Origin of the sequence: Novosphingobium sp. (genome assembly GCF_036733805.1) — a bacterium.
In the GTDB taxonomy this organism is placed as follows: domain Bacteria; phylum Pseudomonadota; class Alphaproteobacteria; order Sphingomonadales; family Sphingomonadaceae; genus Novosphingobium.
In genome coordinates, this window is the sequence record NZ_DAIMZT010000004.1 from 1 (window position 1) to 55668 (window position 55668).

Here is a 55668-nt window from a genome sequence, read left to right on the forward strand (position 1 = left end):
CCCGATTCGGGACTCGTTAACCAGTTCAGGCTTCGCCGTGCCCCAGCGCCAGATAATCGGCGCTCTGCATTTCGTTAAGGCGGCTGACAGTACGTTCGAATTCGAAGCGGCCGGTTCCGGCCTGGTAAAGGTCTTCCGGCGTTGCGTCTGCTGCGGCGATTAATTTCACCCTATTTTCGTATAGTGCGTCGATCAGCGTTACGAAGCGGGCGGCTTCATTGCGCCTGTCCGGACCCATCTTGGGAATGCCGACCACGATCACCGTGTGATAGGCGAGGGCGATTGCCAGGTAGTCCGCTGCACCGCGGGGTTCGCCGCAAAGGCGTTTGAAGCTGAAGACACCCACGCCTTTGAGGCTTTTCGGCACGTGCAGTTTGCGCCCGCCGCTCACATCAAGCTCCTCCGACGGAACATGAGCGCTATCCTCGGGCGGATAGTCCGTCAGGCGGTAGAAGATTTCGCGCACTTGCTCCGTGGCATGTTCGCTCAGCGGCATATGCCAGGTTGGCATGCCGCCAAGACGTTGCAAGCGATAGTCCGTAGGGCCGTTCAGCGTCAGCACGTCCAGTTCGCGCTCAATCAGGCTGATGAATGGCAGGAAGTGCTCGCGGTTGAGGCCATCTTTGTAAAGTTCGGATGGCGCGCGGTTGCTGGTGGTGACGATCGTCACCCCTTCGTTGGCAATCAGATGCGTGAAGAGCCTGCTCATTATCATGGCATCGGCGGAATTGTTGACCACCATCTCGTCGAACGCGAGGCATCGCACATTGCGAGCGAGCGCCGCCGCGACCGGGGGAATGGGATCGCCGCTCTCCTTCTTGCGCTCTTCGCGCAAAAGGGCGTGCACCTCCAGCATGAAGGCGTGGAAATGCACGCGACGCTTGTTCGGAATATCGAGCGTCTGGATGAAAAGATCCATCAACATCGACTTGCCACGACCAACGCCGCCCCACATGTAAATACCGCGGGGCGAGGCCGCCTTCTTGCCCAACAACCTGCCGATCAGGCCGGTCGCAGAAGAAGTCTTGTAAAGTTCGCGTTGGAGCCGGTTCAAGCGTTCGGCCGCGGCGGCTTGTTCGGAATCGATCCGCAACTCGCCGGTCGCTACCAACGTTTCGTAACGTTCAAGCATGGCCGTCATCGTTTGCTCGGCTTGCGGACCGTGCCGATATAGCTGGCAACGAGATGGTCATCCTGCTCGACGGTGCCGCGCAGAAAGACCAGTCGGTGCGTTTCCTTCATGACTTCCGAAATGACGTCGAGCGGTTCGCCGATCTTCCCCGCACCAAGGAATTGACTGTGCAGATCCACTGTGACGGATCCGACGGGATCGACGCCAAGGACGGTAAAGATCGTTGCGAACATCGCTACGTCGATCAGAGCGAGGGTGACGCCGCCATGGACGCTGTTTTGCAGATTGCTGTGCCGGACTTCCGTTTTGTAAAGGCGCAGGCGCGCGCTGCATTCACCTTCCCGGCGCACTAACATGCGGCCCAGCCCGTGCGCATTGAAGCGCGTTTCGTCCATCAATTGCCAGGTGTGCCAGCCCGGATATTCGGGATCGGGCACATGGCTGAAATGGCCGGTTGATTCCACCGGAAAGCCTGCGTCTCGGAAAGTGTCAGACTTGGCGTTCTGCCTGCATCTTCTTGATTTCGGCAATCGCGCGAGCCGGCGAGAGGCCCTTGGGGCACACATTCGCACAGTTCATGATAGTGTGGCAGCGGTAAAGTCGGAATGGGTCTTCCAGCTCGTCCAGCCGCTCGCCCGTCATCTCGTCGCGGCTGTCTGCCAGCCAGCGATACGCCTGGAGCAGGATGGCGGGGCCAAGGAACTTGTCAGAGTTCCACCAATAGCTGGGGCACGAAGTCGAGCAGCAAGCGCAAAGAATGCATTCGTAAAGCCCGTCCAGCTTCTCACGCTGTTCGGGGCTTTGCAGGCGCTCCTTGCCGGAAGGGGTGGTGGAGACGGTCTGCAGCCACGGGCGAATGGAGGCGTACTGCGCATAAAAGTGCGTGAAATCAGGGACCAGGTCCTTAATCACGTCCATGTGCGGCAGCGGCGTGATCCGGATGTCTCCCTTGAGGTCCTCGATCGCGGTCGTGCAGGCAAGGCCGTTCTTGCCGTTCATGTTCATCGCGCAGGAACCGCAGATGCCTTCGCGGCAGGAGCGGCGGAACGTCAACGTCGGGTCCTGTTCGCTCTTCATCTTGATAAGCGCGTCGAGAACCATCGGTCCGCATTTGTCGAGATCGATCTCAAACGTATCGTAACGCGGATTCTCGCCTGAATCGGGATCGTAGCGGTAAACGGTAAACTTCTTGACCCGTGCAGCACCTTCCGCCTTGTGAACCGCGCCTTGCTTCTTGATCTTGCTGTTGGCCGGGAGGGTGAATTGCGCCATGAAAGAATCCCCGTGATCTCGCACTGCGGCATAAGCCGCGACTGTTGGTCACCCCTCTAGCGATTCGGCGGCGCGGAGCAAGAGGCGAGTGTTGAGAAGGCGCGGCGCCGATATCGCTTTACACTTCGCGAAGGCGAGGCATCAGTTCCACGAAGTTGCAGGGGCGGTTGCGACTATCGAGCTGTTCAGCCAGAATCCCATCCCAACCGTCCTTCACCGCGCCGTTGGACCCCGGCAAGGCAAAGATATAAGTTCCGCGAGCCACCACGGCGATCGCACGGCTCTGTACGGTCGAGGTGCCGATCGTCTTATATGAAAGCCAGCGGAACAGTTCTCCGAAGCCGGGAATTTCCTTATCCTTCACCCGATCCAGGGCCTCTGGCGTCACATCACGGCCCGTTAAGCCGGTGCCGCCGGTGGAAACGATTGCGTCCACTCCGGGATCGGCGATCCAACCGTTCAGGCGCTCGGCGATGCGGGCGGCGTCGTCCTTTTCGATCGCGCGGGCGACCAGGCGATGCCCCGCCCCCTCGATCCGCTGCGCCAGAATGTTGCCAGAGGTATCTTCGTCAGGGCCGCGGGTGTCGGAAACAGTCAGGAGTGCGATATTAATCGGCTTGAAGGTGCGTTCCAGATCAATGGCCACGCAATATTGCTCCGTTTGCCGCTATGCGCACGCCCTGCGACCCGGAGAGACCGGGGAAGGTAGGCCACATATCTTGTGCCAGTGCTATGCGGCTTTCTGAAGGGCCGCCAGCCTGCCTTTCGTACATCCAGTAATTGCGCAGGACAATGTTCACATAGCCGCGCGTTTCCCAATAAGGCAGCGATTCCATCCAAAGAAGCGGATCACCCTGATCCTTTATATCGCTGTTCCAGCGGGCGACTGGAAGGACGCCGGCGTTGTAGGCGGCCATCACCTTGGGAAGCAGGCCCTGGGTGCAGGGCGCACCCTTAAGCATCAGCAGATGCCGCTGTCCGAAAGCGAGATTGACTTCCGGTTTATCAAGATCGCCGGCGGAGCCCGTTACCCCGATTTCCGCGGCGTGATCTTTGGCCGCTGAAGGCATGATCTGCATCAAGCCCCGAGCGCCAGCTGGGCTGACGATCGTTGTCTGGAACAGCGATTCCTGCAGGGTATGAGCATAAACCAGCGCGGGATCGACTTTCCAGCCCCCAGCGGGCGTCCATTTGGGCGTGGGGAAGCGGGTGGCCGGTTCGGACCTGCCGCCGTAAGGCGCGTTGTAGGCCATCCAGAGCTGAGTCGAGGGGAGGCCAAGGTCACGCGCCAACCTTGCCAGCGATGCATATTGCTCGGCGTCGCCGATTTTGGCCTGATGCCGCAGCACCTCGTCAGCCAGGCCGTCTTTGCCGATCTCCGCAAGCTCAACCGCGGCGCGAACGTTCGTGTTAGCGCGAAGCCGCTGCCAATCCGCCTGAGTGAAGTCAGCCTCGGCATGTTGTTCCGGCAATTTCAGGCCAAGCTGCTCTGCAGCCAACATGCCGTAAAGCGTCTCGTCGCGCTTGGCCGCCAGGCGCAACGCCTCGGCCGCTTTTTCCGGATGGCGCTGGCGGATGAAGGCACGGCTTTGCCAATAATGCGCGGCGCTTGTCAGTTCCGCATTCTCGGAACTCTGCACGGCCTTGCCGAAAGCGTCGGTCGCGCCGTCATAATCGCCCAAGCGCCACGCGGCGAGCCCTGCCGTCCACCAAGCCTCACTGACCCAAGGTCCGGTTCCAAGGGCGGCGAGTTGCGCCATTTGATAAGCGGACGCATCCTGGTTCTCGATATAAAAGCTCCAAGCGACACGTTGGCGCCACTCGGCCTGGGAGGAAGTGCTCAGACTCGCGTCGATGCCGTCTAGCAACGTGCGGGCCCCAACGGGATCGTCATTTTTGATTCGATCCAGGATGCCTGACGAGATGGCGCCGGGCATCGTTCCATCTTCGATCGACGCGGGACGACTGCGCCTGGGCATTGAGGGCAAGCGGGCAAACTGTTGTTCAACCGGAATCGTCGGAACGGTTTCTGCCCCCCGCTTGAGCGCGAGGCGGCTGATCTGATCGGCGTCGGGCAACTCGGTCCCTTCCGCCAGCCACGCCTGCAGTTCGGGCAATTCGATCTTGGGAGAACCTGCGGCAAGATAGTATTCGGCGCGCGCCTGCTGGTGCAGCGGGCCGTCGGGACGGTCCGCAAGCATCTTCTGCACCGTGGCCCAGTCCTTCGCGTCGATCGCGTCGAACATCTGCTTGTAATAGGTGCGGTCATCCTGGCTGAGCAGCGAAGGAACGGCGGTGCGATCGGCGCGCATGCGGAAATAATCGACGGCAGCGCTATTCGCCAGAGCAGGCGTCGCCAGCCCGGACGCCACGGAGGCGGCGAGGCCCAACAGCCATCCTGCCTTGATCTTCTTATTCAAAATCATTCCCCGCACGTCGTGCTGTACAGTATGCCGATCCTCACCCAATGGCATCGCCGGTCAGCAAGCGGTCCATTCGAGCCAGGCTTTCCACCAGGCCAGCTTCGCGCGCGGCTGCTTCAACAGCGCAAGAAGGCCCCAGCAGGCAAGCATCGGCACTGCTTGCCCTTCTTGGTTATGTTGCGATGGAACGGCAGCGCGTTGCGGTGATTCGTGGCCAAGGAGCGACAAAGTGTTACCTCCGAACACAATCAGACGCTCCGGCGCCACCAGGCTGACATGATGGGCAAGTATTTGTCCGATTCCCCGCTCTGCCAGAGCGCTCCAGTTTGCAGCGGGCGTGTGCCGTGGAAGGGCGCTGGCCAGATAGACGCCGTCCCGGCCAATCCCAGCGGCGCTCAGCATGGCGTCCAGCAAGCGGCCTTGCGGGCCGGTCAGCAACTTCTCGCGATCTTGCGGCTCCGGCTCCTCAATCACGATCATCAGTTTTGCGCCGGCGGGCCCGCGAGGCGGGATCCGTTCGCCCAAGCCGCCGTCGTCCAGCAGCGGCTCATCGAGCCACCAGGACGCAAACGCAGCAAGGTCCTGCGGAAGCGAAGCGCGATCTATGCGCGCCAAGGGCGCTGCAGTTTCCTCTTGCTCCCGCGAAGCGCGGCGTGCCGGCGCTGGATGCTCTTCTGTTTGCGTTTCGGATCGGGAAAGCCATGTGCGCGGTTGATCGAAAAAATCGCAATCAACCCCCGCCTCGCGCCACCAGTCGAGCGCGGCGGTAAAGTCGGCGAGAAAATCCGGGTCTGCGGCTTGATCCATCGTGTGGGTCTTGACCTGCCGCGCTCGAGCAATCAAGGCACTTCACTAATTAAGCGCGCGGCCGACGCAACGACTTTCCGGGGGACCCGATGATTGAACGTGAAGAAATGCCTTATGACGTTGTTGTTGTCGGCGGTGGTCCTGCCGGGTTGGCGACGGCGATCCGGCTCAAGCAGGTAGATCCTGAATTATCGGTCTGCGTCCTCGAAAAAGGTTCGGAAATCGGCGCGCACATTCTTTCAGGCGCTACAATCGATCCCAAGGCACTTGACGAACTGCTGCCCGCCTGGCGCGAAGACGGTTGCCCCCTGGCCGAAACGCCCGTGACGGACAACTGGCATTGGCATCTGACCAAAAAGGGAAAGCTTGCGATCCCACATCTGATCCAGCCGCCTTTCATGTCGAACGACGGCAATTACACCGGCTCTCTGGGGAACTTGTGCCGCTGGCTTGCCGAACAGGCCGAAGCACTGGAAGTGGAGATTTTTCCCGGCTTTCCCGCTGCAGAGATACTTTATAACGACAAGGGCGCTGTCATTGGCGTCCAGACCGGCGATATGGGGATCGACCGCGAAGGCAATCAGAAAGCGGATTTCCAGCCAGGGATGAACCTGGTCGGCAAATATACTGTGTTCTGCGAAGGCGCACGCGGCCATCTGACCAAGCGGCTTAAGGCTAGGTACGATCTGGAAGCCAATTGCCAGCCGCAGATCTACGGGCTCGGCATCAAGGAATTGTGGGACATCGATCCCGAAAAGCACCGGCCCGGCCGGGTGATTCACACGCAGGGCTGGCCGCTGAGTGAGCACGACGCCTGGGGCGGTGGCTTCCTGTATCATCAGGCGAACAATCAGGTCGCCCTGGGTTTCGTTACCGCGCTCGATTACAAAAACCCCTACGTCTATCCATTCGAGGAGTTCCAGCGCTGGAAGCAGCACCCGGAAATCCGCGCGATCCTGGAAGGCGGCAAGCGGGTTGCTTATGGCGCGCGCGCGATCAACGAGGGCGGCTGGCAGTCAGTGCCGCAACTTGCTTTCCCCGGCGGCGTCCTGGCGGGTTGCTCTGCGGGTTTCGTCAACGTGCCGCGCATCAAGGGCACTCATACCGCCATGAAAAGCGGCATGCTTGCCGCCGAAGCAATCGCCGGTGCGATCAAGGCGGGCCGCGAGCAGGACACACTGCAGGAATATGACGCCGCCGTGCGCTCGAGCTGGATCGCCAAGGAATTGAAACTCGTTCAGAACGCCGAGCCGATGGTCGCCAAGTGGGGCGGCGAGATGGGCACGATCCTGGCCGGCGCCGACATGTGGCTGCGCACGCTTTTCGGCTTTGGGCTGGCCAAGCCGATGAAGCACCATACCGATGCCTCGGAAACTCAGCGTGCCGACCTCTATCAACCTATTGAGTACCCTAAGCCCGATGGGGTTATCAGCTTCGATCGACTGACCAGCGTCTCGTACTCCTTCACTAACCATGAGGAGGACCAGCCGGTCCATCTCAAGCTTAAGGATCCCACGATCCCGACGGAGATCAACCTGCCGGTCTACGCAGGACCCGAGGCGCGTTATTGCCCGGCGGGTGTTTATGAGTTCGTCGATCCGGACGGCGGCGGTATGCGCTTGCAGATCAATGCCCAGAACTGCGTGCATTGCAAAACCTGCGACATCAAGGACCCGACGCAAAATATCGAATGGGTGACGCCGGAAGGTGGCGGTGGTCCAAACTACCCGAACATGTAAATCTTCTGCCGCGCCGGGCAGGACCTGATGCACGAAATCGCTTACGCCAAGATCAACCTTGCGCTGCACGTCCGCCGGCGGCGCGAGGATGGTTACCATGAACTGGAAACGCTTTTTGCCTTCATGGATGATGGCGACCGGCTGTTTGCGACCCCCGCCGAGAGGGACAGTCTGACTACCCACGGCGAGTTTGCCGCCGGTATTGACGATCCGTTCGATAATATCGTTGCCAAGGCACTTGCTGCATTGCCGCATGGTCAAGGCTGGACTGTGCAGCTGGAAAAGCGCTTGCCGGTCGCGGCAGGGCTGGGCGGTGGTTCGGCGGACGCTGGTGCGGTCTTTCGCATGATTGAGCGAGTCCATGGCCTGCCTGAAGATTGGCGCCAGCGCGCGGCGAGGTTAGGCGCCGATGTTCCCGCCTGTGTACGTTCCGTCTCCTGTATCGGCACCGGCACCGGCACTGACCTGGAGGGGGTTGAGAATGATCTCACCGGAATGCCCGTCCTGCTGGTGAACCCCCGCGTGCCGGTGCCGACCGGGCCGGTGTTTAAGGCGTGGGACGGTGTGGATCGAGGAGCGCTTCCGACGGGTTCTATCCGCCAAGTCGCATCTGCCTGGCGCAACGATCTTGAAGCGCCCGCGATCATGCTTTGTCCGGTGATCGCGGAAATCTTGTCGGCCTTGCGCAAAACGGCGCCGCTCCTTGCCCGAATGTCAGGCTCTGGCGCGACATGCTTTGCATTGTATGAAAGTGAGCCGGCGATGCTCCTGGCTGCGGAAAAGCTGGCGGAAAACCATCCTGACTGGTGGCGACTGACGGGGAAGTTGCGCTAAGTTTGCTCCGCCGATTTTCGCCGTTCTGTCCAACATCGGGGATCTCGACTTCAAGCGACGCGAACGGAGGTGATTTTGGATTCAGAGGTTTTCCGTGTACTGGGGGAGCCGCGTTTCGGCGGGATCCTGGTCGTTGCGGATCATGCGTCAAACCGAGTGCCGGAGGACATCAATCTTCACATCTCCCCAGAATTGTTGAATCAGCACATCGCCATCGATATCGGTGTGGCGGGCGTTGCTGAGCGGATGATACGTCCCGGCATCGCTGCCTATCTTGCGAACGTCAGTCGCCTTGTTTGCGATCTGAACCGTGATCGCGATGGGTCCGGTCTTCTTCCTGAAATCAGCGATGGCCACGTGGTGCCCGGCAACGTGCTTTGCACGCAAGGACGCAGCAGCCGGATTATCCGTTTCTTCGAGCCTTATCACCGGCGGTTGGCGGAATTGCTCGATGCAGTTCCACCGGCGCTGATTCTTTCGCTGCACAGTTTCACGCCGCGCTTGTTTACCTCCGACAGGCCACGGCCGTGGCAAGTTGGTATTCTTTATAACCAGGACGACCGCGCCGCGCGTATTGCCATACCGCTGCTGGAAGCCGAAGGGCTGATCGTGGGCGATCAGGAACCCTATTCGGGCAAGCTCCTGAACGCTACGATGAACCGGCATGCCGAGGCGGAAGGGCGCCCTTACCTGAGCGTGGAAGTGCGTCAGGATCTGATCGCCGATGCCGCGGGGCAGGCCGTTTGGGCGGAACGCTTGGCGCGAATATGCAACAGGATCGCTCTGGAGATGGGCGAGTAACTCTACTTTTTGTTTCGATTGGGGGGTAGGGTGGAGTAGGGCGCTGATGGCGCTGCCTGTGTATCTGCGCTGGAAGAGTTTGGAGTTAAATCATGCCTGCCTATCGTTCTCGCACCTCGACTCACGGCCGTAACATGGCTGGTGCAAGGGGCCTGTGGCGCGCGACAGGCATGAAGGACGATGACTTCGGCAAGCCGATCATCGCGGTGGTAAACTCTTTCACGCAATTCGTGCCGGGCCACGTGCATCTTAAAGATCTGGGCCAACTGGTCGCTCGGGAGATCGAGGCCGCGGGCGGCGTCGCTAAAGAGTTCAACACCATCGCGGTCGACGATGGCATCGCTATGGGCCATGACGGCATGCTTTATTCGCTGCCTAGTCGCGACCTCATCGCCGACAGCGTGGAATACATGGTCAACGCACATTGTGCCGACGCCATGGTCTGCATTTCCAATTGCGACAAGATCACGCCCGGAATGCTGATCGCCGCCATGCGGCTCAATATTCCGGCGGTGTTCGTCTCTGGCGGACCGATGGAGGCCGGCAAGGTGGTGCTGAAGGGCAAGGAACTCGCGCTTGACTTGGTCGATGCCATGGTCGCCGCCGCTGACGAGCATTATACGGATGAGGAGGTTCAGGCGATCGAGCGCTCGGCGTGCCCGACCTGTGGTTCGTGTTCGGGTATGTTCACCGCAAACTCCATGAACTGCCTTACCGAGGCGCTGGGCCTCTCGCTGCCCGGAAACGGTTCCACGCTGGCCACACACGCCGATCGTGAACGGCTGTTCCTGGAAGCGGGACGTCTGGTCGTGGATCTGTGTCGGCGCTATTACGGGCAGGAGGACGAAAGCGTCCTGCCGCGCTCCATCGCCAGCTTCGGCGCGTTCGAAAATGCGATGAGCCTGGATATCGCAATGGGCGGTTCTACCAATACCGTGCTTCACTTGCTCGCCGCGGCGAGCGAGGCGGGGGTGGATTTCACTATGGCCGATATCGATCGGCTCAGTCGCAAGGTGCCGTGCCTTTCCAAGGTCGCGCCCGCCAAGGCGGACGTGCACATGGAAGACGTTCACCGGGCTGGCGGCATCATGGCGATCCTGGGCGAATTGGACCGTGCCGGCTTGTTGCACATCGATCTTCCGACTGTCCATTCCAAGACGCTGGGCGATGCGCTTGACCGCTGGGATATCGCTCGCACGAATGAGCCCTCGGTGCAGCAATTCTATAAGGCCGCGCCGGGTGGGGTCCCGACGCAAGTGGCCTTCAGCCAGTCCCGCCGGTGGGACGAGCTTGATTTGGACCGGGAGAAGGGCGTGATCCGCAACAAGGAACACGCCTTCAGCCAAGACGGCGGCCTTGCCGTGCTTTATGGCAACATTGCCCGTGATGGTTGCATTGTGAAGACTGCGGGCGTCGATGACAGCATCCTGAAGTTCACCGGCAAAGCGCGGGTCTACGAAAGCCAGGACGCGGCAGTGGCCGGCATTCTAGGTGGGGAAGTGCAGGCGGGCGATGTGGTGGTGATCCGCTATGAAGGGCCGCGCGGTGGACCTGGTATGCAGGAAATGCTTTATCCTACCAGCTACCTGAAATCGAAGGGGCTGGGCAAAGCCTGTGCCTTGCTGACCGATGGCCGCTTTTCGGGGGGCACTTCCGGCCTTTCGATCGGTCACGTTTCACCTGAAGCCGCGGAAGGCGGCGAGATCGGCCTTGTCGAAAACGATGACACGATCGAAATCGACATTCCCGGCCGCACGATCAATCTGCTGGTGAGCGACGAGGTGCTGAGCCATCGCCGCGCGGTACAGGAGGCACGGGGAAGCGATGCGTGGAGCCCGGTTCACCCGCGCAAGCGCAAGGTGTCCGCCGCGTTGCAAGCTTACGCGGCGATGGCCACCAGCGCGGCAAAGGGCGCGGTTCGCGACGTGTCGCAGCTTAAGCGGGTGTAAGGCGATGGGGGTAGCGACCGCACCTTCGTTCCCTCGAAAGTTGGGGCGATGTGCGGGGCACCTGCTGCTCATTCTTCCGGTCGGCTGCTCATCGCATCACGAAGCGCCGTCCGTCGCAGCCGGCGATGAACATATTGCCTGCGCCGTTGGTGGTTCGGCGAAATTGGCCGAGGTCTGTTCCGTCGAGCGTTCGGAAAAGGACGGCCGGCTCACACTTGTCGTCCATCATCCCGACGGCGCGTTCCGCCGCTTCAGCGTGATGACGGACGGAACCGGCCTGGCGGTGGCTGACGGGGCAGAGCCGGCGCGAACCACGCTGGCCGACGGAAAGCTGGATGTGAGCGTGGCGGCTGACCGATATCTTTTTCCAGTCACAGCCAAAGTCCATGACGCACACTGACCAGATTCTGACGGTAGCGCAGATGCGCGCGGCCGAACGGGCATTGGTCGAGGCCGGCGCCAGCGTAGATTCCTTAATGCAGATCGCCGGTCGCGGGGCGGCGGATTGGGTTTGGCGCATCGCCGCGCATCGCAAGGTTACTGTCCTTTGTGGTCCCGGAAACAACGGTGGCGATGGCTATGTCATTGCCGAAACAATCCGGGAGCGCGGGGGAGCAGTCTCGGTGGTTGCCGCCGCCGAGCCGAAAACTGATGCCGCTCGTAGTGCCCGCGCGCTTTACGGTGGAGAGGTGTCGACGCCCCAGGCCGATGCGAACGGCGATGTGCTGGTCGATTGCCTGTTCGGCAGCGGGTTGACGCGGCCGTTATCGGACAAGCATTTGGCGTTGCTTCAGCGCATGGCCTCGTCTCATCGTCACCGCGTGGCTATTGATTTACCCAGCGGCGTGCAATCAGACAGCGGCATGCAGCTCAATGATGGACTGCCGCATTTCGATCTCACGATCTCGCTCGGCGCCTGGAAATTCGCGCACTTCCTTATGCCCTCCGCCGCCATCACCGGAACGCTACGGCTAGTGCCGATCGGGGTGGCAGCGGTCGATGGAGCGGCACGGACGCTGAGCGAACCTCGTATTGCGGCGCCCTTGGCTGATGCACATAAGTACCGACGCGGGCTGCTTGCGGTAGTGGCAGGGCACATGCCGGGCGCGGCGATGCTGGCGGCCACGGCCGCGCAAGGGGCAGGTGCCGGTTACGTCAAGCTGTTCGCTGACCATAAATGCAACGCAGCGGCCGATCTGGTTGTCGAAACCGGGCCTCTTTCCGAAGTGCTGGCTGACAATCGGAACAACGCCGTCCTGGTCGGACCCGGTCTGGGCCGTGACGGCCGGGCCCGCGAAAGGCTTGCGGTGGCGCTGGCCGATTCCGTTGCCGTCGTGACGGACGCCGATGCGCTGGTGCTGCTTTCGCCACGGGCGCTGGCCGAACGAAGCGCTCCTACTATCGCCACGCCGCACGAAGGCGAATTGATTGCCCTTGAGCGCAGCTTCGAATGTGACGGCGTAGGCAGCCGACCTGAGCGCGCCCTAGCTTTGGCGCGGACGAGCGGTATGGTGATAGTGGCGAAGGGGCCGGATACGGTGATCGCCGCACCTGACGGTGCGCTCGTTTGTGCGCCCCGCGCCACATCGTGGCTTTCCACGGCGGGAACCGGCGACGTGCTGGCGGGAGTGATCGCCAGTCGCGTCGCGGCGGGCGCGACGGCGTTTGAAGCCGCTTGCGAGGGAGTCTGGCTCCACGGCCAGGCCGCGCGTTTGTGTGGACCGGCCTTTACGGCGGGCCAACTGGCGGCAAAGTTGCCTCAGGCGCTGGCAGAGTGTCTGTCAACATCGAGCCTAGATCATCGCTAAGACCGCAATTTCCGTAAGTGTCCGATCAGTCCGCGATTTTTTGTATTGGATTTCACGGTGTTTGTGCAGGTAGGGCGCGCAAGATGACAGAGCCCGAAGAAATCCTGCGCATCGCCTCGAAAGGCGACGGCGTGACCGCATCCGGCCGCTTCGCCTGGGGCGCGGCGCCAGGCGACCTGCTGCATGAGGACGGTACTCTCGAATGGGGTCATCATCATGTGCAGCCGCCGTGCCGCCATTTCGGCCGTTGTGGCGGCTGCCAGTTGCAGCAGCTTGATGAAAAAAGCCTGGCTGATTTTGTGGAAGCGCGCGCGTCCAATGCCTCCGTCGCTCAGGAACTGGGTGCGGAGAGTATAACCTCGCCGCATCTTTCGCCGCCGGGTACGCGCCGGCGCGCCAGCCTGCGCGCGGAAAGCTCGGCCGGACGTGTGGTGATCGGCTATCGCGAGGCGCGTTCGCACCGCCTTGTGGAATTGGAGGAATGTCCGGTCCTCGCGCCCGAGCTAGTCGTGCTGCTGAGTCCGTTGCGCAAGCTGCTGATCGCGATGGGCAAAGCCGCCCCGATGAGGAAGGGCGCGAAAGGCCGACATCAGCAGCCGCGCATGGCGGCCGACATTGAAATGACTTTGGTGGAGCAAGGAGTCGATCTTGGTATCAGAGGATTGACCGCCGAAGGGCTCGTCGGGACCGAAGCGATGCTGGATTTCGCACGCGAACATCGCCTTGCGCGCCTGACTATGGACGGTGGCTACGGATTTGAGACGGTGTGGGAACCGGAGCCGGTCACCGTCCGGTTAGGGGCGGTGTCCGTGCCGTTCCCACCGGGCTCGTTCCTGCAGGTGACCCTCGACGGCGAGCAGGCATTGGTGTCTGCGGCACGCGAATGGTTGGAGGGGGTATCGACGGTGGCGGACCTGTTTTCGGGTCTTGGCACGTTCGCGTTCGCGCTCGCCGGACAGGGCGCCAAAGTGCTGGCCGTGGAGGCCGCACGTGATGCTCACCTTGCCTGCAAGTCCGCCACCGAGCGCGCGCAACTGCCGATTTTCGCGATGCATCGAGACTTGTTTCGAAATCCCCTTCAATCCGACGAGTTGAACAAGTTCGAGGCCGTTCTGCTGGACCCGCCCCGCGCCGGAGCGCGTGAACAGGTGGAATGTATAGCGGAGTCGACCGTGAACCGGGTGGTCTATGTCTCGTGCAATCCCTCAAGCTGGTCCCGCGACGCAGCGAGGCTGGTGGAAGCGGGGTTCAGACTGGTGGAATTGCGGCCGGTCGGCCAATTTCGCTGGTCCACGCATGTGGAGTTGGTGAGTTTGTTCTTGCGGCAGTAGCTGAGTTCAACCGCCGGCCTTATCCATCAGATCCATGAAGTCGCGCGCGGCATTGCGATCGTCCTCGTTGTCAAAGGCGATGTCGAGGTCCGGCGCTGCTCCGAACATGTACATCAGGGTCCAGAGCGCGAACTTGCGCCGCTTATCGTTCTCTATCCCGAAATCCACACGCATACGGTCGACACCCGCTTCGAGCGCGGCGGGTGCGATTGTGGCGAGGTTTGCGGTGCCGAAGTAGCGGCGGAGTTGGTCGTCAAAGTCCATCCGCCGCGTCCTATCGGCCTTTTTAGAACATCGCCAGCGCCGCGCGCGCGACCAGGAACATCAGACAGAAACTGGAAAGTGCGAAAATGGCAAACCTCAGGGTCACCTTGTTGACCGTTGCCTGGATCAGTGAATGAATGACCCGCAGAACGACATAGACCCAGCCGATCTGTGCGTTAAGGCCATCACCCTGTCCGATCACGGCGAGCACGATGGCGACGGCGTAGAACACCGTGGGCGCTTCGTGCAGGTGATTGTAATTATGCGCTTTCCATTGCACTTGCGGCGGCAATATGTTGTCAAGCGTCAGCTTCGGGTCATTGACCAGTTCTTCCGGATCGACCTTCGCCGCGCTGAGCGCCGGAATGCGCGTGCCGTAAAGCCAGAACCACATGACCATAGTCCACGCTGCGAGCGCGACCACAGGCTGCAGGATTGCCATTCCGACCATGTCTCGTCCCCCTTCCTTTTCAGGATGCGAACGTCGGCCCCGTAGCGGGTCTTGTCAATCTCTCCAACGGCGCCTTTCCAACCGCATCAACGCGATAGCTCTACCATCTGATAATAGCCGAGCGGACCGCGCGACACTTGGACGCGAAGGCCGTGAGCTTGCGCCAGATGTTCCGCCACTTCAGGCAGGTCGGGCCGGGGCGAGACATGGAAGTGCGCCAGCCAGCCGTGGAGCAGGCGGCGCAAAAGTGTCGGCATGCCCCGGCAATCGCCGAAATCCACGAGGTGAAGCGAGCCGCCAGGGGATAGGGCGGCGGCCGCGCGGGCAAGGGCGGCCTGCCAATCGGGGATCATTGAGAGCGCATAGGATAGCACCACCCGGTCAAAGCTCCCTTGCCCGAACAATGCTCCTGCGTCGAAATTGGTGGCATCGCCCAGCGCCAGGCGCACATCCGTTCCCAGTCGCTTGCGCGCGTTCTTGAGCATTTCGGAGGAGATGTCGAGGCCATGGCAACGCACGCCTGGCCACGCGCTGGCTATCAATTGGAGGTTGCGCCCGGTTCCGCAACCAAGTTCCAGCACGGTCATGCCGGGCAGGCAATCCAGCCGCCGAATCAATCGGTCACGGCCGAACAGATAATACTTGCGCGTAAGGTCATAGATATGCCGTTGACCGCGATAGACGCGGTCCATCAGCGCCGCGTGATCGGGCGTGGGAATGCTCGCCACCGTCAGTCCTTCAGCACGTAGAGATGAACGCCGCCATAAATCGAGGAACGATCGGCCAGCGTGGCGGCTTGCGATTCCTCGATGCGATATTCCCATTCCTCTAAGATTGCGTCTGGTACACGACCGGGGAGCAGGGATGGTTCGGCCGCGGTCCGGAACAGCACTCGGGCGCCCGGCCGCGCGGTGCGAGTGATCTGCGTCCACAGCTCGGTAAGCTGCTCGTCAGTCATCCAGTCCTGCGCATCGAGCAGGATGTAGCGATCGAACGATGCGGCAGCGCTTGCGGCCAGCACGTGCGTAAAGTTGGCATGGCGCAAGTCGATGCGGTCCAGTCGTTCGCGCACCATCGGGAGGTTGTCTGGTTGCAGATAAGGAGGCAAGGGCGCTTCCTTGCTTTTGCCATAGCCCCTTCCGAAGGCTTGCCAGGCGAAATAGTTGTCATTGACCGGAAAATGGCAGGCCAGCTTTTCCAGTCTTGCCCGCAGCACGTCGGCCATGCGCCGTTCCCCAGCGAGCGCGTCATACTGGGCGGGCGGGATGCCAAGGCCGAACAGGGAAGCGGGGTGATTGGTCAGCCAGCGCACCAGCTTACGTTCGAAGATCGGGGCGAAGCGCTCGTCGAAAACGCGGCGCTGGTCTTCCAGTGATCCTGCGCCAAGGATCTCGCGGGGATCGATCCTGTAGAGGCGCGCCACTTTATGCGCGAAGCCGATGAAGTTACCAAGCAGGCCATGCTTGTAGATCCCCTTGGTGAACGCCTTGATGCGGCGACGGCCCACGAGATCGCGGCCTTCCCAATAGCGTCGCGTCGCTTCATCGAGATGAGGGGCAAGGCGGTCGTGATAAGTGGCCAGATTGTTCGGATGATCGGCTTCGGCGATGAAGCGGTGCAAGTCGGCATAGTCGGTGAGATGCCGGATCGCCGCATGCTTGAGCTTGTTCAGCGCGATATGCGCGGTGTTGAGGTCGACAACCGTGATCGCCGCCGGATCGGCGGTCAGATAGGACAGGGCGTTGCAGCCGCCGCTTGCGATCGTGATGATCCGGCTTTGCGGCCCGATTTTCAGCGCGGCCATGTCGGCAACCGGGTCTTCCCAGATCTGTGCATAGACCAGGCCCTTGAAGGCAAGCGCGAAGGCCCTGTCCAGCAAGCGGGCGCCGCGTGTCGTTTCGTGGCGGACGACGGCGTTTTCGATAAGCTTGGCGCCGGACGCGGTGCGCGAGGCAGTTCCTGACATATGCGGGGATTCCAGCCTGTTTGAACAGGCCCACGCCATTGCTTCCCCGCCATGACCGGGTGATGACGCTGCGATGGCAGTTTATGACATTCCACAGATGCTGCACGCCGGTTGAGTTGTCACACAGGCAGCCTATATGCGCCACTTTGTCTTTGGCCTCCCGAAGGAGACGGATTGGTGAGCAAGGTTCTGGTGATCGGCGCGGGCGGCGTCGGTTCGGTCGCAGTCCACAAGATGGCTATGAATCCGCAGATCTTCAGCGACATTCACCTCGCCAGCCGTACGGTTTCCAAGTGCGAGGCGATTGCCGACTCAGTGAAGCAGCGCACCGGCGTTTCGATCAGCACTTATGCGATCGATGCCGACGACGTTGACGCAACCGCCGAGCTGATCCGTTCGATCGAGCCGAAACTGGTCGTCAACCTCGCGCTTCCTTATCAGGACCTCGCGATCATGGACGCTTGCCTGGCGACCGACGTGAACTATCTCGACACCGCCAATTATGAGCCGCGCGACGTGGCCAAGTTCGAATATAAGTGGCAGTGGGCCTATCAGGACAAGTTCAAGGACGCGGGTCTGATGGCCCTGCTCGGCTCGGGCTTCGATCCGGGCGTGACCAGCGTCTTTGCGATGTGGCTCAAAAAGCATAAGCTCAAGACCATTCGCACGCTCGACATTCTTGATTGCAATGGTGGAGATCACGGTCAGCACTTTGCGACAAATTTCAACCCGGAGATCAACATTCGCGAAGTGACCGCGCCCGCCCGCCATTGGGAGAACGGCACGTTCGTCGAGACTCCTGCGATGAGCACGAGGCAAAGCTTCGATTTCGAGGGCGTCGGCCCCAAGAACATGTATCTCATGTATCACGAGGAACTGGAAAGCCTTGCCAGGTTCGTCCCCGAAATGGAACGGGGCCGTTTCTGGATGACTTTCGGCGACGCTTATATCCAGCATCTGACCGTGCTGCAGAACGTGGGCATGACCCGTATCGACCCGGTGACGTACAACGGCGTGGAGATCATCCCCCTGCAGTTTCTCAAGGCCGTTCTGCCTGAACCCGCCTCTCTTGGGCCGACGACCAAGGGAAAGACCAATATCGGCGATATCGCCACCGGTGAGGCTCTCGACGGCTCGGGCGAGAAGACGTTCTACGTCAAGAACATCTGCGATCACGAGGATGCTTACGCCGAAACCGGCAATCAGGCGGTAAGCTATACCACCGGCGTTCCGGCAATGATCGGCGCGGCGATGATGCTCACCGGCGCCTGGGCAGGCGAGGGCGTGTTCAACATGGAGCAGTTCGATCCCGATCCCTTCATGGAAATGCTCAATACCCAGGGGCTGCCATGGACTTACGAGGAACTTCCTGCCCCGTTGCCGTTCTGAGCGCGCGCTTGAACTGGGCCTTTCTGGCGCCGGTGGCCATGCTCGCCGGCTCCAACCTGTTGATGAACACCGCTTGGTACTGGCACCTGAAAGTACCGGGCAAGGCGCTATGGCTCGTTGTGTTGTTGAGCTGGGGCATCGCCTTTTTCGAATACGGCATCGCCGTGCCGGCTAACCGGATCGGCGCGAGGGTTTATTCGCTTGAACAGCTCAAGGTCATTCAGGAATTCATGTCGCTGTTGAGCTTTGTGCTGGTCGCCTGGGCGCTGTTCGGACAGAAGCCGGGTTGGAACGAGGTAGTCGGTTTCAGCCTCGTCGGGGCGGGAGCCTGGTTTATTTTCAAAGGGCCGCTCGGCTGAGGTAGGATGGGAAGCATGGAGACCAGAGCCGGCGATCCGGGCGCTTTCGCTCATTTCGATCTAACCCGCGTGGACAGCCCCGCATTCGTGATCGACGCCGCGAGGCTGCGCCACAACCTGCGTATTCTGCAGGACGTGGGCGAACGTTCGGGCGCCAAAGTGCTTTCGGCGCTCAAGGCGTTTTCGATGTGGTCGACCGCGCCGATTGTCGGAGAATACCTTGATGGCGTGTGCACCTCGGGCCTGTGGGAGGCTCGGCTCGCCGGCGAGTTCTACGACGGGGAGATCGCAACGTACTGCGCCGCCTATAAGGCCGAGGATCTGCCCGAGATCTTGCGTCTTTCCGACCATGTGATCTTCAATTCGCCGCGCCAGATCGAACGTTTCTGGCCCCTCATTGAGGCGGCGCGCGCGCGAGGGGAGGATTTCGACATCGGGTTGCGGGTCAATCCGCTTCAGCCGGAGGGGGAGGTGCCGAAGTACGATCCTTCGGCGCCGCATTCGCGCCTGGGCTTTCCGATCGATCAGCTCACCGATGAGCATGTGGCAATGATCGATGGAATCCATTTTCACAACTTGTGCGAGCAGGACTTTCTGCCGCTGCAGCGCACCTGGGACAAGGTGTTCGATTATCTCGAACCGTATTTCGGGCAATTCAAGTGGATCAACCTCGGTGGCGGGCATCATATCACGCGCGCCGATTACCAGCGGGAAGAGCTGATCGAATTTTTGCGCGACGTTGCGGAGGACACTGAGGCTGAGGTCTATATCGAGCCCGGCGAGGCGGTGGCGCTCGACGCCGGCATTCTCGTCGGCACGGTGCTGGACCTTGGTTTCAACGGCATGCCGGTCGCGGTGGTGGATATTTCGGCCACCTGCCACATGCCCGACGTGATCGAGGCTCCCTATCGTCCGGCCATGCTGAACGAATTGCCGCTGGACGAGGAAGAGCTGCTTGACGAGGGGCAGGGCGGAGCGGTGCGCCTTGGCGGGCCGTCCTGTCTGGCGGGCGACGTGATCGGGGACTATCGCTTTCCCGTGCCGATAGAACCGGGTCTGCGCTTCGCCTTTCTCGACCAGGCGCACTATTCGATGGTGAAGACGACGACTTTCAATGGAGTGCCGCTTCCTTCGATCTGGTTATGGGACTCCGAAACCGACTCGCTCGAGTGCGTCCGCAGGTTCGATTACGAGGACTTTCGCAATCGGCTGAGTTGATCGCGCGAACGGATGACGGTTCGATCCATCCGATCCCGGCCCCGGTCGATCCCGCGGGACGGCGAGTCGTTTCAACCAATTCCGCGGCAGCACGTTGGAGCGGGATCACCCGCATTTTTGGCGTCATCGATGGGGCTGAAGTTTAGAAATACAACATAATGATATAAAAAGGAAATTTATAAAATCCGGTGTTAAACGCACCCTCTTTGTGACGCTTTTGTGAAGGTTGCCGTTTTTCGCTTGCGATTCAGAACGCCTGTCCTATATCGCCCTTCCGCTGCCCCATGGGGACTTCCAAACCGCAAGGCAGCTTCGTCTCTGTGTTGTCTTGGCCTTTGGCCTATTGGGGGTCCCTTGAGTTGCACCAGTATCAAGACGCATCGGCTGTAGCGCGCGCCCTGGCGCCCGACGAACCCGTTATCCTGAACCGTTCGCACGCCGCGGCGCGCGCGGCCCGTTTCTTCGCCACGAAGTTTCCGGGCAAGGCGCTTTATGCGGTGAAAGCGAATCCGTCGCCGGACCTGGTCCGCATCCTGTGGGACAACGGCATCTCGCATTACGATGTGGCCTCGATCGCAGAGGTGCGCATGGTGCGCGGGGTGCTGCCAGAGGCGGTCCTGTGCTTCATGCATCCGGTGAAGACGGCCAGCGCGATCCGCGAGGCATATTTCCAGCATGGCGTGCGTACCTTCAGCCTCGACACACGCGAGGAACTGGAAAAGATTCTCGCCGCCACCGCCGGGCCTGACGGCGCATACGCCACTGATCTGCGCCTCTGCGTGCGCCTTCGCGTTTCTTCCGAATATTCGGAATTGAGCCTGGCCAGCAAGTTCGGCGTCGATCTTGCGGATGCCGGTCCGCTGCTGCAAGTTACACGCCAGGTGGCTGACTGGCTGGGCGTATGCTTTCATGTCGGCTCGCAGGCGATGACGCCGTTCGCTTATGTGCAGGCGCTGGAGCGGGCGCGCGCGGCAATTGCCGATGCGGGTGTCGTCATCGACATGATCGACGTCGGCGGGGGCTTTCCGTCGAGCTATCCGGGCATGGAACCGCCGCCATTGGAGGATTACTTCGCGGTGATCCATCGCCACTTCGAGGCTCTGCCGATTGCTTACAACGCTGAGCTGTGGTGCGAACCCGGCCGTGCGCTGTCAGCCGAATACAACTCGTTGCTGGTGAAGGTCGAAAAGCGGCGGGGCGCTGAACTCTATATCAATGACGGCGCTTATGGCGCGCTTTATGATGCAGCGCATATCGCATGGCGCTTTCCGGTGCGGCATGTCGCGCGCGAGAGCAGCAATGATAATGCTGCACTCGGCGGAACCGTCAGCAGCGAAGTGCAGGGCTTCTCGTTCTACGGCCCGACGTGCGATGATGCCGATTTCATGGAGGGTCCGTTCATGCTGCCGGCCGGGATCAAGCCGGGCGACTGGATCGAGATCGGCATGCTGGGCGCATACGGTGCGGCTATGCGCACCGCCTTCAACGGCTTCGGCGCAAGCCAGGCCGTGACCGTTACTGACGAGCCGATGGCGAGCCTCTACACCGGCCGCAAGGATCCCCGGGTCTCCGACAACGTCGTCTCCTTGCGTTGAACGAAATCATGGAACGGCTGCACAGAGATCGCCTGCCGCAGTCGTTCTTTCGTTGGGCAATAAGCCCCAAGGCCAACTGACTGATCGGATGTTAACCGCTGTTGCGCTAGATTCAGCGCACAGGTGAGGAGGCTCCGATGACAGCGACGATGCGCAAATGCGGGCTGATGGCGGCAGCGTTCATACTGGCTTTCGCGCCAGTGTTGCTGGCGCCTGTGCCTGGATTTGTCGACATGCCTTCGCACATGGCCCGCCATCACGTGCTGGCGAACATCGGCCATGATGCGCTGCTGTCACATTGGTTTGTCGTGCATTGGCAATGGATTGCCAATCTCGGCGTGGACCTTCCCTCCGTTCTGTTGACGCCTGCGCTGGGAAGCGAGAGAGCGACCGTTCTTGTTAGCGTGCTCTTGGCTCCGCTTATGGTGGTCGGCATGTTCGCGCTGTCGCGCGCGGTCCATGGGCGGGTTAGCGCAACCGCTTACATCGCTTTGCCTTTTGCGATGCATCAGGCATGGATGTGGGGTTTCCTCAATTACTGCTTGGGCGCTGCACTTGCGCTCCTGGTAGCTGCCTGGATTTACGCGAAGCCGCGCAATGCTTGGGGTGAGCAGGTGATGCTCGGCCTGTTTGCGCTTGCTGTTTGGACCGCGCACATGGCGAGTTGGGTTATCCTGTTGATCCTTGCCGCCGGGAACGAACTTGGCGGCCTGCGTTCCGCGCGTGACGTATGGCCTGCGGTCCGGCGCAACTGGACATTGTTGTTCCCGCTGGCGCCGCTGCTGCTCTGGCGGTCGCGGGCGACAGGGCCGGGGGCGGGATTTTCCTACGTCGATTTTCTCAACACCAAACTGGTCGTTTTTGCCAGCGTGTTGCGCGGGACCGACAAGTGGATCGATCTGGCGCTGCTGGGCGCAGTCTTTGCTGCAAGTGTGCTCGCGTTTGCCTGGGCGGGGGGACGGCGATGTGAACCGCGTCTGCTCATCAGCGGCGCCCTGCTGACATTAGCCACGCTTGCTGCGCCCACCACGATCCTCAACGCCTGGGGCACCGACCTGCGTACGGCTCCGCTCGCGCTTGCAGTGCTCGTCCTCGCGATCGGACCGGCACGACGGCCCGATCGTGAACACAGGTTGTGCCTGATCGGCATGGTCCTCTTTCTTGTACGGGTCGGCACGGTGGCACGTGCCTGGATAAGCCACGGGCACGTACTTGAAGAACGCCTGACCGTGCTTGATGCAGTGCCGCGAGGGGCAAAAGTGGGGTATGTCTGGATTGCGCCGCAGTGCGGCTTTCCTTGGCGGTTGGTGCCGGATGAAAAGCTGGGCAGCTATGCGGTGGTTCGGCGCGATGCTTTCGTCAATACGCTCTTCATCGTTGACAATGCCGTGCTAATGAAAATCCGGGATCCCGGCCTTGCCGCGCGTTGGCATGATGGTTCGCAGGATGTTCGCCCGACTTGTCCGAACCACCAGGCCGACCGCGCGTTGCTTACGCAAAAGCTGCTCGCAATGAGGGGCGACCATTTCGATGCGATCTGGGTTTCCGGTGCCGCGCCAGCCGCTCTGCCGGTAGTTCCTGGCTACCGGGTCGCGCGCACTGTCGGCGATGATACTTTATTGACAGCTCGATAAGAGAAAGGGGCGCTCTCTATCAGTGTTGCACCCGTTCAGGCTGCCAGCTTTATTTCCAGGCGTTCCCAGATTTCCACTAGAGCGCTGGTGAGATCCCGCATCATTTCGTCGGAATGGGCCGGGCCAGGCGTGAAACGCAGTCGTTCAGTGCCGCGCGGCACGGTCGGGAAATTGATGGGCTGCACATAAGCGCCATACTCGGCCAGCAGGATGTCGCTGATCTTCTTGGCCTTGACCGGGTCACCGACCATCAGCGGCACGATATGCGTGGTCGAGTCCATGACCGGAAGGCCGGCGTCGCGGAACATCTGCTTAAGCATCGCGGCGGAGCGCTGCTGGCCCTCACGCTCCTCGCTCGAACTCTTGAGGTGACGCACCGAGGCGAGCACCCCCGCGACCAGCACTGGAGACAGCGAAGTCGTGAAGATGAAACCGGGGGCGTAGCTGCGGATGCAATCGATCACTTTCTGATCGGCGGCGATATAGCCGCCCATAACGCCGAAAGCCTTGCCAAGGGTGCCTTCGATAATGTTGATCCGATGGGCGGCTTCGTCCCGGTCGGTAATGCCGCCGCCGCGCGGGCCGTACATGCCCACGGCGTGAACTTCGTCAATGTAAGTGAGCGCGTTGTACTTGTCCGCCAGGTCGCAGATCGCGTGAATCGGAGCGACGTCTCCGTCCATCGAATAAACGCTCTCGAAGGCGATCAGCTTGGGCAGCGCCGGGTCAGTTTCGGCAAGAAGCTGTTCCAGATGCTCAACATCGTTATGGCGGAACACCTTCTTTTCGCAGCCCGAGTTGCGGATACCCGCGATCATCGAGGCGTGATTGAGTTCGTCGGAGAAGATCACGCAGCCCGGCAGTAACTTGGCGAGCGTGGACAAGGTGGCGTCGTTCGAGACGTAGCCCGACGTGAACAACAGCGCGCCTTCCTTGCCGTGCAGATCGGCCAGTTCGCTTTCAAGCTCAATGTGATAGTGCGTATTGCCGCCAATGTTGCGAGTGCCGCCAGACCCGGCGCCGACATCATGCAGCGCCGCTTCCATCGCTTCGATCACCTTGGGATGCTGGCCCATGGCAAGGTAATCGTTGGAACACCATACGGTGATCGGCTTGGGACCATTATGACCGGCGAAGCAACGCGCGTTCGGATAAGCGCCCTTGTTGCGCAGGATATCGATGAATACGCGGTAACGGCCTTCCGAATGAAGACGCTCTATCGCCTGATCGAAAATGTGTTCGTAATTCACGAGGCCCTGATCCTGCTTGCCTTGTTCTACCCGGTTGGCCGGAAAATCCATGTCCGGCGCCATTACATGATCGCTTCATCCGTGGCCAGCCGATTGTCTCGCAGAGACTAATCGGAAAAACCTTTCCGGCCGTTACTGCTCGGCTACGAAACGAAGGCTCATGCCCTACTATCGGGCGCGGTCGGTCGCAGGGCATTGATCGCAGTCAACGATATGGCGAGTTTCATTCCCATTAAAGCATGCCGACGTCATCCAACCCATACCGCGCGAGCATTTCGCGATTGCCCCGTGCGACAGGCGCGTGCTGTGTGAAAAGCGCCCTGTCGGGCTGCAATCGAGACCATTCCTGTCCCGATGTAAGACGAGCAATCTGCCGTGCAATACCGGCGGCGCCATGCACGAAGCGCACGCCAGGGCCGAACGCGCGGGACAATTCCTCTTCCAGCAACGGAAAATGCGTGCACGCCAGCACAACGGTATCGATCCGTTCGCCGTGCGGCATGATGCGCAGAGTGTCCACGGCGCCCGCGATGGCGGCGAAATCCACGACTTCTCCGCTCAGCTTGGCCTCAGCCGCTTCGACAAGGCCCGGCGCTCCATGGCGCAACAGTATCCTGTCAGCCGCAAATTCGTGTTCCAGCCGGTCGACATAGGCTTGGCGGATAGTCGCTTCCGTGCCGAGGAGGCCGATCACGCCGGTCTTGGTGAGGGCCGCTGCCGGCTTGATTGCAGGAACCGTGCCGACGATCGGCACCTCCAGCACTTCGCGCACCATGCCGAGCGCGATCGTGGAGGCGGTATTGCAAGCGATGCAGACGAGGCGCGGCCGGAAACGCTCCGTCATGCGACCCAGCAATCCGGCCACGCGCGCCGCGATCTGCGCCTCCGTCTTCGTGCCGTAAGGCAGGCCCGCGTTGTCGGCGGCATAAATGATCGGCGCGTCGGGAAGCAGTGTGCGCACTTCGGCCAGCACCGTCAGTCCGCCGACGCCTGAATCGAACAGCAGGATCGGCGCAGCCGGATCGATCCCGGCCGCCGAGGCGGCTTGCGGCGTGGAAAACGTATCGGATGCCATCGTCAGTCCCTGAACCTCGCAACCTGTTAACCGCCATGACGCGAAAGACCAACGCACAATCCGCCAAGTTGACTTCTTTCGCGCGCGACAAGCCGCTAAGGCACGATCATGAATTGGATTCTTGCCCTAATGCTCGGTTACGCGCTCGGTTCTGTGCCGTTCGGGCTTATCATAACCCGTTTGGCCGGAGCGGGAGACTTGCGAAGCATCGGCTCGGGAAACATCGGCGCCACCAACGTCCTGCGCACCGGGCATAAGGGACTGGCGGCCGCAACGCTTCTGCTCGATCTCTGCAAGGGTTTGGCTGCCGTGCTCATCGCGGCCCATCTGTGGCCGGAATGGACCGGGCTTGCCGGGCTGGGGGCTTTCGTAGGGCACTGCTTTCCCGTTTGGCTGAGCTTCAAAGGCGGCAAGGGCGTGGCGACCACGGCGGGCATTGCGTTCGGTCTAGCGTGGCCAGTGGGGCTTACTTACGCAGTCGCTTGGATTAGTTTGTTGTTGACGGTGCGGATATCCTCGATCGCGGGGATGAGCGCCGCAGTGATCGCGCCGCTTGCCGCACTGGCATTCGGACATCATGACGCGGCATTGGTGCTGGCGGCGATTGCCGCCCTGGTGCTGTTTCAGCATCGCGAGAACATAGCCCGCCTTCGCGCCGGCACCGAGCCGAGAATCGGGAGCGGCAGGCAGGTATGAGCGGCATGACCGGGCTGTCGCAGGACGAGGCATTTGCCCGCATTCGGTTGCTGCGCTCTCCCCATGTCGGCCCGGTCACTTATGCCCAGTTGCTTGCGCGCTTCGGGGATGCTCGCGTCGTGTTGGAGGCGTTGCCCGATCTCGCAGGGCGGGCCGGAAAACCGTATCAGGCTGCACCGGAACGGCGGATTCACGAAGAAATCGCCGCGGTGCGAAAGTCCGGCGCGCGTTACCTGTTCCACGATTCGCCTGATTACCCGCCGTCGCTAGCGGAAATCGAGGCTGCGCCGCCGATCCTGACAATGCGGGGCGATCCGGCGTTTGCCCTGCGCCCATGTGTCGCCGTTGTCGGCGCGCGCAATGCCTCCGCCGCCGCCGTCAAGCTGGCGCGCGACTTTGCACACGGACTGGCTGAGGCGGGCTTCACCGTCGTATCGGGCTTGGCGCGCGGGATTGATGGCGCGGCGCATGAAGGGGCCCTGGCAGGCGGCGGCTCTACGGTCGGGGTAATCGCCAGCGGGATCGACATCGCTTATCCGCCCGAGCACGCCGCCCTGCAAGAACGGATTGCCGAAGAAGCGCTGCTGCTGGCTGAACAACCGCCCGGCACCGAGCCGTTGGCGCGCCATTTCCCCGCCCGCAACCGCATTATCGCCGGCCTTGCAGCGGGCACGGTGGTGGTGGAGGCCGCGCCGAAATCGGGATCGCTGATTACGGCGCGTCTCGCAGGCGAAATGGGGCGCGAAGTAATGGCGATACCCGGCTCCCCGCTCGATGCGCGCTCGCACGGATGTAACCAGCTGATCCGCGATGGAGCGATCCTGGCGCAATCGCCGCAGGACGTGATCGAACTTCTCACCGGCTTCGACGGAACGCCGCGTTCCGCCTTCCGGGATACCGCCCCAGCCTGGGTAGCCGCCGAGCCGCTGAGTGACGAGCCTGCCGAAGTGATCGATCTGTTGACGACCGCACCGGTGGCCGTGGACGAGTTGATCCGTCAGTCGGGGGCCAGCGCTGCGGCGGTGCAGCTTTCCTTGCTGGAACTGGAAATCGTCGGCCGATTGGTTCGCCACGCCGGGGGGCGAGTGTCGCTCGCCTCTTGACGTGCCTGGCCATCGTTTCCCACCCTACACGTGTATGTATGCGCGTGCGCGCGAAGGAACTTCAGGAAGACCATGCAACTCGTCATCGTGGAATCGCCAGCGAAGGCCAAGACTATCGAGAAGTATCTGGGCAAGGATTACAAGGTCCTGGCCAGCTATGGGCATGTGCGCGATCTGCCGCCGAAGGACGGCTCGGTGCGGCCGGACGAAGGCTTTGCCATGGACTGGGAGCTTTATGGCGACAAGCAGAAGCAGATACGCGCCATCGCCGACGCGGCCAAGGATGCCGATCGCCTGATCCTTGCCACTGACCCGGACCGGGAAGGCGAGGCGATTTCGTGGCACGTGCGCGAATTGCTGGCCAAGCGCCGCGCGCTGCCAAAGGACGTGCAGCGCGTGACTTTCAACGCGATCACCAAGGACACCGTCACCAAGGCGATGCAGGCCCCGCGCGAGCTGGATCAGGACCTGATCGATGCTTACCTGGCGCGTCGCGCGCTGGATTACTTGTTCGGCTTTACCCTTTCGCCTGTGCTCTGGCGCAAGCTGCCGGGAGCAAAGTCGGCGGGGCGGGTGCAGTCAGTGGCGCTGCGCCTGATCGTTGATCGGGAGCGCGAGGTTGAGGCGTTCCGTCCGCAGGAATATTGGTCGGTAGCGGCGCTCTTGGCGCATGACGGCACGGAGTTCACCGCCCGGCTGGTAACGTTCGAAGGCGAGAAGCTCGATCGCCTGAGCCTAGGAAACGAAGGCGCGGCGATGCGCGCCAAGGCAGCGGTCGAAGCCGGCGCCTTCAAGGTCGAGGCTGTCGAGACCAAACCGCATCGCCGCAATCCGCAGCCGCCCTTCACCACCTCGACCCTGCAGCAGGAGGCCGCGCGTAAGCTTGGTTTCTCGGCCAGTCAGACGATGCGGGTAGCTCAGACACTCTATGAGGCGGGGGCGATCACGTACATGCGCACTGATGGGGTGCAGATGGACCCCAGCGCAATCTCTGCTTGTCGCACCGCGATCTCGGAGCGTTTCTCGGGACATTACCTGCCGGAAAAACCGCGCCATTACGAAACCAAGGCCAAGAACGCGCAGGAAGCGCACGAAGCCATTCGCCCCACCGACTTCGGCAGGGATCGCTTCGGCTCCGGCGACGAAGCCAGACTTTATGACCTGATCTTTAAGCGTGCGATGGCGAGCCAGATGGCGTCTGCCGCGTTGGAGCGCACCACCGTGACGTTGCGCGACGGAACCGGCCGCAACGAATTGCGCGCGACCGGGCAGGTAGTGAAGTTCCCCGGTTTTCTCGCGGTTTACGAGGAAGGTCAGGACCATAAGTCGGACGATGAGGATTCCGGGCTGCTGCCCTTCATGAAGGCCGGCGACATGCCCGCCAAAAAGGGCGTCACCGCCGAACAGCATTTCACGCAGCCGCCGCCGCGCTATTCGGAAGCAAGCCTCGTCAAGCGGTTGGAGGAATTGGGCATCGGCCGCCCCTCCACATATGCGGCGACAATCCAGGTGCTCAAGGACCGTGCTTATGTGCGGACTGAGAAAAATCGTTTCTTTGCAGAAGAATCTGGACGTCTTCTCACATCGTTTCTGGAACGCTTTTTCGAACGCTACGTCGCTTATGACTTCACTGCCGAGATGGAAGAGGAACTGGACGACGTGTCCGGCGGCCGGCAGGAATGGAAGGCGCTGCTTGAGGCGTTCTGGCGCGATTTCAAGCCCAAGAGCGACGAGGTGATGGAGAAGAAGCCTTCGGAAGTGACCGAGGCGCTTGACGCGTTCCTGTCCGATTATCTTTTCCCGCCCAAGACCGACGGCAGCGATCCGCGTCTCTGCCCGAAATGCGGCGAGGGCCGCCTTTCGTTGCGCGGCGGGCGTTACGGCGCTTTCGTAGCTTGTTCCAACTATCCCGAGTGCAAATATACGCGCAAGTTTGCGCAGCCGGGCGGCGAGGCCGAGGGCGGCGGCGAGGATGAGGGGCTGGGCCAGGATCCTGAAACCGGCCTGGAGATTGTGCGCCGCGCCGGTCGCTTCGGACCCTACATCCAGCTTGGCGAGGGGAAGGAGGCCAAGCGCGCGTCAATCCCGAAAGACATCGACGAACTTACGCTGGAATGGGCGATCAAGCTGTTGAGCTTGCCGCGCACGGTTGGTCCGCATCCCGAGACGGGTAACGACATCACGGCCAGCATCGGCCGCTATGGCCCGTATCTGGCGCATGACGGCAAATATGCCCGGCTGCGCTCGACCGCCGAGGTGTTCGACACCGGAATGAACGCGGCGGTCGCACTGCTGGCCGATGCCGCCAATCGAGGGGGCGGTGGGCGCGCCAAGGCCGAGCCGATCAAGGTGCTGGGCGCGCATCCCACCAGCGGCGGCGAAATGAAGGTGATGGCCGGTCGCTTCGGTCCTTACGTGACGGACGGCAGCACTAATGCCACCCTTCCGCGCGACCAGAAGCCGGAGGAGCTCACCGCCGAACAAGCCGCTGCGCTGATTGATGCCAAGGCGGCGAAAGGCCCTGCGAAAGGCAAGAGGAAGGCTGCTCCGAAAAAAGCAGCCCCGAAAAAGGCCCCGGCAAAGAAACCCGCGGCCAAAAAGGCCCCGGCAAAGAAAGCCAAGGCCAAGGAAGCGGCCGAATGAGCGAGAAGATCGCCAAACACAAGCAGCCGTGGAAACCGGATGAACTGCAGAAACTCCAAGTCCTCGCCGCCAAGGGGAAGGGCCTGAAGGAAATCGCGAAGGCTCTTAACCGCACCGAGGAATCGACCAAGGAAGCCGCGCGCCAGCACGGCATGGTGATTACCAAGCTGAGGTAGGGGGCTGCTCAATCGCGCAGGCGGTAGAGCCTCAGCTTCAGCGAACCGAGGTGAACATGGGCGTACAGCTCGTAATCGCGCGCGAGCGCCGCCGCCATGATCGGCCGCACTGACCAGTTGGGGCGCGGGCTGACGGGCTTTTCGCCGGTGACGATCACGCCGGGCCGACGCGCCAGTATCGTGCGCAGTTCGTCCCGCGCATCGACATCAATGGCTACGCTATCGGTCGCGCCTGAGATGTGCTGGGGCAACCCGAAGCGAGAGATCAGGCAAGCATCGGTGGCTGAATAGAGCGCGGCATTGCCTTCAAAAATATAGAGGCATCGCCCCTTGAGTTGAGGTCGGATCTGCGCAGCAACCGCTTCGAGGTCGGAAGGGCCGCCAAAGTGGATGCGATTGGCGATCAGGATTGCACCGCCGCCGATAACAACGAATGCGCAGACCAGTTGCGTCACCAGCCGCCGGGCCGGATCGGTGCCGAGCATCGGGGCGATCAGGATTGAGAAGGGCGGCAGCAGGGCGGCGGTATAATGATCGTAGTAAGTTCCGAACACCAGGAATCCACCCGTGGCGACGACGCTCCACGCAGCCAGCCAGCGCAGAGCCGGGTCGCGTTCCGCGCCGTCTCTGCGGCGGCGGCGATGAAGCACGATCAACGTGCCCCAGAACGGCAGCATTCGGCCGAAGTCGGTAAGCAGGTCGGTAATCCGGTCGAACGACAGCGCCGCCCCGGTATTGCGCGCGAAGATCGAAAGAAAGTTCGCCCAGATGAATTGCTGCTGGTAACCCAGATGCCAGTACCAGCCGAGCGCCAGAGCGGTGGGCAACAAGGCGCAAGCGATCCATGCGAGAGCCGCCGGCAGCGTAAGAAGCCAGCCCGCGCGTCGCAGCATCAGCCAGACCAGCGCCAACCCGAAGCCGACCCCTTCGAAGACGACGGAATATTTGATCTGCAGCGCCAGGCCGACCAGCAGCATGGCGAGACTTCCCCTTCGCATCAGGCGGCGCGGCGCAGGCTCGGTGAGAAGGGCCAGGATCATGCTGGCCGCGACCACCATCGGCAGATTGTAGAACACTGGACTCTGCCCGCCGCTGCACCGAAACAGCGCGAGCGCAAAGATATAGACGCAGCCGGCGAAGAATGCCCCTAGGGGATCGGCGATGCGGCGGGCGGTCATCGCGATGACCCACCCTGTCAGCGCCACGCTCACCGTCGCTATCAGCTGATAGGCCAACACGCCGTGACCACCGATCAGATGCGACAGCGCATAGATCAGGAACAATCCGATGGGCTTGCGATCCCATATGTCGACGAAAGGCAAGGCGCCGGACAGCATCCGTTCGCCCACGAGATTGTAGAAGGTCTCGTCCACGTGAATCAGCGGGTCGCCGTAAAGTGGCGCGCGCGTGGCGATGGCAATGGACAGGAGGAGCAGAAATGAAGCGAGGGGGCCGAAGGTCAGCTTCGTTCGTGCCTGCGGTAAATCCGCGTGTAAAGGGTATGTCATATCGCGCGCGCCGAAGGACAGAAACGAGATGGCGCTTCGCGCCGAGGTGGTGGGTTTTGCGGGCTTAGGTCTTGTGCCGCCAGGTCGAGGCGTTGTGACGGCGAACTTGCGGGATGTCCATACCGATATGGCGCTCCAGCCGTTCTCCAGCCGCTTGCATGCGGGCGGCGTCATGATTATCTGGGCCGCATGGCTATCCGCGAAATTCTTGAAGTTCCCGATCCTCGCCTCAAGGAGGTGTCCCGGCCTGTTGAGCAGTTCGACGCCGAGCTGAAGACGCTGGTGGAGGACATGTTCGAGACGATGTACGAGGCGCCCGGCATTGGGCTTGCCGCCATTCAGGTGGGCGTTCCGTTGCGCGTCCTGGTGATTGATCTTCAGCCTGACGATCCCGATGCGGAGCCGGAAGTGTGCACGGCGCACGGCGGGCATCATCACACGCATCAGCCCACCAAGAAAGAGCCGCGGGTTTTCATCAATCCGGAGATACTCGATCCTTCTGACGAGTTTTCGGTCTATTCGGAAGGCTGTCTTTCGGTTCCCGAGATCTATGCCGAAGTGGAGCGTCCCGCCCGCATCCGCGCACGTTGGCATGACCTGGACGGCAATGTTCACGAGGAGGAGATGGAGGGTCTGCTGGCCACCTGCCTCCAGCACGAGATGGATCATCTCGAAGGCATCCTGTTCATCGATCATCTCTCGCGCCTGAAGCGTCAGATGGCGCTGAAGAAGCTGGAAAAGCTGCGCAAGGCAGCGTGAGCCGGGGATAAGTTTCCTACAGGGCTGGCGTTCCCTATACGTTCCGCATAAGTTGCCGGAATGGAAATTGCTGTCGCCACAATCCTCGCGTTGCTCATCGGTTTGGCGGTGGGCTGGTTCTTCGGATCTCGTCCAGCCGCCCAATGGCGTGAACAGGCAGGCGTGCGGGAGCGCGAGGCGCGAGAGATCGATGCCCAGTACCTGAGGACCTTCGCGGATCTCCAGGCCGCTCGCGAACGCGCCAGCCGCGCAGATGCTCTGGAAGAGGCGTTGGAGCGTTTGCGCATGGAACACGGCGAGGCCATGGATCGGCTACGGAGTGATAGCGCGGCCTCGGCTGAACGCCTGCGCGCCGAGTTGACCGCCACCTCTCAGGCACACCAGGACGAGAAACGCGCGTTGACTGAGGAATTGGCGACGCTGCGTGAGAAATCGGCCAATTTCGAAGAACAGAAACGCTTGTTGATCGAGGCGCAGGAGGCGCTTCGCAAGGAGTTTGAAAACGCCGGTGCCAAGGTGCTGGAGACCGCGCAGGAGGCATTTCTGCGTCGCGCCGGCGCACGTTTCGAAGAAAGCGAAAAAACCAATGCCGAGCGTATCGGTTCGCTGCTCGCTCCCGTGGGGGAAAGGCTGAAGAGTTACGAAGCGCAAGTTGCTCAACTCGAAAAGCAGCGGGTCGATGCCTTCGGGCAGTTGACCGGTCAGATAGAAGCGCTTCGGGTCGGTCAGGAACAAGTGAGGGCGGAAGCGGCCCGCCTGGGCAATTCCCTGCGAAATGCGCCGAAGGCGCGGGGGCGTTGGGGCGAGCAGCAACTCAGGAACGTCCTTGAGCAATGCGGCTTGACTGAACATACCGACTTCGAAACGGAGCAGTCTATCTCGACCGAGGACGGCTGGCTGCGGCCCGACGCCATTGTTCGGATTCCCGGCAACAAGCAGTTGGTGATCGATGCCAAGGTATCGCTGAACGCCTATCAGGACGCCTTCGAGGCTGATGACGAGGCCGCGCGGACCGCCTTTCTGGATCAGCACGCGGCCTCGATGCGCAACCATATTCAGACGCTCGGCGCCAAGAGCTATCAGAGCCAGTTCCCCAATGCGCCCGATTACGTCATCATGTTCGTGCCGGGCGAGCATTTCATCGCGGCTGCACTCGATCATGATTCCCGCCTGTGGGACTTCGCCTTCGAACGGCGGGTGCTGCTGGCCAGCCCGACCAACCTTGTCGCCATCGCGCGCACGATCGCCCAGGTCTGGCAGCAAGAAGGGCTGGCAAGAGAAGCGCGCGAGATCGGCAAGCTGGGCAGTGATCTTTACGACAGCCTTGCCAAGACGCAGGACGATCTCGGCAAAGTGGGCGTGCATCTTGGGCGCGCGGTGAACAGTTTCAACGACTTCGCGCGAACTTATGAAGGCAATGTCCTTAGCCGCGCGCGCCGCCTTGCGGAAAAGCACATCAAGATCGGGAAGCGGGAAATCGCTGACGAGGTCCCGCTGGTAGAGGCTGCGCCGCGTTATGCGGACGTTGCGGTCTTGATCGGCGATTCGTCCGAGCCGGAAGCATCCGAAGCCGCGGAGTAAGCGGAACGATCAGTCGCCCTGACGGCCCTCTTTCGCGTTTTCGATACGCACGAGTTCGGCGGTGTGGCCGCTTGACTGCAGGATCATCCGATCGCCTTCGACATTCATGCGAGGCGTGGCGACCAGCAGCGCATTGACGGCATTCCCCTGATTCCATGCGGGATCGGGGCAAGCCATTTCCGTCTGAGCCAGAGGCCCGGCATAAAGGCGGTTGTCTGCATCCACGCGCCAGGGGCCACCCAGCCGGTTGCAGCCGACATTCACACCGATCCTGCCATCGTCAAAAGTAAGATGGGCATCCGTCGAGGCTGGCCGCTCTCCATCGATGCGTTCGAACCGCCAGCTGGTTTCGGCGAGGTGGGAGCGGTCTCCTCTTTCAGAGCATCCGGCCATGAGCGCCGGTATGGCAAGGAGAAAAACGAGTCGCTGCATAGCCTCCCGATAGTGCCATCGGACACATGAGAAACTGATGAATGGAACGCTTAGTGTCGCCGAAAATGCGCCAATGCCTCATAGGCCAGCACTGCGCCCGCGACGGCGGCGTTGAGGCTGTCGGCACGGCCGAGCATGGGGATTGTCACCCTCAAGTCGCAGGCATCTTCATAAGCGGCGGGCAGGCCCTGCGATTCATTGCCCACCATCAGGAAGCAGGGCGCTGCATAAGGCGCGCCGCGGTAATCTGTGGAATCACGCAAGGAAGCGGCCACGAGCTGGCCTTTACCGGCCCGCAGCCAGGTGATGAAATCCTCCCACCGCGCCGTTGCGAGTTGCTGCGTGAAGATCGCGCCCATGCTGGCGCGGACGGCTTCAACAGAGAACGGATCGACGCAGTCATCCAGCAGGATCAGGCCCCCGGCGCCCACGGCGTCACCGGTGCGCAACATCGTGCCCAGATTGCCCGGATCGCGCAGCGCCTGCGCGACTAGCCAGATCGGTGCCCTAGAGCGGTCGATCGCGGAAAGGCTGGTGTCGAATTCTGCGAACACGCCGGCGACGGTCTGCGGATTATCCTTGCCGGTGACTTTGGCGAGAAGCTCCAGATCCATCTCGACCACGTCGCCGCCCGCCCGTTCGACCGCGTGCTCCATCGCGTCCAGCAGCGGATGCGGTTCGCGCCCCGTTGCCATGACCAGGATTTCGGGCACCTTGCCGCATTCGCGCGCGTCAGTAAGCAGGCGCAGCCCTTCGGCAAGAAAGCGCTTTTCCCGTCGGCGGTGCTTCTTGTCCCGCAAAGAACGCAGGAACTTGACGAGCGGATTGGAAAAGCCGGTTATGGTGCGGCGTATAGCCAAAGTGTTTTTCCGCGCCGCTATTCTTCGCCGAAGCCGCCTTTGACCAGCGTAGCAAGCGCGGTCAATGCAGCCTCGGCTCCATCGCCGGAGCAACTGATCTCGATGGTGTCGCCCTTGGCCGCGCCCAACATCATCAGCCCCAGAATGGACCCCCCTGATGCAGAGGTTCCATCTTTCGTCACGATCACGGCGACGCTCTGCGGAAGGTCGGCCACGTGGTTGACGAACTTGGCACTCGCTCTTGCATGAAGTCCACGTTTGTTGACGATGAGCACCGATTCACGGCAATCGATCATGCATCCTGCCCCAGGTATTCGCTTGCTATGGTTATGTAATTACGGCCCGCGTCACGCGCCGCCACAGCGGCTTCGCGAACAGACATGCATTCGCGCGCCTTCGCAAGGCGGATCAGCATGGGCAGGTTGATCCCGGCGATGACTTCCACCTTGCCGGCCTGCATCAGCGATATGGCCAGGTTCGAAGGCGTGCCGCCGAACAGGTCCGTCAGGATGATGACGCCGGATCCGCTGTCGACCTTGCCAATGGCATCGGCAATTTCGCCACGACGACGCTCCATGTCGTCATTGGGGCCGATGCAGACGGTTTCGACGTCGGCCTGGTCACCGACGACATGCTCCATCGCATGGACGAATTCCTCGGCAAGATTGCCGTGGGTAACCAGGATCATGCCGATCATGTTGGCGGAGCGCTCCGAGATTCCTGCAATTGCACCTGGGATTTGCGTTCATTTTTCACGGCGCAGACCCCCTTCAAGAAGGTCGGCCGCCCGTGAGCCCAGGTTGCGGTGCAACAATGTGGGCGAAAAACCCGCCTCGCGCAAGGCTGCCGCGATTTGTTCGGCAGTGAAAACCGATCGGTGTCTACCCCCGGTACACCCGAAAGCGATGTGCACGTAAGCCTTGCCTTGTGCCCGATAGCGCGGAAGCAACAGGAAAAGCAGGTCGCGAATCCGCGTGAATGCTTCCGCGTACGCAGGGTCCTTCCGGATATGATCGCCCACGGCCTGGTCCATGCCGGTCAGCGGGCGCAAATCGGGGTTCCAATGGGGATTTTCCAGAAAGCGCATGTCGAAAACCAGATCGGCAACCGGCGGCATCCCGCGCGAAAAGCCGAAGCTGGAAACGGTAATGGTCAGTTCCTCCGGCGCCCCGGAGGCGAACTGCTCGCGAATCACGCGCTGCAGATCGTTGGCGCTGAACTCCGTCGTGTCGATCAGCAGGTCCGCCCACCGCCGCAGTGGGGCCAGCACCTCGCGCTCGGCGCGGACTCCCGTGGAAACAGGCGCGTCGGAGGCAAGGGCGTGGCGGCGGCGGGTTTCATTGTAACGACGTTCCAGTTCCTTGCTTGAACAGTCCAGGAACAGGGTGGTCAGCTCGATATTGCCGCGCCCTTCCAGGGCCTTGACTTGAGCAATGATTCGTTGCGGGTTGAAGCCGCGCGTGCGGGAATCGAAGCCGATCGCCAGCGGCGTGCGCCCGTCATGGCCGGTTTCAGGCGTGCTTTCGATCAAACCGTCGAGCAGGCGGATCGGGAAATTGTCGACGATCTCCCACCCGAGATCTTCCAGCACGCGCAAAACTGTAGTCTTGCCTGCGCCCAGCATGCCGGTGACAAGCAGCACGCGCTGCTTGTCCGAACCGTTTCCTTCGTCTTCTGACTCGTCCCGAATCACCCGCGATGTTTGCGCGCGGTCGAACCGAAAGGAAAGGGGCGATGTCAGAAATGCAAGCCGTAGTGGCGAAGGGCCAACTCGGCCTTGATGGCTGACCCATCCTCCGGCCAGATTCTCACGCGCGGTAGCATGATGCCACCGATCGTCACCATTTCGGGTCTTTCGATGTAGCGAGGCGCAGCGGCGTCCATGGTAACGACAAGAGCAACCGGCGCCTCCTCTCTGCAAGGGAACGGCAACAGACCAAGATTGCGCACTTCCAGCAGACCGCGGGTCCGGGGATGTGGAGTGGCGATCAAATAATTCTCGGCAGTCGCCAACATCACGCTATCGTCGCCGATCAGATACGCTCCACGATCAATGAGGCCAAGCGCAAGGCTTGATTTTCCGGTCCCCGGCGGCCCATCTATCAGGATCGCGCGCTCACCGATCGCCACGCAGCCGGCCTGCAGCGCAAAAGGCGGATGAATGCGTGTCATTCGTTCTGCCACGCCGGTAACGACATGACCAACCGTGCGCCGGGCGCTCCGTCCGTACGATCTGTCGCCATCAGCTTTCCGAAATGCGCCTCGACAATGGTGTGTGCAATCGCCAGGCCCAGGCCCGAATGCTTGCCGAACTCCTCGCCGGACGGGCGCAGCGAATGGAAGCGTTCAAAAATCCTTTCGCGCGCGCTTTCGGGTATGCCGGGCCCGTGATCGGAAACGGCGATTGTCACCCGGCCCCCGGAGCCCGAAATGGTGACCTCGATCGAGTTTCCCGCAGGCGAAAAGGACACCGCGTTGTCGAGCAGATTCTGCAACACGCGTTCGAGGCGCGCCGCATCTCCGGGCACGACAAGGCCATCATTGCCTTCCCGCACCAGAGAAATGAGGCAATCGCCATTGACGCCGCGCTGCGCGCGTTCAGCCACCACGGCTTGAATGAGGCGAAACATGTCTACCGGTTCGAACGTCGTGCGGCTGAGTTGCGCGTCGATGCGGCTGGCATCCGCGATTTCGGTGACAAGGAAGTCGATCCGGCGCACGTCATCCTTGGCCACGCCGATCAACTGGCGGCGTAGTTCCGGTTTATCCACCCGCTCCAGGCTTTCAAGAGCGCTGCGCAAGGAGGTGAGCGGATTTTTCAGTTCATGCGCGACATCAGCGGCAAAGCTTTCCACGGCATCGATTCTTTGGCGCAAGGCACCGCTCATGTCGGAGATGGCGCGGGCCAGCAGGCCGATCTCGTCACGGCGATCAGGCAGGCGTGGCACGATAACACTGCGGTCACGCCCCAAGCGTACGCGCACGGCCGCCCGCACCAGTTTGCGCAGCGGTTCCACGATCGTACGGGCGAGAAACAGTGACAGCAGGATCGATACGCCCAGTGCACCGCCAACGATGATCGCCAGCGTCTGTCGCGCCATTCGCACGTTCTCAGTGATATCGCGCGCGTTGCGCGTGACAAGCAGCGCGGACCCGTCATTGCTTACCGGCGTGGCGGCGATAATCACCGGCGTCTGATCTGGCGCGGCCTTGTGGCTGACCAGCGTCTGCCCCTGCGCCAGCGCCGCCGCCAGCTCCGGCCACGCTTTGGCGCCAGTGTCCGCCGGATCGTGATAAGGTGGAATTTCGGGCGCGCCGAGGAGGAAATCCATGCCGCGATCGAGCAGGCGGGCCGCGTCCTGATACCAGGGCTCGTTGGCGGGATCGACCAAGGTGTAAGACGGCCGGCCCAGTTTGAAGCTGTCCGCCAGAAGCTTCCCCCTGGGATCAAACAGGCGCAGGCGCAGGTCCTGCTCGGAGCCGATCCGCGCGATCAGCTCCAATCGCCGCCGGCCGCTCTCTCTTGCCAGGGCAGCGGCCGTGATATCAGCTTCGGAACGGGCGAGACGATAACGCTCGGCAAGCAGTTCCCGGCGATAGCTGTCGATGTAGAACAGGCTGCCGGCGAGAAGCGCCAGCGCGATCACGTTCACCGCCAGGATGCGAACCGTGAGCGAAACGCGCCAAGGCAATCCCAATCTGGAGGCAATGCCCTGATGCTGCAGGCTCCGCCTGGTGGACCGGTTCTTTTCAGCCATCAGCGAAGGAATAGCCGGCGCCATAGAGTGTATCGATGGCGCTGAAATCAGGATCGACCGCGCGGAACTTGCGCCGCAGCCGCTTGATGTGGCTGTCGATCGTGCGATCGTCCACATAGATGTCTTCGCTATAAGCCGCGTCCATCAATTGGTTGCGGCTTTTGACCACGCCGGGGCGAAGCGCCATCGCTTCCAAGATAAGAAATTCGGTGACGGTCAGCGAGACAGGTTTCCCGTCCCACGTGACCTGATGCCGGGCCGGATCAAGTCGAAGGCGACCGCGCACCACGGGATCGGGAAGGTTCCCGGCCTCCACTTCTTCCAGTGCCGAACGCGACAACTCGCTGCGCCGCAGGATTGCCCGGATGCGCGCCACCAGCAACCTCTGGCTGAATGGCTTGGTGATGTAGTCATCGGCGCCCAGCGCCAGGCCAAGCGCCTCGTCCGGCTCTTCGTCCTTGGAGGTCAGGAAGATGACCGGCAGGCTTGATTTTTCGCGTAGCGCCTTCAGCAGCGAAAGGCCGTCCATGCGCGGCATCTTGATATCGAAGATGGCAAGGTCGGGCGGGTTTTCGAGGAGTGCTTTGAGCGCGGTCTCGCCATCGGTATAGACGCGCGTGGCAAATGCTTCCGCCTGAAGGCCGATCGAAACCGTGGTCAGGATATTGCGATCGTCGTCGACCAGCGCGATGGTCTGCTGGCGCGGGGCAACCGGATCGGACTCTGCGGCGGGCGTCGGGGCATCAGCCATAAGCGAGCGGGCCTTCCCTTCGCGGTGAAACGTCTCGTACGATGCCTAGCGCTTGCCCGTGCGGCTGACAATCGCTCCAAAATCGAGACCAAATCTTTCACGTTTGCGCCCGGAGCAGTTTCAATTGATGCTGATTTGACCGAAAAGGTGGCGTCGACTATGCGCGACCCGATTCTAGCAGACTCTGCGGCAAAGCCGCTTTTGCCCTCCGGGCGCGCCCCGGTAGTGCGATCTTTTGGAGGACATGACATTGACCGCTTCCCTTAGCTATCCGCTCGCGAAACAGGGCATTGAAACGAAGGCGCAAATTCTCGCGAACCTCGGCACCGCCCCGCTCGTGGAGCAGGCTGTCCGAAACGGGGAGGGTATGCTTTCGGTCGATGGGCCATTCGTCGTCGCCACCGGCAAGCACACCGGGCGTTCCGCCAAGGACAAGTTCATCGTCAAGGATGCGGAAACGGAAAACACGGTGTGGTGGGGCAAGACCAACGTTCCCATGACGCCGGAACATTTCGCCGCGCTCAAAGAGGATTTCCTCAAGGCTGTCGCCGAAAAGGATAAGCTCTATGTCGCCGATCTGTTCGGCGGCTCGCAGCCGGAATACCGCGTTAATGTCCGCATCATCAACGAGTTGGCCTGGCACAACCTGTTCATCCGCACCCTGCTGGTGCGTCCGTCAGCCGATGAACTGGCCGGCTTCGAGCCCGAATACACGATCATCGACCTGCCCAGTTTCCGCGCTGATCCTGAGCGCCATGGCAGCCGCAGCGAAACCATCATTGCCGTTAACTTCACAGAAAAGCTGATCCTCATTGGCGGCACTGCCTATGCCGGCGAAATGAAGAAGTCGGTTTTTGGGATTCTGAATTACCTGCTCCCGGTCAAGGGCGTGATGCCGATGCACTGCTCCGCGAATATCGGGCCCGCCGGCGACACCGCGGTGTTCTTCGGCCTGTCCGGCACGGGCAAGACCACGCTGTCCGCCGATGCTTCGCGCACGCTTATCGGGGATGACGAGCATGGCTGGTCTGACACTGCCGTGTTCAATTTCGAAGGCGGTTGTTACGCCAAGATGATTCGCCTTTCGGCTGAAGCTGAGCCGGAGATCTATGCCACGACCAAGCGTTTCGGCACGGTGCTGGAAAATGTGGTGATCGATCCGGACACCCGCGAGATTGACCTTGACGACAATTCACTGGCGGAAAACAGCCGCGGTTCCTACCCGATCGACTTTATTCCGAACTCTTCGGAAGAGAACCTGGGGCCGGTTCCGAAAAACATCATTTTCCTGACCGCGGACGCTTATGGCGTGCTGCCGCCGATCGCGCGGCTCACTCCGGACCAGGCGATGTATCACTTCCTTTCGGGCTACACCGCTCGTGTTGCCGGCACTGAGATCGGCGTCACGGAGCCGGAAGCGACTTTCTCCACCTGCTTCGGCGCACCGTTCATGCCTCGCCATCCCACTGTTTACGGCAACCTGCTGAAGGAGCGCATCGCCAAGGGCGGGGTGAAGTGCTGGCTGGTCAACACCGGCTGGTCAGGCGGAAAGGCGACGATGGAGGGCATCAAGCGCATGCCGATCAAGGCGACGCGCGCTCTGCTTAACGCCGCGCTTGACGGCAGCCTGAACAGCGCGGAGTTCAAGGAAGACCCGAACTTCGGTTTCGAAGTGCCGGTGGCGGTGTCGGGCGTTGAGACTCGCTTGCTCGATCCGCGCGGGGCTTGGGCTGATCCGCTGGAATACGACAAGACCGCGCAGACGCTGGTGAAGCAGTTCATCGATAACTTCGCCCAGTTTGAGGATCATGTTGACGAGGGCGTTCGCGCAGCCGCGCCTGCCGCCTGAGACAGCGCTTCATTTTGCTATCGCAAGGGCTCCGGGGCAGTGGCCTCGGAGCCCTTGTTTTTTCATCAATCGTATCTGCGCGGGTCTCAGGAGAACTTTCGCTTACGAACTTATTTCCGGGCTTCGCGCCATCTCGGTCCGAACGAAGCCGTTGAACGCGGCACGGCGTATCAAGCCGCCGATAGCGATCGAGATGCGGCCGACCTTCCGGCGTTCGCGCCAAAGGTGATCGATCATTGGGTGGTCGGCAGATGCGCAGCTGTCGCTCCAGGCAATCTCCGGCCGTTCGAGCATGGTCAGGTTCTCCCGCTGAAGCAGCACTCCTGGGGAAAAGCGCGCGAACTCCTCATCGAATGCGGTCTTGTAGGAAAAAGCGCCTGGCGGGGTGAGGAACGTCGCCAGCATGGCAATCGGCCTATCGCTTAACCGCAGTGTCAGCCGTTCCAGCCGGCTTTGCGCCGCTGCGCCTTGCAGGCTTTCGCGGAACAATTGGGCCGTGCCCTCTCGGCAGGCAAGCGCGGAGCCGGCTGCGCCTTTCCAGCCGGCCGCTTCAAGCGCGAAGAACTGATCGCACCATTGATCTATATCGTCCGCGCCGGTGTGGCGCTCGTATGAAACTTCGCCTTCGTCGGCAAGGCGATTGGCCTGACGGCGCAGTTCCTTGCGCTTCTTGCTCGAAAGTGACGCTTCCAGATAGCTTTCGGGAGAGAGATCGGAGGCCAGCATGGCGCGTGTTTCGTTGTGGACGATCGTTATCTTGCGGCCATCGCAGGCGATTACCCCTCGCAACGCGGCATGCATCGGACCGCCGAGCACGATGCCGCGCAAATGCATGAACAAGGCGGCTCCCGGCGCGCCATCGGCCCATTCCAGCGTGGCGCGCCAGAAGGGCGCTTCGCATCCTTTCGCAACCAGCGGCACCCCGCAGAAGCAGTTAGCGTGGAGCCAGCTTGACAAGTGCGGCACCGGCCAGCGGTAATACCGCGCGGGCCGAACGACCGGCAGGATACCGGCCAGCTCGCCGTCCTGCTCGAAGCGTAGCACCGTCACCGCGTCCGTTTCCGGAAGATGGCGCAGCGAAGGAAGAAGATACCAGCTTTCGAAGAAGGGGTTAGGCTCCGCCGCTCGCCCCGCTAAACGATCCCACGCCTCGACTTCATCCTCCAGCATGCGCCAGGGCACGCAGGCGAGCGTGAAGTTGGGCAGGTAATCGCGTTTGGCGGCTGTATCGCGCGCCAAGGACGCGTTATTTTTGTTTCCTTTGCTGGCCACGTATTTGAACTTCCGGTTGGGGGCGGCGGAATGTTTCGGCGTGCCTAATGGTTAACTATCAAGGAATTACTAACAGTAACAGATTGATTGATTGAACGATTTCAAAAAGAAAGCCCACCGGATCGTCCCGGCGGGCCTTCGTTTTTAAAGATCAGGTAAAGCCTATCAATGAGCCGCTATCGCCGCCAGAAGTAGCAGGGCGACGATGTTGGTGATCTTTATCATCGGGTTTACGGCCGGGCCCGCGGTGTCCTTATAGGGATCGCCCACGGTATCACCGGTCACCGCAGCCTTGTGAGCCTCGGAGCCTTTGCCGCCGTGATTGCCGTCTTCGATGAATTTCTTGGCATTGTCCCACGCGCCGCCGCCTGATGTCATTGAGAGCGCGACGAACAGGCCGCCGACGATCACGCCGAGGAGCAGAGCCCCAAGCGCGGCGAAACCGTTTTCAGCGCCGGCCACGGTCTTGATTGCGAAGAACACAACGATGGGCGCCAGCACCGGCAGCAGCGAGGGCAGGATCATCTCCTTGATCGCCGCCTTGGTGACCAGGTCCACCGTCTTGGCATAGTTTGGCTTGGACGTGCCGGCCATGATGCCGGGATCGTTGTGGAACTGGTCCCGCACGTCGACCACGACATCGCCGGCGGCACGGCCCACCGCCGTCAGGCCGAGCGCGCCGAACAGATACGGCAGCAGCGCACCGAGCAGCAACCCGACGATCACATACGGGTTCTCCAGGCTGAAATCGACCTCCAGGGTCGGGAAGAACTCGCGAAGGTCAGTGGTATAGGCGGCGAACAGCACCAACGCGGCAAGGCCCGCCGAGCAGATCGCATAGCCCTTTGTAACGGCCTTGGTGGTATTGCCCACCGCATCGAGCGCGTCAGTCTTCTCGCGCACGCTGTCGTCCAGGCCGGCCATTTCGGCAATGCCGCCGGCATTGTCCGTAACCGGGCCATAGGCGTCGAGCGCAACGACCATGCCAGCAAGCGCCAGCATCGCGGTCGCCGCATAGGCAATGCCGAGGAGTCCGGCGAGTTGGTAAGCGACGATTATGCCGGTGACGATCACCAGGGTCGGCAGCGCCGTTGCTTCGAGCGAGACCGCCAGACCTTGGATCACGTTAGTGCCATGGCCGGTGATCGATGCTTTGGCGATCGAGCGAACCGGCCGATAGGCGGTGCCCGTGTAATACTCGGTGATCCAGATGATGAACCCAGTGATGATCAGGCCGACCAGCGAGCAATAGAACAGGACGCGGCCGGTAATCTGGCCGTCATCGATCGGTGTTTCCATGTCGCCCAGCGCGTAACGAATGGCAAACCAGATAGCGGGAACCGACAGCACGGCCGTCACCAGGAAGCCCTTGTACATCGCGTTCATGATGTTGCCCGAACTGCCCAGGCGCACGAAATATGTGCCGATGATGGAGGTGACGATGCACACGCCGCCGATCAAAAGGGGCAATGCCATTAGCGCGTTCAGGTTGGGCAAGCCCTTCAGCAACAGCGCTGTCAGCACCATGGTGGCGCCGACGGTGACGACGTAAGTTTCGAACAGGTCGGCGGCCATACCGGCGCAGTCGCCCACGTTATCGCCCACATTGTCAGCGATCACGGCCGGATTGCGGGGATCGTCTTCGGGAATGCCCGCTTCCACCTTGCCGACGAGATCGGCGCCGACGTCCGCCGCCTTGGTGAAGATGCCGCCGCCGAGGCGCGCGAAGATGGAGATCAGCGAGGCGCCGAAGGCCAGCGCGGTGAGCGCTTGCACCACGGTGCGGTCTTCTCCACCCACGGTATGGCCGGCGGGGCCGGTCAAGTACCAATAGAACACAGCGATCGCGAGAAGCGCGAGGCCGGCGACCAGCATCCCCGTGATGGCGCCGGCGCGAAATGCGAGGGTCAGGCCCGGCTGCAGGCCATGTTGAGCCGCCGCCGCCGTGCGTACGTTGGAACGCACGGATATGTTCATGCCGATGAAACCGGCGACGCCGGAAAGGATCGCGCCGATGACAAAGCCGGTGGCGGAGAGCGAGCCCAGCGTTACGGCGATGATGACGGCGACAATCACGCCGACCACGGCGATCGTGGAATATTGCCGCTTCAGGTAAGCTTGAGCGCCTTCCTGAATGGCTGCTGCGATTTCCTGCATCTTTGCGCTGCCGGCCGGAGAGCCTAGCACCTGACGACTGGTGACGAAGCCATAGACGATGGCTAGAAGCCCCAGGACAATTGCGATCGTGACTAAGTTCACGTAACGCCCCCTTCCCATTTGTTTTTCGTTGTTTCGACAGGTTTTCCTGTTCGAAGGCGAAAGGGCTACAGACAAGCTGGGAGGCTGGCAAGCGGCTTATCCGCGGCGGCGCTACATGCTCGCGGCCGGTCAAATCATTGCGGCGACGGTATGGTCAGTGGCGATAACCCACGTGATCGGGCAGCGGGACAGGTTGGCCCTGGTGGAAAAGCACCAGTCCGCCGCCGTCCGAAACCGCACCGATCGCGCTGACCTGGCGGTCAAGCGCGGCGGCTGTTTCGCGGATGCGCGCGGTATGCTCCGGTGGGGCGGCGAACAGCAGGCAATAATCGTCACCCGCTGTCGCGGCCATGAGCCGAGCGTCGAAATCATCTCCGGCGGCTGCCCGAAACGCGGGGGATAGGGGGACGCTTTCGATGCCTATGCCGATAGCGACGCCGCTGGCTTCCGCCATGCGTTGAACATCGATCAGAAGTCCATCCGATATGTCCATCATGGCTGATGCAAAGGGAGCCAGGGCGGGGCCGAGGCGAGTGTCAGGTGACGGCGTGCGATAACGCGCGACCAACCATTGCGCGGCCGATTGTTTCGCTTTGCGGCCGCGAAGCACGGCCAGGCCAAGCCCCGCGTCGCCGATCGTGCCGCTGACCCAAAGGCGGTCTCCGACCCTGGCGCCGCCGCGTGACGGGACAGGTTGATCCCTCTTCGCACGGCCCAGCGCCGTCAGCGAGAAACTGCGCGGCGCGCCCTCGGGCATGCGCACCGTGTCACCGCCCAGAAGGGGCAGACTGAAATGCGTGCAGGCGCGCGCCAGTCCGTCAAGAAAGGCCCGGTCCCACGAGTCTTCACCAAGCGCGTGGGAATAGAGGCAAGCCAGCGGCTCGGCACCTTTGGCCGAAAGATCGGATGCGTTGACTGCGACCAGTTTCCACGCCACCGTATCCGGCGGGTCATCGGGCAGGTAATGTACGCCTTCCACGAGCGTATCGAGCGTGAGCACCAGCTTTTCATCGCCGATCTGAATGACTGCGGCGTCATCCAGCAAGCCACGCGCAGCGGAGGATGTGGCAATGCGACGCAGCGCGTCAATCAGGGCGAACTCTGTGGTCACCCCATGTTCATGCCCAGCCGGTCCCTTCCTGTCGAGAGCCGGCTTACAGCCAAGAATGGGCGGCCGGGGATTTACCGGACCGCCTTGCCCACGGCATCCAGCACGCCATTGACGAACTTCGCCTCGCGCGGTTCGAAAAAGGCGTGCGCCACATCGACGTATTCGGAGATGGCCGCTGGGGCGGGCACATCCGCACGGGCGAGCAGTTCATATGCACCGGCGCGCAGGATCTGCAGCATGGTCTTGTCCAGGCGCGTGAGCGACCACCCCTGCGCAAGCTTGCCGGTCAGCAGCTCATCGATCTCTTCGCAGCGCGCAATCGTGCCTTTCACCACGTCATCGAAGAACGCCACTTCGGCCTGAGCATACCGATCCTCGTCGATCTCCATGCCCAACCGGTGGCGATGGAACTCGTCAAGCAGCGATGGCAGCGGCGTTGCTTCCATTTCGAACTGGTAGAGTGCTTGAACAGCGGCGAGACGTGCGGCCGCGCGAGCCTTTTTGGAACCGGTCATTGGCCAAGCCTTACAGAAATGGAGCGCGCATGCGCGGGAAGTCCCTCGGCATCGGCCAGGGCCACGGCGGCTGGGCCGATCGCCTGCAACGCCGCCTGATCGAGTTGGATGAAACTGGTGCGCTTCATGAAATCGAGCACGGAAAGCCCGGAGGAGAACCGCGCCCGCCGCCCGGTGGGCAGCACGTGATTGGGACCGGCGACATAATCGCCCACCGCTTCAGGCGTCATCCGGCCCAGGAACACCGATCCGGCATGGCGGATTCGGCGCATCAACTGCTCGGGATCGTCAGTGGCGATTTCCACATGTTCGGCTGCGAGAGCATTGGCAAGCGCGGGCGCCTCTTCAAAGTCGGCAACGTCGATGATGACGCCGTTCGCCTCCCAACTGGCTCGCGCCACCGTCTGCGTCGCAAGGCCGGCGAGTTCGCCTTGCACGGCCTGGGAAACGGCGTCGGCGAAAGCCGCATCGTCGGTAATCAGGATCGACTGAGATGTCGGATCATGTTCGGCCTGGCTGAGCAGGTCGGCCGCGATGCGCCGCGGATCGTTCCGTGCGTCAGCGATGACCAGGATCTCGCTAGGTCCGGCCACCATGTCAATGCCGACTACGCCGTAAAGCTGGCGCTTCGCTTCGGCGACCCAGGCGTTGCCGGGGCCGGTAACGACGTCTACCGGGGAAATGCGCGAGGTGCCATAAGCCAGTGCTCCCACCGCCTGGGCGCCGCCGATGCGCCAGACTTCGTTCACGCCGGCCAGATGGGCGGCAGCCAGCACCAGCGGGTTAACTTCGCCCTTCGGTGTGGGCGTGACGACCACTAGCCGCTCAACCCCCGCGACCTTGGCGGGAATGGCGTTCATCAGCAGCGATGAAGGATAAGCCGCCCGCCCACCCGGCACATAGAGACCGGCGGCGTCGACCGCGCGCCAGGTTGCGCCCAGGCGCACACCAGCATCATCGGTATAGTCGCGATCTTCGGGAAGCTGTGCTGCGTGATAAGCGCGGATGCGTTCGGCAGCCAGTTCCAGGGCGGCGCGCAGCCCGGCATCCAGCGCGTGAAAAGCGGCCCGGCATGTGGCTGCATCGATGTTCCAGCCACTTTTGTCGAGGTCATGCCCATCGAACCTGGCGGTCAGTTCCGCCAAGGCCGCATCGCCGCGCTCATGCACGTCCTTTAGGATGGCGGAAACGTCAGCCGCGACATCGACAGCGCTTTCGCGCCGATCGGCCACCACGCCTGTGAATGCCTCGGCAAAGCCGCGCGCGCGGGATGACAGGCGCAACATCAGGAGACGGCCTTCTCAGCCACTAGCGCGCGGAAGCGCTCCACCAGTGCGGCGACCCGGTCGTCCGTCTTGAGCGCGGCGCGATTGACGATGAGGCGCGCGGAAATATCCAGGATGCGGCTGGTTTCGACCAGGCCGTTCTCCTTGAGCGTCCGCCCGGTGGAGACGAGATCGACGATCCGGTTCGAGAGGCCGAGCGAGGGGGCCAGTTCCATCGCACCGTTCAGCTTCACCACTTCGGCCTGAACCCCCAGCTTCTCGAAGTGACGCCGCGTCAGATTGGGATATTTGCTGGCGATGCGCAGGTGCGAGGGCAGGGCGGCGCCCATCTGCCCTTCCGGTTCGGCTACGGACAGGCGGCAATGACCGATATCGAGATCGACCGGAGCATAGAGATCGGGATAAGCAAATTCTTCCACCACGTCTGAACCGACGATGCCGACTTGCGCGGCGCCGTGCGCCACGAACGTGGCCACGTCGAATGCGCGCACGCGGATCAGGCGCATGTCGCTGTTTTCGCAGGCGAAGGACAGCGCGCGAGACTTCTTGTCGTGAAACTCCGCCTCAGGCGCTACACCGGCACGGGCCATCAGCGGCAGCGCCTCGTCGAGGATTCGGCCCTTGGGCACGGCAAAGGTCAGCGGTTTCGGCATGGTGCGCGCATTTAGGGCGCAACCGGCGAAAGGGCAACATGGCGCAGGAACAGAAAGATTTCGGGCAGGGATTTGGCGGCGATGTCACTGAAGCTTTCGCCAACCAGGTGGCCTATTGCCGAAACAATAATGCGCCGATCACCGCGCGCGTCGTCGCGGCAATCGCCGCCTTGTTGGACGATCCGCGCGCCGGCCCCTTCGTCGCTCATATCCGTGGCTGGAAGGGCAAGCCGCTTGCGGACGCCTTGCCTTTGCGTGTGGCGGGTGGGCTTCATGCGCTGTTCCAGTCTGGCCGCGCCCCGTCGCTGGCGCCAATCTATGCCGGAGCGAGGGCGGACGACGTGGCGATCGTCAGCAATGTTGCGCTTGAGCATGCTCAATATCTGCTGCCCTGGCTTGACGGGCCACCGCAGACCAATGAAGCGGGGCGCTCGTCCAATTTCATCGCCGGCATGCTGTGGCTGGCATCGCAAGGGCTGCCCACGCGCTTCGAATGTCTGGAAGTGGGATCGAGCGCCGGGATCAACCTGATGATCGATCGCTATCGCTATGATCTGGGCGGGGTGAAGATCGGGCCCGCCTCAGGCGTGATGGCCTTCACGCCCGAATGGCGAGGCGCGCCGCCACCGGACCTGCCGATTGCATTCGCTTCGCTGAAGGGCTGCGATGTCGCGCCGATCGATCTTGCCGATCCGGAGCAGGCCCTGCGCCTGCGCGCCTATATCTGGCCCGAACACACGGCGCGTTTTGCCCGCCTTGATGCCGCCATCGCCGCCGCGCACGCCTCGCCGCCCGATCTTGTCCGGATGAACGCGGCCGATTTCGTCGAACAGGAACTGGCGCGCCCGCGAGCGACCGGGACCACGCGCGTCCTGATGCATTCCATCGTTATGCAGTATGTGCCCGAGGATCAGCGCCGACGGATTGACGAGGCCATGGAATTGACGGGGGCAAAAGCCGGCCCTGACAGCGCGCTTGCCTGGATTTCCGTCGAGGCCGACCGGACCTTTCTGGGGCACGTGGTGAACATGCGGTACTGGCCCGGCGGCAAGGAATGGCGCCTGCTTGCACGGGCACATGCTCATGGAGCGTGGATCGAATGGCTGGGTGGCGCCTGACCGGCGCCTATTCCCCCGGCGCGCGCGCCTTGATAGCGACGGCGTGTACTCGGTTGCCGGGAATATCGCCGAGCGCGGCATTCACGAGGCGTTGGCGCTGCAGGCGGGAGAGGCCGGTGAAGCAGGCGCTTTCGATGACGATGGTGAAATGCGATTCGCCGCTCCCATCATCACCCGTATGCCCGTGATGATTGGCGGAATCGTTGATGATATCGAGGCTAGATGGCTCGAAAGCGGCGGTGAGGAGTTGCCGCATTTCCTGTGTGAGTGGTCCGTTCATGGGTTCCATTTAAGCGCTTCATCCCCCATCTTGAAGCCAGTGAGACACCAGAGATTTCATGGCAGGTACGAAATGGGCGGGCAGGCGTGCAACTGGCCCGGATGCGAAGGCGCGGGCGAGTTCCGCGCGCCGGGGGTTCGGCCGTCCGGTTTCGACGGGCCGGGCGAGTACCGTTGGTTTTGCCTGGACCACGTGCGCCAGTTCAATGCGGGCTACGATTATTTCGAAGGCATGAACACCGAGGAAATCCTTCGCGCCCAGTCGCCCCTTCATGGTTGGGAAGCGCAGAGTCGCGCGTTCCGCCCCGACGCCGGGATCGGCGGAATACCGCGCTGGGCTGATTTCGCCGATCCGTTGGAGGCCATCAGCGCCCGCGCGCGCGTTCACGTTGATCGGCGCAATGCTGAACTGAAACCCGAAAATGCGCGTTTCACGCCGCAGGAAAGACGCGCGCTTGATGTGTTGGGCCTTGGCGGTGACGTTGATCGCAAGGCGTTGCGGCAGCGTTACACACGATTGTTGCGCCAGTATCACCCGGATCACAATGGCGGAGATCACAGCCATTCCGCCCGCCTGCAAGGCGTGGTTGAGGCATATCAACTGCTGCGCAAGGCGACCGCTTTCGCTTAAGCCATCGTACTGAAGCGGGGCGCTGAAGCCGGGCAGTATGGTCTCATCCGCTTGCCGCAGTTCTCCTATTCCGCCTCACATAGCGCCTTAAGCTGATCGGCGCAGGCGCCCCAGCCTTCGCGGAAGCCCATTTCCTCATGCTGTTTGCGGGTTTCCTCATTCCAGTGGCGGGCGCGGGCGGTGTAGCGGGTGCCGTCCGACTCCGGTTCGATTTCCCAGATACCGATCATGAAGGGACCGGCAGGCTGGCAATCATCCACGATCGCGTCCGTGGTCACGAACCGGCGGCCTTCCTCAAAGGCGAGATAGATACCATTCTGAGGCATCACTTCACCGTCCGGCCCATAGAAGGTCATCTCGCAGGCACCGCCCGGGCGCCGGTCCTGCCGATCGACTTGCGCGCGCCAGGGGGCGGGGCACCACCATTCCTCCTGGCGATCAGTCATGACTTCCCAGACTTTTTCCGGCGTGGCCGCGATGAAGCGGGTTACTGACAGTTCGTTGGCTGTATCGGGCACGTGGCTCTCTCCATGGGTTTTTTGCGCGGGTGGGCAATCAATCGCGATCCGGCGCGCCAAGTGGAAAAAACGCGCGATAGGGACGGGCTTCGTCCACGCATCGTGCGATCGGAGGCAATTGCAGAAGATGCGCACGCCAGCGCCTGAGAGAGGAAAATTGCTCCGCAATCGGATGCACCCAGTCGGCATAGAACAGCGAGGGGGCGGCGGCGCATTCGACAAGAGTGATACGGTCCGTCACGGCATAGGATTCCAGCCACCCTTCCAGCCAGGCGTAAGTCCGTTCAAGCCGTGCCTGCGCCTCTCCGACCCGCATCATATCCGGGTTTTCGGGGTTTCGTAGATATTCGCCGACCACCTCCTGCATGGGAGTCATGACGTAATTGTCGAATACCCGGTCCAGCATCCTGATGCGGATCGCTGCGTCGGGATCGCGCGGCACCAGGGTATTCACGGCGCCGTGGCGGTTCGCGATGTGTTCGACGATGGAGGTCGCCTCGAACACCAAGTTTTCCCCATCCTGCAGGACCGGGAATTTGCCGAGCGGCCCGGCTGACAGGACCGCCGCCACGTTCTCCGGATGGTCGGGATCGACCATGCGGAACACGAACTTCACCTCGGCCGCATAAAGCGCGATCAGTGTCTTCCACGTGTATGACGAAAAGGGATGGCCATAGAGCGCCAGGGTCATGACTTCCAATCTCCGCAAAGGGTCAACATATGCGCGTTTCGGCGGGGCGTTTATGCCTCGACGCCCGCACGTGCGGCCTCGATGGCGGCGACATCGATCTTGCGCATCGTCATCATCGCGTTGAACGCGCGCTGGGTCGCTGCTGGATCGGGATCGCTATAGCTCTCCAGAAGTTGACGCGGCGTGATCTGCCAGGAAACACCCCATTTGTCCTTGCACCAGCCGCACATACTTTCCTGCCCGCCATTGCCGACGATCGCATTCCAGTAGCGGTCCGTTTCCTCCTGGTCGTTAGTGACGACCTGGAACGAGAAGGCTTCGCTATGCGAAAATTGGGGGCCACCGTTGAGGCCGATCACCGGAATGCCCATGCAGGTAAACTCGACGACGAGCACCGCACCTTCCACGCCGTCGGGATAATCGCCGGGCGCGCGCGTAATGCCTTCGACGCGGGTGTCGGGAAAAGTTTCGGCGTAAAAGTTTACGGCCTCTTCAGCGTTCTGATTGAACCATAGGCAGATGCGGTTCTTGATGGTGCTGTTCATTTCTTCATCTCCGCGATCAAGGCATTGTCGATGGCTTTGGCGGCCTTGTAAGGGGCGCGGCCCTGGCAGCGTTCGGCATAGGCGGCGAAGGAAGGCAGGGGAGGGAGAATGCCGAAGTTCAAACCCCAGTCGACAGCGCTGCCGACATAGACGTCCGCCATGGTGAAGCGATCGCCGCAAATCCAGACAGCGTCGGCCAGATGGCTGTCGAGAGTCTTGATCGTGCGATCGAAGCTGCCCCAGCCGGCTATTGGCTCCTGCTCCGGCGAAGGCTCGAACTTCAGGTTGCGCGATGTGATCGCCTGTTCCACCGGACCCGCCGCGAAGAACGTCCACCGATAGTAATCCGCCATTTCCGCATCATTGGGCAGCAGGCCCGCCTCGGGATGCATTTCGGCAAGGTAGAGGCAAATCGCGGCGGCTTCCGTCACCACCCTGTCCCCATCTTCCGCATGATGGACAAGGGTGGGCACCTTGCCCATCGGATTGGCGGAGAGGAAACCGGCAGGCTTGTCCTGCCACGGCACTAGCGCCTGTTCGTAATCCGCACCCGCTTCGTGAAGCGCCCAGCGGGCGATTTGTCCACGAGACATCGGATGGGTGTAGAACGTGTAATCGGCCATCGGCGGATCCTCCCTGAGGTATATGAACAAATAGAGAACAAAATGAAAAATGTCAAGGAATTTTCGTTTCCTATGACAGTTTTGGTCCTACCAGTCCGAAAGGAGCGCCCTGGGGATCGATTCCGCTCAGCGAAAATTCCCCGCCGGGAATTTCGTGCGGTCCGTGAATGATCTTGCCGCCCCCGGCCTCAATGGCGGCCGCCGCGCGACCGATGTCGTCCACGCCGATGTAATAGGTCCAGAACGGGAAGGGGGCCTGCGGCGTCTTCTGCATCAACGCGCCGATGGTGACGCCGCCACATTGAAGGAAGCGATAAGAGCCGAGGGATCCCATGTCCATGGCGCCTTCCTGGCCCCAGCCGAAATGCCGCTGGTAAAAGGCGAGAGCCGCATCGGCATCGGTGGTCATCAGCTCGTTCCACCGAACGTGTTGAGCTTTGGTGGGCGAGAAGACATCGCTAGTGGCGTCCGGATCATGCGCCGGAGGGATCGGCGACATCACGTAAAAGGGCACGCCTTGGGGATCCGTCACAAGGGCGAAGCTGCCCACGCCGATCGATGTCTTGGGCATGAGCACCTTGCCGCCGTCAGCAACGATTCCTTCGACTGTGCTGTCCACGTCCGCGACGTGGATGTAGCCCAGCCAGCAGGGCCGCGCACCGCCGGCCTGCATCTGTTCGCTGAGAGCCAGCATGCCTCCGGCGGCGGCGCCGTCGCTGCGTACGATCTGCCGATAATCGACGCCGCTCGGTTGCGGTCCGCCGCCGATCACCTTCCAGCCGACCACATCGCCGTAAAACGCCGTGGCTCCCTGCGGATCGGTGGTCATCAATTCGTACCAGATGAAACTTCCTGTCGGGTTGCTCATGGGTCATGCTCCTGCGGTTTGGCGGATTCGCTCCACGACCGGTTGAAAGCCGCCGTAAATCATGCGCTTGCCATCGAAGGGCAACTCGTCCGGCGAAGGCGGTTGCACTTCCGCCTGCATTTTCGCCGAAGCGGCGTCGCAAGCTTCGCGAGAGGGCCATTCGACGAATGAGAACACCACTTTCTCATCCGGCCGAGCTTGCACGCTGCGAAAGAAGTCGGTCTGCTTGCCTTCCGGCACTTCTTCCTGCCACGCCTCGACCAGGCGCAGCGCGCCGTATCCCCCGAACATATCCCAGGCCTTTGTCGCCATTTTGCGGTAAGCTTCCTTGTTCGCTTCGGGAACGGCGAGAACGAAGCCCTGGACATAGGCGCCCGGCGTTGGCTTCCCTTCGTCCACGATCGGCTCAAAGCCGCCAAAGATCATCCGCTTGCCATCGAAGGGCATCGGATTCTTCGCCGGATCGAAACGCGCCTCGGCTTTCATCATCTCCATGATCTTGCCCATGCCTTGCTCGCGTGCGGCCTTGTCGGGCCATTCGATCCAGCTGAAGCACACCGTTTCGTCATCCTTCGCTTCCACGGCCCGGAAAAAGTCGGTCTGCTTGCCGGAGGGAATGTCTTCCCCCCAGCCCTCCAGCACGCGGCGAGCCCCGAATTTCAAGAACAGCGGATCGATTTCTTCCGCGTGAGCGATGAACTTCTCTTTGTTGGCGGTCGGGACTGCCAACACGAATCCTTCGATGTAGGACATGGCATATCTCCCATGTTAGGCCGGTTCGCGATAACCGGCGCATTGGTCGGCAAGAGCGCGTTGAAAAGCCGGCCGCGCCTCTCCCCGTGCCTTAAGGGCCGAGAGGGTTGGGAACTCGGCAACGAGATCGGTGTGATCCACGTTGCGCAGCACCGTGACCATCATGATGTCGGCGATCGAAAACGGACCGGCGAACCACTCCCGATCCCCCAGTCCGCGCGCCGTGCTCGCCAGGCGAGCGCGAGCGAGTTCGAGAGCGGAAGGACGGGCTTCCCGCGTCCAAGGCTGGCCGGCCTGAAACACATCCAGATTGACGATCTGCATCAGGATCGGCTCGACGCTGTTGAGCGCCGCGATCAGCCAACTCGCGGCCGCCCAACGCTGCGCCGGATCGCGCGGCAGGAGCCGCTCGTCCTGTTCGCCCAGATAAAGCAGGATTGCGCCGCTTTCGAACAGGCGCAAGTCGCCGTCCGCAAAGGCGGGAACCTGGGCGTAAGGCTGCCAGTCGCGATATTCGTCCGGCTTCGGTTGCATGGCGTCGAAATACTGCGGGCAATAGTCGCGCCCAATTTCCTCCAGCGCCCAGCGCACGCGCAAGTCCCGCACATAGCCGCGCGCGAACGGCGGCACGTTGTCGAACGCGGTGACCAGGGTTTTTGCAGCTTCATTGACAGGCATCTTCTTTTCTCCCGAAAATCGTTCAGATGGCCGGTTCGGCGGCGGTTTCTCCGGAAATGGCCGTTGGGTCCATCCACATGACCTCCCAGACGTGCCCGTCCGGATCGGCGAAGGCACGGCTTGCCATGAAGCCGTGATCCTGCGCGGGATTGACGTCTGCAATACCGCCGGTGCCATCCGCCTTAGCGTTCAGGCTGTCCACTTCCGCGCGGCTTTCGCAGGAAAGACACAGCATCACCTCGCTGGAGTTCCGATCAGGGATCGGCCGCGCGGTGAACTGCGCCCATTTTTCATGTGTGAGGATCATCACGAAGATCGTCTCCGACCAGACCATGCAGGCGGCCGTGTCGTCTGTGAACTGGGGATTGTTCACAAAGCCAAGCGCCTCGTAGAAGGACTTGGAACGGGCAAGATCGGCAACGGGCAGATTCACGAAAATCATGCGACTCATCAGG

At 61.7% G+C, this 55668-nt stretch carries 57 protein-coding genes; 21 read left to right on the forward strand and 36 right to left on the reverse strand.

All coding sequences use genetic code 11. The features are described from left to right. Positions 1–25 precede the first annotated feature (25 nt). The 6 genes from zapE to V7D69_RS01870 form a co-directional block, all read right to left on the reverse strand. Positions 26–1141, reverse strand: coding sequence for a cell division protein ZapE (gene zapE, locus V7D69_RS01845; RefSeq protein WP_333604939.1), 1116 nt, complete (start codon positions 1139–1141; stop codon positions 26–28). After that, the gene (locus V7D69_RS01850) at positions 1138–1596 is read right to left on the reverse strand and encodes a PaaI family thioesterase (RefSeq protein ID WP_324062596.1); all 459 of its coding nucleotides are present in this window, start codon (positions 1594–1596) and stop codon (positions 1138–1140) included. The genes zapE and V7D69_RS01850 overlap by 4 nt, the downstream gene beginning before the upstream one ends. Positions 1597–1621: 25 nt before the next feature. After that, on the reverse strand, positions 1622–2404 hold the full coding sequence (locus tag V7D69_RS01855) for a succinate dehydrogenase iron-sulfur subunit (protein WP_324062594.1): 783 nt from the start codon (positions 2402–2404) through the stop codon (positions 1622–1624). A 118-nt stretch (positions 2405–2522) separates the two neighbouring features. Beyond that, on the reverse strand, positions 2523–3050 hold the full coding sequence (gene moaB / locus V7D69_RS01860; RefSeq protein ID WP_324062592.1) for a molybdenum cofactor biosynthesis protein B: 528 nt from the start codon (positions 3048–3050) through the stop codon (positions 2523–2525). Further along, on the reverse strand, positions 3040–4830 hold the full coding sequence (locus tag V7D69_RS01865) for a lytic transglycosylase domain-containing protein (RefSeq protein WP_324062590.1): 1791 nt from the start codon (positions 4828–4830) through the stop codon (positions 3040–3042). Before V7D69_RS01865 ends, moaB begins: the two co-directional genes overlap by 11 nt. 54 nt (positions 4831–4884) lie before the next feature. Continuing rightward, entirely contained in the window at positions 4885–5634 is a 750-nt protein-coding gene (locus V7D69_RS01870) for a uracil-DNA glycosylase family protein (RefSeq protein WP_324062588.1), read from the reverse strand. Positions 5635–5723: 89 nt separating this feature from the next. Between V7D69_RS01870 and V7D69_RS01875 the strand changes: the two genes are divergently transcribed. From V7D69_RS01875 to V7D69_RS01905, 7 genes are all read left to right on the forward strand, one after another. Then, entirely contained in the window at positions 5724–7373 is a 1650-nt protein-coding gene (locus V7D69_RS01875) for an electron transfer flavoprotein-ubiquinone oxidoreductase (RefSeq protein ID WP_333604940.1), read from the forward strand. A 27-nt stretch (positions 7374–7400) separates the two neighbouring features. Next, complete coding sequence (locus V7D69_RS01880; RefSeq protein ID WP_333604941.1) at positions 7401–8207, forward strand: 4-(cytidine 5'-diphospho)-2-C-methyl-D-erythritol kinase; 807 nt, start codon at positions 7401–7403, stop codon at positions 8205–8207. A gap of 75 nt (positions 8208–8282) precedes the next feature. Further along, the gene (locus V7D69_RS01885; protein WP_333604942.1) at positions 8283–9008 is read left to right on the forward strand and encodes an N-formylglutamate amidohydrolase; all 726 of its coding nucleotides are present in this window, start codon (positions 8283–8285) and stop codon (positions 9006–9008) included. A gap of 92 nt (positions 9009–9100) precedes the next feature. Beyond that, positions 9101–10957 carry a dihydroxy-acid dehydratase gene (gene ilvD, locus V7D69_RS01890; protein ID WP_333604943.1) on the forward strand — a complete coding sequence of 619 codons (1857 nt, stop codon included), beginning with the start codon at positions 9101–9103 and terminating at the stop codon, positions 10955–10957. A gap of 4 nt (positions 10958–10961) precedes the next feature. Further along, the gene (locus V7D69_RS01895) at positions 10962–11357 is read left to right on the forward strand and encodes a hypothetical protein (RefSeq protein WP_333604944.1); all 396 of its coding nucleotides are present in this window, start codon (positions 10962–10964) and stop codon (positions 11355–11357) included. Then, a complete protein-coding gene (locus V7D69_RS01900; protein ID WP_333604945.1) occupies positions 11344–12765 on the forward strand; it encodes an NAD(P)H-hydrate epimerase in 1422 nt (473 codons plus the stop codon). Before V7D69_RS01895 ends, V7D69_RS01900 begins: the two co-directional genes overlap by 14 nt. An 83-nt stretch (positions 12766–12848) precedes the next feature. Further along, the gene (locus V7D69_RS01905) at positions 12849–14096 is read left to right on the forward strand and encodes a class I SAM-dependent RNA methyltransferase (RefSeq protein WP_324063985.1); all 1248 of its coding nucleotides are present in this window, start codon (positions 12849–12851) and stop codon (positions 14094–14096) included. Between the two features lie 6 nt (positions 14097–14102). Here the strand turns inward: V7D69_RS01905 and V7D69_RS01910 are convergent, their stop codons facing one another. The 4 genes from V7D69_RS01910 to V7D69_RS01925 all read right to left on the reverse strand — a co-directional run bounded on the left by V7D69_RS01910 (position 14103) and on the right by V7D69_RS01925 (position 16777). Further along, the gene (locus V7D69_RS01910; protein ID WP_324063986.1) at positions 14103–14360 is read right to left on the reverse strand and encodes a hypothetical protein; all 258 of its coding nucleotides are present in this window, start codon (positions 14358–14360) and stop codon (positions 14103–14105) included. Positions 14361–14382: 22 nt separating this feature from the next. Next, on the reverse strand, positions 14383–14811 hold the full coding sequence (locus tag V7D69_RS01915) for an MAPEG family protein (RefSeq protein ID WP_324063987.1): 429 nt from the start codon (positions 14809–14811) through the stop codon (positions 14383–14385). A gap of 86 nt (positions 14812–14897) precedes the next feature. Then, positions 14898–15503 carry a class I SAM-dependent methyltransferase gene (locus V7D69_RS01920; protein WP_324063992.1) on the reverse strand — a complete coding sequence of 202 codons (606 nt, stop codon included), beginning with the start codon at positions 15501–15503 and terminating at the stop codon, positions 14898–14900. Between the two features lie 38 nt (positions 15504–15541). Beyond that, positions 15542–16777 carry a DUF3419 family protein gene (locus tag V7D69_RS01925; protein ID WP_324063988.1) on the reverse strand — a complete coding sequence of 412 codons (1236 nt, stop codon included), beginning with the start codon at positions 16775–16777 and terminating at the stop codon, positions 15542–15544. A gap of 177 nt (positions 16778–16954) precedes the next feature. On the opposite strand from V7D69_RS01925, the gene V7D69_RS01930 reads away from it, so the two are divergent. The 5 genes from V7D69_RS01930 to V7D69_RS01950 all read left to right on the forward strand — a co-directional run bounded on the left by V7D69_RS01930 (position 16955) and on the right by V7D69_RS01950 (position 22972). Then, positions 16955–18166 carry a saccharopine dehydrogenase family protein gene (locus V7D69_RS01930; protein WP_333604946.1) on the forward strand — a complete coding sequence of 404 codons (1212 nt, stop codon included), beginning with the start codon at positions 16955–16957 and terminating at the stop codon, positions 18164–18166. Between the two features lie 38 nt (positions 18167–18204). Beyond that, positions 18205–18525, forward strand: a complete 321-nt coding sequence (locus tag V7D69_RS01935; protein WP_333604947.1) for a DMT family protein — start codon at positions 18205–18207, stop codon at positions 18523–18525. A 15-nt stretch (positions 18526–18540) separates the two neighbouring features. Further along, positions 18541–19743, forward strand: coding sequence for a carboxynorspermidine decarboxylase (locus tag V7D69_RS01940; protein ID WP_324063991.1), 1203 nt, complete (start codon positions 18541–18543; stop codon positions 19741–19743). Between the two features lie 359 nt (positions 19744–20102). Then, the gene (locus V7D69_RS01945) at positions 20103–21338 is read left to right on the forward strand and encodes a type III PLP-dependent enzyme (protein WP_324063993.1); all 1236 of its coding nucleotides are present in this window, start codon (positions 20103–20105) and stop codon (positions 21336–21338) included. A gap of 137 nt (positions 21339–21475) precedes the next feature. Further along, positions 21476–22972 (forward strand): hypothetical protein, encoded by a 1497-nt coding sequence (locus V7D69_RS01950; RefSeq protein WP_333604948.1) that lies wholly within the window; start codon positions 21476–21478, stop codon positions 22970–22972. A gap of 35 nt (positions 22973–23007) precedes the next feature. Here V7D69_RS01950 and hemA read toward each other — a convergent pair whose 3' ends face one another. Together hemA and murI are read right to left on the reverse strand one after the other, a co-directional pair. Beyond that, positions 23008–24222, reverse strand: coding sequence for a 5-aminolevulinate synthase (gene hemA, locus V7D69_RS01955; protein WP_324063957.1), 1215 nt, complete (start codon positions 24220–24222; stop codon positions 23008–23010). Positions 24223–24454: 232 nt separating this feature from the next. Beyond that, positions 24455–25297: a glutamate racemase gene (gene murI, locus V7D69_RS01960; RefSeq protein WP_333604949.1), complete on the reverse strand. Its 843-nt coding sequence runs from the start codon at positions 25295–25297 to the stop codon at positions 24455–24457. Between the two features lie 108 nt (positions 25298–25405). Between murI and plsY the strand changes: the two genes are divergently transcribed. The 4 genes from plsY to V7D69_RS01980 all read left to right on the forward strand — a co-directional run bounded on the left by plsY (position 25406) and on the right by V7D69_RS01980 (position 29915). Further along, positions 25406–25993: a glycerol-3-phosphate 1-O-acyltransferase PlsY gene (gene plsY, locus V7D69_RS01965; protein ID WP_324062791.1), complete on the forward strand. Its 588-nt coding sequence runs from the start codon at positions 25406–25408 to the stop codon at positions 25991–25993. Beyond that, positions 25990–27096, forward strand: a complete 1107-nt coding sequence (dprA, locus tag V7D69_RS01970; protein WP_333604950.1) for a DNA-processing protein DprA — start codon at positions 25990–25992, stop codon at positions 27094–27096. Before plsY ends, dprA begins: the two co-directional genes overlap by 4 nt. Before the next feature lie 72 nt (positions 27097–27168). Further along, on the forward strand, positions 27169–29739 hold the full coding sequence (gene topA / locus V7D69_RS01975) for a type I DNA topoisomerase (protein ID WP_333604951.1): 2571 nt from the start codon (positions 27169–27171) through the stop codon (positions 29737–29739). Beyond that, entirely contained in the window at positions 29736–29915 is a 180-nt protein-coding gene (locus tag V7D69_RS01980) for a hypothetical protein (protein WP_324060949.1), read from the forward strand. Before topA ends, V7D69_RS01980 begins: the two co-directional genes overlap by 4 nt. An 8-nt stretch (positions 29916–29923) precedes the next feature. Here the strand turns inward: V7D69_RS01980 and V7D69_RS01985 are convergent, their stop codons facing one another. Next, complete coding sequence (locus V7D69_RS01985; protein ID WP_324060950.1) at positions 29924–31597, reverse strand: ArnT family glycosyltransferase; 1674 nt, start codon at positions 31595–31597, stop codon at positions 29924–29926. Between the two features lie 15 nt (positions 31598–31612). Here V7D69_RS01985 and def point away from each other — a divergent pair, with 15 nt between their 5' ends. Next, positions 31613–32182: a peptide deformylase gene (def, locus tag V7D69_RS01990; RefSeq protein ID WP_324060951.1), complete on the forward strand. Its 570-nt coding sequence runs from the start codon at positions 31613–31615 to the stop codon at positions 32180–32182. A gap of 60 nt (positions 32183–32242) precedes the next feature. Further along, a complete protein-coding gene (rmuC, locus tag V7D69_RS01995) occupies positions 32243–33763 on the forward strand; it encodes a DNA recombination protein RmuC (RefSeq protein WP_324060952.1) in 1521 nt (506 codons plus the stop codon). A gap of 9 nt (positions 33764–33772) precedes the next feature. Here rmuC and V7D69_RS02000 read toward each other — a convergent pair whose 3' ends face one another. The 8 genes from V7D69_RS02000 to V7D69_RS02035 all read right to left on the reverse strand — a co-directional run bounded on the left by V7D69_RS02000 (position 33773) and on the right by V7D69_RS02035 (position 39564). After that, complete coding sequence (locus V7D69_RS02000; protein WP_333604952.1) at positions 33773–34156, reverse strand: META domain-containing protein; 384 nt, start codon at positions 34154–34156, stop codon at positions 33773–33775. An 89-nt stretch (positions 34157–34245) separates the two neighbouring features. Next, on the reverse strand, positions 34246–35055 hold the full coding sequence (locus tag V7D69_RS02005; protein ID WP_333604953.1) for a TrmH family RNA methyltransferase: 810 nt from the start codon (positions 35053–35055) through the stop codon (positions 34246–34248). Positions 35056–35072: 17 nt separating this feature from the next. Next, positions 35073–35351 (reverse strand): HPr family phosphocarrier protein, encoded by a 279-nt coding sequence (locus tag V7D69_RS02010; protein ID WP_324060955.1) that lies wholly within the window; start codon positions 35349–35351, stop codon positions 35073–35075. Beyond that, on the reverse strand, positions 35348–35752 hold the full coding sequence (locus V7D69_RS02015; RefSeq protein ID WP_324060956.1) for a PTS sugar transporter subunit IIA: 405 nt from the start codon (positions 35750–35752) through the stop codon (positions 35348–35350). The genes V7D69_RS02010 and V7D69_RS02015 overlap by 4 nt, the downstream gene beginning before the upstream one ends. A gap of 48 nt (positions 35753–35800) precedes the next feature. Next, entirely contained in the window at positions 35801–36745 is a 945-nt protein-coding gene (gene rapZ / locus V7D69_RS02020) for an RNase adapter RapZ (RefSeq protein ID WP_324060989.1), read from the reverse strand. Between the two features lie 47 nt (positions 36746–36792). Then, the gene (locus tag V7D69_RS02025; protein WP_324060957.1) at positions 36793–37227 is read right to left on the reverse strand and encodes an HPr kinase/phosphorylase; all 435 of its coding nucleotides are present in this window, start codon (positions 37225–37227) and stop codon (positions 36793–36795) included. After that, positions 37224–38813 carry a sensor histidine kinase gene (locus V7D69_RS02030; protein WP_324060958.1) on the reverse strand — a complete coding sequence of 530 codons (1590 nt, stop codon included), beginning with the start codon at positions 38811–38813 and terminating at the stop codon, positions 37224–37226. The genes V7D69_RS02025 and V7D69_RS02030 overlap by 4 nt, the downstream gene beginning before the upstream one ends. Further along, the gene (locus tag V7D69_RS02035) at positions 38806–39564 is read right to left on the reverse strand and encodes a response regulator transcription factor (protein ID WP_324060959.1); all 759 of its coding nucleotides are present in this window, start codon (positions 39562–39564) and stop codon (positions 38806–38808) included. The genes V7D69_RS02030 and V7D69_RS02035 overlap by 8 nt, the downstream gene beginning before the upstream one ends. A gap of 244 nt (positions 39565–39808) precedes the next feature. On the opposite strand from V7D69_RS02035, the gene V7D69_RS02040 reads away from it, so the two are divergent. Continuing rightward, the gene (locus V7D69_RS02040) at positions 39809–41413 is read left to right on the forward strand and encodes a phosphoenolpyruvate carboxykinase (RefSeq protein WP_324060960.1); all 1605 of its coding nucleotides are present in this window, start codon (positions 39809–39811) and stop codon (positions 41411–41413) included. Positions 41414–41515: 102 nt separating this feature from the next. On the opposite strand, the gene V7D69_RS02045 is transcribed toward V7D69_RS02040, so the two are convergent. From V7D69_RS02045 to hisG, 6 genes are all read right to left on the reverse strand, one after another. Continuing rightward, positions 41516–42583, reverse strand: a complete 1068-nt coding sequence (locus tag V7D69_RS02045) for a GNAT family N-acetyltransferase (protein ID WP_442947035.1) — start codon at positions 42581–42583, stop codon at positions 41516–41518. 267 nt (positions 42584–42850) lie between these two features. After that, entirely contained in the window at positions 42851–44944 is a 2094-nt protein-coding gene (locus V7D69_RS02050) for a sodium-translocating pyrophosphatase (protein ID WP_333604955.1), read from the reverse strand. Positions 44945–45098: 154 nt separating this feature from the next. Next, a complete protein-coding gene (gene thiL / locus V7D69_RS02055) occupies positions 45099–46055 on the reverse strand; it encodes a thiamine-phosphate kinase (RefSeq protein ID WP_324060963.1) in 957 nt (318 codons plus the stop codon). A gap of 71 nt (positions 46056–46126) precedes the next feature. Continuing rightward, the gene (nusB, locus tag V7D69_RS02060) at positions 46127–46570 is read right to left on the reverse strand and encodes a transcription antitermination factor NusB (protein ID WP_333604956.1); all 444 of its coding nucleotides are present in this window, start codon (positions 46568–46570) and stop codon (positions 46127–46129) included. Beyond that, positions 46567–47856, reverse strand: coding sequence for a histidinol dehydrogenase (hisD, locus tag V7D69_RS02065; protein ID WP_333604957.1), 1290 nt, complete (start codon positions 47854–47856; stop codon positions 46567–46569). Before hisD ends, nusB begins: the two co-directional genes overlap by 4 nt. Beyond that, positions 47856–48509: an ATP phosphoribosyltransferase gene (gene hisG / locus V7D69_RS02070; RefSeq protein ID WP_333604958.1), complete on the reverse strand. Its 654-nt coding sequence runs from the start codon at positions 48507–48509 to the stop codon at positions 47856–47858. Before hisG ends, hisD begins: the two co-directional genes overlap by 1 nt. 38 nt (positions 48510–48547) lie before the next feature. On the opposite strand from hisG, the gene V7D69_RS02075 reads away from it, so the two are divergent. Next, the gene (locus V7D69_RS02075; RefSeq protein WP_333604959.1) at positions 48548–49627 is read left to right on the forward strand and encodes a DUF2332 domain-containing protein; all 1080 of its coding nucleotides are present in this window, start codon (positions 48548–48550) and stop codon (positions 49625–49627) included. A gap of 7 nt (positions 49628–49634) precedes the next feature. On the opposite strand, the gene V7D69_RS02080 is transcribed toward V7D69_RS02075, so the two are convergent. After that, the gene (locus V7D69_RS02080) at positions 49635–49907 is read right to left on the reverse strand and encodes a BolA family protein (protein ID WP_333604960.1); all 273 of its coding nucleotides are present in this window, start codon (positions 49905–49907) and stop codon (positions 49635–49637) included. Positions 49908–49979: 72 nt separating this feature from the next. Between V7D69_RS02080 and V7D69_RS02085 the strand changes: the two genes are divergently transcribed. Next, positions 49980–50537 (forward strand): J domain-containing protein, encoded by a 558-nt coding sequence (locus V7D69_RS02085; protein WP_324060969.1) that lies wholly within the window; start codon positions 49980–49982, stop codon positions 50535–50537. Positions 50538–50602: 65 nt separating this feature from the next. Here the strand turns inward: V7D69_RS02085 and V7D69_RS02090 are convergent, their stop codons facing one another. From V7D69_RS02090 to V7D69_RS02130, 8 genes are all read right to left on the reverse strand, one after another. Beyond that, a complete protein-coding gene (locus V7D69_RS02090; protein WP_324060970.1) occupies positions 50603–51055 on the reverse strand; it encodes an SRPBCC family protein in 453 nt (150 codons plus the stop codon). Between the two features lie 37 nt (positions 51056–51092). Next, entirely contained in the window at positions 51093–51746 is a 654-nt protein-coding gene (locus tag V7D69_RS02095; protein WP_324060971.1) for a glutathione S-transferase family protein, read from the reverse strand. A gap of 50 nt (positions 51747–51796) precedes the next feature. Continuing rightward, on the reverse strand, positions 51797–52291 hold the full coding sequence (locus V7D69_RS02100; RefSeq protein WP_324060972.1) for a VOC family protein: 495 nt from the start codon (positions 52289–52291) through the stop codon (positions 51797–51799). Then, on the reverse strand, positions 52288–52914 hold the full coding sequence (locus tag V7D69_RS02105) for a glutathione S-transferase family protein (protein WP_324060973.1): 627 nt from the start codon (positions 52912–52914) through the stop codon (positions 52288–52290). Before V7D69_RS02105 ends, V7D69_RS02100 begins: the two co-directional genes overlap by 4 nt. A gap of 70 nt (positions 52915–52984) precedes the next feature. Next, on the reverse strand, positions 52985–53782 hold the full coding sequence (locus V7D69_RS02110; RefSeq protein ID WP_324060974.1) for a VOC family protein: 798 nt from the start codon (positions 53780–53782) through the stop codon (positions 52985–52987). A gap of 3 nt (positions 53783–53785) precedes the next feature. Then, positions 53786–54535 carry a DUF1428 domain-containing protein gene (locus V7D69_RS16165; protein ID WP_442947033.1) on the reverse strand — a complete coding sequence of 250 codons (750 nt, stop codon included), beginning with the start codon at positions 54533–54535 and terminating at the stop codon, positions 53786–53788. A 15-nt stretch (positions 54536–54550) separates the two neighbouring features. Further along, complete coding sequence (locus V7D69_RS02125; protein WP_333604961.1) at positions 54551–55213, reverse strand: glutathione S-transferase family protein; 663 nt, start codon at positions 55211–55213, stop codon at positions 54551–54553. Between the two features lie 22 nt (positions 55214–55235). After that, on the reverse strand, positions 55236–55664 hold the full coding sequence (locus tag V7D69_RS02130) for a VOC family protein (RefSeq protein WP_324060976.1): 429 nt from the start codon (positions 55662–55664) through the stop codon (positions 55236–55238). Positions 55665–55668 lie beyond the last annotated feature (4 nt).

Excerpts from the sequence above, each read along its gene's own strand:
- zapE (WP_333604939.1), bottom strand. The coding sequence starts at position 1,141 with ATGACGGCCATGCTTGAACGTTACGAAACGTTGGTAGCGACCGGCGAG.
- V7D69_RS01855 (WP_324062594.1), bottom strand. The coding sequence starts at position 2,404 with ATGGCGCAATTCACCCTCCCGGCCAACAGCAAGATCAAGAAGCAAGGC.
- V7D69_RS01865 (WP_324062590.1), bottom strand. The coding sequence starts at position 4,830 with ATGATTTTGAATAAGAAGATCAAGGCAGGATGGCTGTTGGGCCTCGCC.
- V7D69_RS01870 (WP_324062588.1), bottom strand. The coding sequence starts at position 5,634 with ATGGATCAAGCCGCAGACCCGGATTTTCTCGCCGACTTTACCGCCGCG.
- V7D69_RS01875 (WP_333604940.1), top strand. The coding sequence starts at position 5,724 with ATGATTGAACGTGAAGAAATGCCTTATGACGTTGTTGTTGTCGGCGGT.
- V7D69_RS01880 (WP_333604941.1), top strand. The coding sequence starts at position 7,401 with ATGCACGAAATCGCTTACGCCAAGATCAACCTTGCGCTGCACGTCCGC.
- ilvD (WP_333604943.1), top strand. The coding sequence starts at position 9,101 with ATGCCTGCCTATCGTTCTCGCACCTCGACTCACGGCCGTAACATGGCT.
- V7D69_RS01895 (WP_333604944.1), top strand. The coding sequence starts at position 10,962 with ATGGGGGTAGCGACCGCACCTTCGTTCCCTCGAAAGTTGGGGCGATGT.
- V7D69_RS01900 (WP_333604945.1), top strand. The coding sequence starts at position 11,344 with ATGACGCACACTGACCAGATTCTGACGGTAGCGCAGATGCGCGCGGCC.
- V7D69_RS01905 (WP_324063985.1), top strand. The coding sequence starts at position 12,849 with ATGACAGAGCCCGAAGAAATCCTGCGCATCGCCTCGAAAGGCGACGGC.
- V7D69_RS01910 (WP_324063986.1), bottom strand. The coding sequence starts at position 14,360 with ATGGACTTTGACGACCAACTCCGCCGCTACTTCGGCACCGCAAACCTC.
- V7D69_RS01915 (WP_324063987.1), bottom strand. The coding sequence starts at position 14,811 with ATGGTCGGAATGGCAATCCTGCAGCCTGTGGTCGCGCTCGCAGCGTGG.
- V7D69_RS01920 (WP_324063992.1), bottom strand. The coding sequence starts at position 15,503 with ATGGACCGCGTCTATCGCGGTCAACGGCATATCTATGACCTTACGCGC.
- V7D69_RS01925 (WP_324063988.1), bottom strand. The coding sequence starts at position 16,777 with ATGTCAGGAACTGCCTCGCGCACCGCGTCCGGCGCCAAGCTTATCGAA.
- V7D69_RS01935 (WP_333604947.1), top strand. The coding sequence starts at position 18,205 with ATGCTCGCCGGCTCCAACCTGTTGATGAACACCGCTTGGTACTGGCAC.
- V7D69_RS01940 (WP_324063991.1), top strand. The coding sequence starts at position 18,541 with ATGGAGACCAGAGCCGGCGATCCGGGCGCTTTCGCTCATTTCGATCTA.
- V7D69_RS01950 (WP_333604948.1), top strand. The coding sequence starts at position 21,476 with ATGACAGCGACGATGCGCAAATGCGGGCTGATGGCGGCAGCGTTCATA.
- murI (WP_333604949.1), bottom strand. The coding sequence starts at position 25,297 with ATGGCATCCGATACGTTTTCCACGCCGCAAGCCGCCTCGGCGGCCGGG.
- plsY (WP_324062791.1), top strand. The coding sequence starts at position 25,406 with ATGAATTGGATTCTTGCCCTAATGCTCGGTTACGCGCTCGGTTCTGTG.
- dprA (WP_333604950.1), top strand. The coding sequence starts at position 25,990 with ATGAGCGGCATGACCGGGCTGTCGCAGGACGAGGCATTTGCCCGCATT.
- topA (WP_333604951.1), top strand. The coding sequence starts at position 27,169 with ATGCAACTCGTCATCGTGGAATCGCCAGCGAAGGCCAAGACTATCGAG.
- V7D69_RS01980 (WP_324060949.1), top strand. The coding sequence starts at position 29,736 with ATGAGCGAGAAGATCGCCAAACACAAGCAGCCGTGGAAACCGGATGAA.
- V7D69_RS01985 (WP_324060950.1), bottom strand. The coding sequence starts at position 31,597 with ATGACGCCGCCCGCATGCAAGCGGCTGGAGAACGGCTGGAGCGCCATA.
- def (WP_324060951.1), top strand. The coding sequence starts at position 31,613 with ATGGCTATCCGCGAAATTCTTGAAGTTCCCGATCCTCGCCTCAAGGAG.
- rmuC (WP_324060952.1), top strand. The coding sequence starts at position 32,243 with ATGGAAATTGCTGTCGCCACAATCCTCGCGTTGCTCATCGGTTTGGCG.
- V7D69_RS02000 (WP_333604952.1), bottom strand. The coding sequence starts at position 34,156 with ATGGCCGGATGCTCTGAAAGAGGAGACCGCTCCCACCTCGCCGAAACC.
- V7D69_RS02010 (WP_324060955.1), bottom strand. The coding sequence starts at position 35,351 with ATGATCGATTGCCGTGAATCGGTGCTCATCGTCAACAAACGTGGACTT.
- V7D69_RS02015 (WP_324060956.1), bottom strand. The coding sequence starts at position 35,752 with ATGATCGGCATGATCCTGGTTACCCACGGCAATCTTGCCGAGGAATTC.
- V7D69_RS02025 (WP_324060957.1), bottom strand. The coding sequence starts at position 37,227 with ATGACACGCATTCATCCGCCTTTTGCGCTGCAGGCCGGCTGCGTGGCG.
- V7D69_RS02030 (WP_324060958.1), bottom strand. The coding sequence starts at position 38,813 with ATGGCTGAAAAGAACCGGTCCACCAGGCGGAGCCTGCAGCATCAGGGC.
- V7D69_RS02035 (WP_324060959.1), bottom strand. The coding sequence starts at position 39,564 with ATGGCTGATGCCCCGACGCCCGCCGCAGAGTCCGATCCGGTTGCCCCG.
- V7D69_RS02040 (WP_324060960.1), top strand. The coding sequence starts at position 39,809 with ATGACATTGACCGCTTCCCTTAGCTATCCGCTCGCGAAACAGGGCATT.
- V7D69_RS02045 (WP_442947035.1), bottom strand. The coding sequence starts at position 42,583 with ATGCTGGAGGATGAAGTCGAGGCGTGGGATCGTTTAGCGGGGCGAGCG.
- nusB (WP_333604956.1), bottom strand. The coding sequence starts at position 46,570 with ATGACCGGTTCCAAAAAGGCTCGCGCGGCCGCACGTCTCGCCGCTGTT.
- hisD (WP_333604957.1), bottom strand. The coding sequence starts at position 47,856 with ATGTTGCGCCTGTCATCCCGCGCGCGCGGCTTTGCCGAGGCATTCACA.
- hisG (WP_333604958.1), bottom strand. The coding sequence starts at position 48,509 with ATGCCGAAACCGCTGACCTTTGCCGTGCCCAAGGGCCGAATCCTCGAC.
- V7D69_RS02075 (WP_333604959.1), top strand. The coding sequence starts at position 48,548 with ATGGCGCAGGAACAGAAAGATTTCGGGCAGGGATTTGGCGGCGATGTC.
- V7D69_RS02080 (WP_333604960.1), bottom strand. The coding sequence starts at position 49,907 with ATGAACGGACCACTCACACAGGAAATGCGGCAACTCCTCACCGCCGCT.
- V7D69_RS02085 (WP_324060969.1), top strand. The coding sequence starts at position 49,980 with ATGGGCGGGCAGGCGTGCAACTGGCCCGGATGCGAAGGCGCGGGCGAG.
- V7D69_RS02095 (WP_324060971.1), bottom strand. The coding sequence starts at position 51,746 with ATGACCCTGGCGCTCTATGGCCATCCCTTTTCGTCATACACGTGGAAG.
- V7D69_RS02100 (WP_324060972.1), bottom strand. The coding sequence starts at position 52,291 with ATGAACAGCACCATCAAGAACCGCATCTGCCTATGGTTCAATCAGAAC.
- V7D69_RS02105 (WP_324060973.1), bottom strand. The coding sequence starts at position 52,914 with ATGGCCGATTACACGTTCTACACCCATCCGATGTCTCGTGGACAAATC.
- V7D69_RS02110 (WP_324060974.1), bottom strand. The coding sequence starts at position 53,782 with ATGAGCAACCCGACAGGAAGTTTCATCTGGTACGAATTGATGACCACC.
- V7D69_RS16165 (WP_442947033.1), bottom strand. The coding sequence starts at position 54,535 with ATGTCCTACATCGAAGGATTCGTGTTGGCAGTCCCGACCGCCAACAAA.
- V7D69_RS02125 (WP_333604961.1), bottom strand. The coding sequence starts at position 55,213 with ATGCCTGTCAATGAAGCTGCAAAAACCCTGGTCACCGCGTTCGACAAC.
- V7D69_RS02130 (WP_324060976.1), bottom strand. The coding sequence starts at position 55,664 with ATGAGTCGCATGATTTTCGTGAATCTGCCCGTTGCCGATCTTGCCCGT.